The organism is Paraburkholderia sp. J69-1, from assembly GCF_905220255.1.
Taxonomy (GTDB): domain Bacteria; phylum Pseudomonadota; class Gammaproteobacteria; order Burkholderiales; family Burkholderiaceae; genus Paraburkholderia.
This window is the reverse complement of record NZ_CAJMZG010000023.1, coordinates 55,887-113,135: the sequence shown is the minus strand read 5'-3', so window position 1 is coordinate 113,135 and position 57,249 is coordinate 55,887. Positions and strand designations below refer to the sequence as shown.

At 65.1% G+C, this 57,249-nt stretch carries 52 protein-coding genes, 3 pseudogenes and 1 riboswitch (2 of these 56 running past the window's edge); of the genes and pseudogenes, 46 read left to right on the top strand and 9 right to left on the bottom strand.

Annotation, left to right across the window (positions count from 1 at the left end; genetic code table 11):
• Both hemB and yihA read right to left on the bottom strand, forming a co-directional pair.
• Positions 1-466 carry the 5' end (the start) of a porphobilinogen synthase gene (gene hemB, locus U5A67_RS32600; RefSeq protein WP_205986951.1) on the bottom strand. The gene continues 533 nt to the left of window position 1, outside the view, so 466 of the gene's 999 nt are visible here — the first part of the coding sequence; its start codon is at positions 464-466; the stop codon falls past the left edge of the window.
• Between the two features lie 442 nt (positions 467-908).
• Entirely contained in the window at positions 909-1,568 is a 660-nt protein-coding gene (gene yihA / locus U5A67_RS32595; RefSeq protein WP_205986950.1) for a ribosome biogenesis GTP-binding protein YihA/YsxC, read from the bottom strand.
• A gap of 236 nt (positions 1,569-1,804) precedes the next feature.
• On the opposite strand from yihA, the gene U5A67_RS32590 reads away from it, so the two are divergent.
• The 5 genes from U5A67_RS32590 to msrQ all read left to right on the top strand — a co-directional run bounded on the left by U5A67_RS32590 (position 1,805) and on the right by msrQ (position 8,068).
• Entirely contained in the window at positions 1,805-2,470 is a 666-nt protein-coding gene (locus U5A67_RS32590) for a c-type cytochrome (RefSeq protein WP_205986949.1), read from the top strand.
• Between the two features lie 178 nt (positions 2,471-2,648).
• Entirely contained in the window at positions 2,649-4,865 is a 2,217-nt protein-coding gene (locus U5A67_RS32585; protein ID WP_321817585.1) for a cytochrome c biogenesis protein ResB, read from the top strand.
• A 67-nt stretch (positions 4,866-4,932) separates the two neighbouring features.
• Positions 4,933-6,165 (top strand): c-type cytochrome biogenesis protein CcsB, encoded by a 1,233-nt coding sequence (ccsB, locus tag U5A67_RS32580; protein ID WP_321817584.1) that lies wholly within the window; start codon positions 4,933-4,935, stop codon positions 6,163-6,165.
• A 174-nt stretch (positions 6,166-6,339) separates the two neighbouring features.
• Entirely contained in the window at positions 6,340-7,350 is a 1,011-nt protein-coding gene (gene msrP, locus U5A67_RS32575) for a protein-methionine-sulfoxide reductase catalytic subunit MsrP (protein WP_321817592.1), read from the top strand.
• A gap of 25 nt (positions 7,351-7,375) precedes the next feature.
• Positions 7,376-8,068, top strand: a complete 693-nt coding sequence (msrQ, locus tag U5A67_RS32570; protein ID WP_321817583.1) for a protein-methionine-sulfoxide reductase heme-binding subunit MsrQ — start codon at positions 7,376-7,378, stop codon at positions 8,066-8,068.
• Between the two features lie 105 nt (positions 8,069-8,173).
• On the opposite strand, the gene lysA is transcribed toward msrQ, so the two are convergent.
• Entirely contained in the window at positions 8,174-9,445 is a 1,272-nt protein-coding gene (lysA, locus tag U5A67_RS32565; protein ID WP_205986945.1) for a diaminopimelate decarboxylase, read from the bottom strand.
• A 73-nt stretch (positions 9,446-9,518) separates the two neighbouring features.
• On the bottom strand, positions 9,519-9,848 hold the full coding sequence (gene lptM, locus U5A67_RS32560) for an LPS translocon maturation chaperone LptM (RefSeq protein ID WP_205986944.1): 330 nt from the start codon (positions 9,846-9,848) through the stop codon (positions 9,519-9,521).
• A gap of 35 nt (positions 9,849-9,883) precedes the next feature.
• On the opposite strand from lptM, the gene cyaY reads away from it, so the two are divergent.
• Complete coding sequence (gene cyaY, locus U5A67_RS32555; protein ID WP_205986943.1) at positions 9,884-10,201, top strand: iron donor protein CyaY; 318 nt, start codon at positions 9,884-9,886, stop codon at positions 10,199-10,201.
• 92 nt (positions 10,202-10,293) lie between these two features.
• On the opposite strand, the gene U5A67_RS32550 is transcribed toward cyaY, so the two are convergent.
• On the bottom strand, positions 10,294-12,747 hold the full coding sequence (locus U5A67_RS32550) for a penicillin-binding protein 1A (protein ID WP_321817582.1): 2,454 nt from the start codon (positions 12,745-12,747) through the stop codon (positions 10,294-10,296).
• A 291-nt stretch (positions 12,748-13,038) separates the two neighbouring features.
• Between U5A67_RS32550 and U5A67_RS32545 the strand changes: the two genes are divergently transcribed.
• The 8 genes and pseudogenes from U5A67_RS32545 to ugpQ all read left to right on the top strand — a co-directional run bounded on the left by U5A67_RS32545 (position 13,039) and on the right by ugpQ (position 21,317).
• Entirely contained in the window at positions 13,039-14,073 is a 1,035-nt protein-coding gene (locus U5A67_RS32545) for a pilus assembly protein PilM (protein WP_415767972.1), read from the top strand.
• Positions 14,070-14,759 (top strand): fimbrial assembly family protein, encoded by a 690-nt coding sequence (locus U5A67_RS32540; protein ID WP_321817580.1) that lies wholly within the window; start codon positions 14,070-14,072, stop codon positions 14,757-14,759. The genes U5A67_RS32545 and U5A67_RS32540 overlap by 4 nt, the downstream gene beginning before the upstream one ends.
• Complete coding sequence (locus U5A67_RS32535) at positions 14,756-15,637, top strand: hypothetical protein (RefSeq protein WP_321817579.1); 882 nt, start codon at positions 14,756-14,758, stop codon at positions 15,635-15,637. The genes U5A67_RS32540 and U5A67_RS32535 overlap by 4 nt, the downstream gene beginning before the upstream one ends.
• Positions 15,634-17,238: pseudogene (locus U5A67_RS32530) on the top strand (type IV pilus secretin PilQ). The gene U5A67_RS32535 and the pseudogene U5A67_RS32530 overlap by 4 nt, the downstream one beginning before the upstream one ends.
• A gap of 152 nt (positions 17,239-17,390) precedes the next feature.
• Positions 17,391-17,945, top strand: coding sequence for a shikimate kinase (locus U5A67_RS32525; RefSeq protein ID WP_205986974.1), 555 nt, complete (start codon positions 17,391-17,393; stop codon positions 17,943-17,945).
• A 72-nt stretch (positions 17,946-18,017) separates the two neighbouring features.
• Complete coding sequence (gene aroB / locus U5A67_RS32520; protein ID WP_321817591.1) at positions 18,018-19,109, top strand: 3-dehydroquinate synthase; 1,092 nt, start codon at positions 18,018-18,020, stop codon at positions 19,107-19,109.
• Between the two features lie 269 nt (positions 19,110-19,378).
• Positions 19,379-20,512 (top strand): annotated as a pseudogene (locus tag U5A67_RS32515) (deoxyguanosinetriphosphate triphosphohydrolase); the annotation flags it as partial.
• Between the two features lie 49 nt (positions 20,513-20,561).
• Entirely contained in the window at positions 20,562-21,317 is a 756-nt protein-coding gene (gene ugpQ / locus U5A67_RS32510) for a glycerophosphodiester phosphodiesterase (RefSeq protein ID WP_321817578.1), read from the top strand.
• 76 nt (positions 21,318-21,393) lie between these two features.
• On the opposite strand, the gene U5A67_RS32505 is transcribed toward ugpQ, so the two are convergent.
• Positions 21,394-21,771 carry a DUF883 family protein gene (locus tag U5A67_RS32505; protein ID WP_205986937.1) on the bottom strand — a complete coding sequence of 126 codons (378 nt, stop codon included), beginning with the start codon at positions 21,769-21,771 and terminating at the stop codon, positions 21,394-21,396.
• Positions 21,772-22,191: 420 nt separating this feature from the next.
• Positions 22,192-22,917: an OmpW/AlkL family protein gene (locus U5A67_RS32500; protein WP_205986936.1), complete on the bottom strand. Its 726-nt coding sequence runs from the start codon at positions 22,915-22,917 to the stop codon at positions 22,192-22,194.
• A gap of 189 nt (positions 22,918-23,106) precedes the next feature.
• Here U5A67_RS32500 and U5A67_RS32495 point away from each other — a divergent pair.
• The 4 genes and pseudogenes from U5A67_RS32495 to thpR all read left to right on the top strand — a co-directional run.
• Positions 23,107-23,796, top strand: a pseudogene (locus tag U5A67_RS32495) (transposase); the annotation flags it as partial.
• Positions 23,797-24,472: 676 nt separating this feature from the next.
• On the top strand, positions 24,473-29,173 hold the full coding sequence (locus U5A67_RS32490; protein WP_321817577.1) for a glutamate synthase-related protein: 4,701 nt from the start codon (positions 24,473-24,475) through the stop codon (positions 29,171-29,173).
• A gap of 101 nt (positions 29,174-29,274) precedes the next feature.
• Complete coding sequence (locus U5A67_RS32485; RefSeq protein ID WP_205987129.1) at positions 29,275-30,741, top strand: glutamate synthase subunit beta; 1,467 nt, start codon at positions 29,275-29,277, stop codon at positions 30,739-30,741.
• Positions 30,742-30,922: 181 nt separating this feature from the next.
• On the top strand, positions 30,923-31,492 hold the full coding sequence (thpR, locus tag U5A67_RS32480; protein WP_321817576.1) for an RNA 2',3'-cyclic phosphodiesterase: 570 nt from the start codon (positions 30,923-30,925) through the stop codon (positions 31,490-31,492).
• A 34-nt stretch (positions 31,493-31,526) separates the two neighbouring features.
• Here the strand turns inward: thpR and U5A67_RS32475 are convergent, their stop codons facing one another.
• Together U5A67_RS32475 and U5A67_RS32470 are read right to left on the bottom strand one after the other, a co-directional pair.
• Complete coding sequence (locus U5A67_RS32475) at positions 31,527-32,885, bottom strand: D-amino acid dehydrogenase (protein WP_321817575.1); 1,359 nt, start codon at positions 32,883-32,885, stop codon at positions 31,527-31,529.
• Between the two features lie 623 nt (positions 32,886-33,508).
• Positions 33,509-35,266, bottom strand: a complete 1,758-nt coding sequence (locus tag U5A67_RS32470) for an ABC transporter ATP-binding protein/permease (RefSeq protein ID WP_321817574.1) — start codon at positions 35,264-35,266, stop codon at positions 33,509-33,511.
• 282 nt (positions 35,267-35,548) lie between these two features.
• A riboswitch (TPP riboswitch) is annotated at positions 35,549-35,662 on the top strand.
• Positions 35,663-35,951: 289 nt separating this feature from the next.
• Here U5A67_RS32470 and U5A67_RS32465 point away from each other — a divergent pair.
• The 28 genes from U5A67_RS32465 to tatC form a co-directional block, all read left to right on the top strand.
• Entirely contained in the window at positions 35,952-37,085 is a 1,134-nt protein-coding gene (locus U5A67_RS32465) for an FAD-dependent oxidoreductase (protein WP_321817573.1), read from the top strand.
• Positions 37,086-37,179: 94 nt separating this feature from the next.
• A complete protein-coding gene (gene thiS / locus U5A67_RS32460) occupies positions 37,180-37,377 on the top strand; it encodes a sulfur carrier protein ThiS (RefSeq protein WP_205987135.1) in 198 nt (65 codons plus the stop codon).
• A gap of 55 nt (positions 37,378-37,432) precedes the next feature.
• Positions 37,433-38,245 carry a thiazole synthase gene (locus U5A67_RS32455; protein ID WP_205987136.1) on the top strand — a complete coding sequence of 271 codons (813 nt, stop codon included), beginning with the start codon at positions 37,433-37,435 and terminating at the stop codon, positions 38,243-38,245.
• Positions 38,245-39,357, top strand: a complete 1,113-nt coding sequence (thiE, locus tag U5A67_RS32450; RefSeq protein WP_321817572.1) for a thiamine phosphate synthase — start codon at positions 38,245-38,247, stop codon at positions 39,355-39,357. Before U5A67_RS32455 ends, thiE begins: the two co-directional genes overlap by 1 nt.
• 180 nt (positions 39,358-39,537) lie before the next feature.
• Positions 39,538-40,359, top strand: a complete 822-nt coding sequence (locus U5A67_RS32445) for an ABC transporter ATP-binding protein (protein WP_415767971.1) — start codon at positions 39,538-39,540, stop codon at positions 40,357-40,359.
• Positions 40,356-41,132, top strand: coding sequence for a lipid asymmetry maintenance ABC transporter permease subunit MlaE (gene mlaE, locus U5A67_RS32440; RefSeq protein ID WP_205987139.1), 777 nt, complete (start codon positions 40,356-40,358; stop codon positions 41,130-41,132). The genes U5A67_RS32445 and mlaE overlap by 4 nt, the downstream gene beginning before the upstream one ends.
• A 96-nt stretch (positions 41,133-41,228) precedes the next feature.
• Positions 41,229-41,834, top strand: coding sequence for an outer membrane lipid asymmetry maintenance protein MlaD (mlaD, locus tag U5A67_RS32435; protein ID WP_321817570.1), 606 nt, complete (start codon positions 41,229-41,231; stop codon positions 41,832-41,834).
• Positions 41,835-41,845: 11 nt separating this feature from the next.
• Positions 41,846-42,886: a VacJ family lipoprotein gene (locus U5A67_RS32430; RefSeq protein ID WP_321817569.1), complete on the top strand. Its 1,041-nt coding sequence runs from the start codon at positions 41,846-41,848 to the stop codon at positions 42,884-42,886.
• A gap of 176 nt (positions 42,887-43,062) precedes the next feature.
• Positions 43,063-43,695 carry a phospholipid-binding protein MlaC gene (locus tag U5A67_RS32425; protein WP_205987142.1) on the top strand — a complete coding sequence of 211 codons (633 nt, stop codon included), beginning with the start codon at positions 43,063-43,065 and terminating at the stop codon, positions 43,693-43,695.
• Positions 43,692-43,964 (top strand): lipid asymmetry maintenance protein MlaB, encoded by a 273-nt coding sequence (locus tag U5A67_RS32420; protein WP_321817568.1) that lies wholly within the window; start codon positions 43,692-43,694, stop codon positions 43,962-43,964. Before U5A67_RS32425 ends, U5A67_RS32420 begins: the two co-directional genes overlap by 4 nt.
• A 261-nt stretch (positions 43,965-44,225) precedes the next feature.
• Positions 44,226-45,161 (top strand): ABC transporter ATP-binding protein, encoded by a 936-nt coding sequence (locus U5A67_RS32415; RefSeq protein ID WP_321817567.1) that lies wholly within the window; start codon positions 44,226-44,228, stop codon positions 45,159-45,161.
• Positions 45,158-45,913 (top strand): ABC transporter permease, encoded by a 756-nt coding sequence (locus tag U5A67_RS32410; RefSeq protein ID WP_321817566.1) that lies wholly within the window; start codon positions 45,158-45,160, stop codon positions 45,911-45,913. The genes U5A67_RS32415 and U5A67_RS32410 overlap by 4 nt, the downstream gene beginning before the upstream one ends.
• Positions 45,914-45,940: 27 nt before the next feature.
• Positions 45,941-46,189: a BolA family protein gene (locus U5A67_RS32405; protein WP_042298005.1), complete on the top strand. Its 249-nt coding sequence runs from the start codon at positions 45,941-45,943 to the stop codon at positions 46,187-46,189.
• Between the two features lie 108 nt (positions 46,190-46,297).
• Positions 46,298-47,560 carry a UDP-N-acetylglucosamine 1-carboxyvinyltransferase gene (gene murA, locus U5A67_RS32400; protein ID WP_205987146.1) on the top strand — a complete coding sequence of 421 codons (1,263 nt, stop codon included), beginning with the start codon at positions 46,298-46,300 and terminating at the stop codon, positions 47,558-47,560.
• Complete coding sequence (gene hisG, locus U5A67_RS32395; protein WP_205987147.1) at positions 47,557-48,255, top strand: ATP phosphoribosyltransferase; 699 nt, start codon at positions 47,557-47,559, stop codon at positions 48,253-48,255. The genes murA and hisG overlap by 4 nt, the downstream gene beginning before the upstream one ends.
• Before the next feature lie 127 nt (positions 48,256-48,382).
• Positions 48,383-49,699 carry a histidinol dehydrogenase gene (gene hisD / locus U5A67_RS32390; protein ID WP_205987148.1) on the top strand — a complete coding sequence of 439 codons (1,317 nt, stop codon included), beginning with the start codon at positions 48,383-48,385 and terminating at the stop codon, positions 49,697-49,699.
• A 245-nt stretch (positions 49,700-49,944) separates the two neighbouring features.
• Complete coding sequence (gene hisC, locus U5A67_RS32385) at positions 49,945-51,021, top strand: histidinol-phosphate transaminase (RefSeq protein ID WP_321817565.1); 1,077 nt, start codon at positions 49,945-49,947, stop codon at positions 51,019-51,021.
• Between the two features lie 71 nt (positions 51,022-51,092).
• Positions 51,093-51,680, top strand: coding sequence for an imidazoleglycerol-phosphate dehydratase HisB (gene hisB, locus U5A67_RS32380; protein ID WP_027819289.1), 588 nt, complete (start codon positions 51,093-51,095; stop codon positions 51,678-51,680).
• Between the two features lie 143 nt (positions 51,681-51,823).
• Positions 51,824-52,465: an imidazole glycerol phosphate synthase subunit HisH gene (hisH, locus tag U5A67_RS32375; RefSeq protein ID WP_205987150.1), complete on the top strand. Its 642-nt coding sequence runs from the start codon at positions 51,824-51,826 to the stop codon at positions 52,463-52,465.
• 138 nt (positions 52,466-52,603) lie between these two features.
• Positions 52,604-53,356 carry a 1-(5-phosphoribosyl)-5-[(5-phosphoribosylamino)methylideneamino]imidazole-4-carboxamide isomerase gene (hisA, locus tag U5A67_RS32370; protein WP_205987151.1) on the top strand — a complete coding sequence of 251 codons (753 nt, stop codon included), beginning with the start codon at positions 52,604-52,606 and terminating at the stop codon, positions 53,354-53,356.
• Positions 53,357-53,510: 154 nt separating this feature from the next.
• On the top strand, positions 53,511-54,284 hold the full coding sequence (hisF, locus tag U5A67_RS32365) for an imidazole glycerol phosphate synthase subunit HisF (protein WP_321817590.1): 774 nt from the start codon (positions 53,511-53,513) through the stop codon (positions 54,282-54,284).
• 4 nt (positions 54,285-54,288) lie between these two features.
• Positions 54,289-54,705 carry a phosphoribosyl-AMP cyclohydrolase gene (gene hisI, locus U5A67_RS32360; RefSeq protein ID WP_205987153.1) on the top strand — a complete coding sequence of 139 codons (417 nt, stop codon included), beginning with the start codon at positions 54,289-54,291 and terminating at the stop codon, positions 54,703-54,705.
• Complete coding sequence (locus tag U5A67_RS32355; protein WP_027819284.1) at positions 54,702-55,070, top strand: phosphoribosyl-ATP diphosphatase; 369 nt, start codon at positions 54,702-54,704, stop codon at positions 55,068-55,070. Before hisI ends, U5A67_RS32355 begins: the two co-directional genes overlap by 4 nt.
• Positions 55,071-55,219: 149 nt before the next feature.
• The gene (locus tag U5A67_RS32350) at positions 55,220-55,612 is read left to right on the top strand and encodes a DUF4870 family protein (protein ID WP_205987154.1); all 393 of its coding nucleotides are present in this window, start codon (positions 55,220-55,222) and stop codon (positions 55,610-55,612) included.
• Between the two features lie 30 nt (positions 55,613-55,642).
• Positions 55,643-56,011: a histidine triad nucleotide-binding protein gene (locus U5A67_RS32345; protein ID WP_205987155.1), complete on the top strand. Its 369-nt coding sequence runs from the start codon at positions 55,643-55,645 to the stop codon at positions 56,009-56,011.
• Between the two features lie 168 nt (positions 56,012-56,179).
• Positions 56,180-56,422 carry a Sec-independent protein translocase subunit TatA gene (tatA, locus tag U5A67_RS32340; RefSeq protein ID WP_205987156.1) on the top strand — a complete coding sequence of 81 codons (243 nt, stop codon included), beginning with the start codon at positions 56,180-56,182 and terminating at the stop codon, positions 56,420-56,422.
• A gap of 88 nt (positions 56,423-56,510) precedes the next feature.
• A complete protein-coding gene (gene tatB / locus U5A67_RS32335; protein ID WP_205987157.1) occupies positions 56,511-57,092 on the top strand; it encodes a Sec-independent protein translocase protein TatB in 582 nt (193 codons plus the stop codon).
• Positions 57,093-57,149: 57 nt separating this feature from the next.
• A protein-coding gene (gene tatC, locus U5A67_RS32330) for a twin-arginine translocase subunit TatC (RefSeq protein ID WP_205987158.1) crosses the window boundary here: on the top strand, positions 57,150-57,249 show its start. It continues 680 nt past the right edge of the window; the window shows 100 of its 780 coding nt (coding positions 1-100); the start codon lies at positions 57,150-57,152; the stop codon falls past the right edge of the window.

Below are 57,249 nucleotides of genomic sequence, written 5' to 3'. Positions count from 1 at the left end.
GCGCCTGCGCAACGAGGATCTCGATGGTCTGATCGTTGATGACGTAACCGTTCTCGTCGAGCACGCCGTCCTGGCCGTGGCTCGTGTACGGGTCGAGCGCGACATCGCAGAGCACGCCCAGATCCGGGAAGCGCTTCTTGAGTTCGCGCACGGCACGCGGGATCACGCCGTCGGGGTTGGTCGCCTCGATGCCGTCGGGCGTCTTCAGCGCCGGATCGACGGCGGGGAAGAGCGACAGCACGGGCACGCCCAGTTCGACGCATTGTTCGGCCACGCCCATCAGCAGATCGACCGAAACGCGCTCGACGCCGGGCATCGACGGCACGGCTTCGCGCACGTTTTCGCCCGCGACGACAAACACGGGATAGATCAGATCGTTGGTGGTGAGGAGGTTTTCGCGCATCAGGCGGCGCGAGAAGTCGTCACGGCGCATACGGCGGGGACGATGATGCGGGTAGAAGCTCATGTCGGCGGATTATCTTGAAACAAAACGCGCTTCCGGAGCGCAGGAAACTTTTCAGGACAATGGTATATCATACCGATCGAGCGAGGCGCCTTGCGCCAGACTCCCCGCTTCTCCTCCCTGAGCGGGTGCCTGTCGTTTTTCGATAAGGCTGTTTAGCCCGCCGGCACTTACGGCGGGTTTTTTTATGCGCGGCCAAAAATTGCGTTTTGCATGATATTTGCCTAATAAACAGGCAGATTCGAGACGAGCGCGCGCCGCACGCGACCCGGCTATGTGGGTTTGCGTACGTTTGAAAGCAGAAAGTGGCGGGGGAGTGCGCGAGGTGGCCAGAGTCTGGCCGTGCGCCGGGCCGGCGATGGCCCAGGTGCGAGCACGCGCGGGGCTTCGCGGCCCGATCGCCCCGCCTGAACGGAAGCGACCGGCGCGGTACCGCGCGCGAAGATCAGGACGCGGAGAGGTCCGTTTCGCCGGTATCGGCCTTCGGCGCGATCCAGCTTTCGATGACTTCGTGCGCTTCGTCGAGCCCGACACGCTTGAGCGCCGAGAACAACTGCACGCTCAGCTTGCCTTGATAGCCCTGCTTGCGATATTCGTCGAACTCTTTGTTCGTGTTGCGCAGCGCCAGGACGCTTTCTTGTCGCGTCAATTTGTCGCACTTCGTCAACAGCGCGTGGATCGGCTTACCGGACGGCTCGAACCACTCGATCATGCGGCGGTCGAGTTCGGTCAGCGGGCGGCGCGCATCCATCATCAGCACGAGGCCGTTCAGCTGCGCGCGCGTCTGCAGATAGAGCGCGAGCAGTTGCTGCCAGTGCTGCTTGGCCGATTCCGGCACTTCGGCGTAACCGTAGCCGGGCAGGTCGACCAGATAGCCGAGCGGCTCGTCGGCGGGACCGACCGAGAAGTAGTTGATGTGCTGCGTGCGGCCCGGCGTCTTCGACGCGAAGGCGAGACGCTTCTGGTTGCACAGCAGATTGATCGCGGTGGATTTGCCTGCGTTCGAGCGCCCGGCGAACGCAACCTCGGGCCGCGCCGTAGCGGGCAGGTCGCGCAGATGATTCACCGTCGTGAAGAAACGGGCTTGATGCAGCAGGAAGGCCATCGTGAGAACCACAGTAGAAAAATACGAGGCGGCAGGTGCGCCAAGCCCGGATGAGCCCGGGAAGGATCTGGAGATATCGGGGGCAGGCCCGACTGGCGCCGTGGCGCCTTGCGCGCTATTGTACAATGCGACGGTTTACTGAATACCCGTGAGGGCGGCGCGGGCCTTCGCAGGTAGAGTGGTCGCTGTCGTAGTTTGCAGAACCTGATTCCCACAAGACGAAACAAGGTGCGCGAATGAATCGACTGAGCAAGTCCTTGAAGGTACTCGAATTTGCGATAGCGGCAGGTCTCACAGCAGGTGTTTCGATGATGGCGATGGCGGCGGACCCGGCGACTCCGGCCAAGCCCGACCTCGCCCGGGGGCAGGCAATTGCCGCGCAGGTCTGCGCGGCCTGTCACGCGGCCGACGGCAACAGCACGGGCGGCGCCTATCCCAAACTGGCGGGCCAGCACGCCGAATATCTCGTCAAACAGCTCAAGGATTTCAAGCCTCAGCCCGGTGGCAAGCCCCCTGCGCGTAATAATGCAATTATGTCCGGCTTCGCCAGCGCGCTTTCCGATCAGGATATGATCAACGTCGCTGCCTGGTTCGCCTCGCAGACACCCAAGCCCGGCTTTGCGCGCGACGCGAAGACCGTGCCGGAAGGCCAGAAGATCTGGCGCGCCGGTATCGCCGATAAAGGCGTGCCCGCCTGCGCGGCCTGCCACGGCCCAACCGGCCAGGGCATTCCGATCCAGTACCCGCGCCTTTCGGGCCAGTGGTCGGAATACGTGGTTGCGCAGTTGCAGGCATTCCAGCAAGGCACGCGCAACAATAACGAGCCGATGCGCCAGATCGCGCACCGTCTATCGGATGACGAAATCAAGGCCGTCGCCGATTACGCAGCCGGTTTGCATTGATTCGGCTGTATTGACCCGATATTGACCTGACTCTCGTGTAGAGTCGCGTTGTCTCGAAAAGCGGTCGAAGAACAAGAAAAGGGTGTGGGCGCCGTGCAGATGCGGCGGTCCTGCACCCTTTTTTGCTGTCGTGCCCCGTAGTGCATGGCGGCTGGATGGATCAAGAAGCGGAGTTTGAATGAGCGTCACCACGCAGGGTTTGCAGTTGAATGTCCGCCAGAGAGCGGTGAGAAGCGCAATCGAGCTGCTCAGTTCGATGCGCTTTGCCATTGCCCTGCTGGTGGTGCTGGCCATCGCGAGCATAATCGGGACGGTGCTCACGCAGGACGATCCGTACCCGAACTACGTCAATCAGTTCGGTCCGTTCTGGGCCGATATCTTCCGTTCGCTGAGCCTCTACACCGTCTATAGCGCGTGGTGGTTCATGACCATCCTCGGCTTTCTGGTGGTGTCGATCTCGCTGTGCGTGATCCGCAACGGTCCGAAGATGATCGCGGACATGAAGAGCTGGAAGGACAAGGTCCGCGAAGGCAGCCTGCGCGCGTTCCATCACAAGGGCGAATTTTCGCTGGACGACACGAGCCGCGAGGAAACCGCCGCGAAGCTAGGCAAACTCGCGCAGCGCATGGGTTATCGCTTCGTCACGCGCGAAACCGACGGCGCGACGCTGATCGCCGGCAAGCGCGGCGCGCTCACCAAGATCGGCTATATCTTTGCTCACCTGGCGATCGTGGTGATCTGTATCGGCGGGCTGCTCGACAGCAATCTGCCGATCAAATTCCAGATGTGGCTGTTCGACAAGTCGCCGATCCGCAGCAACGCGGTCATCAACGACATCGCGCCCGAGCACCGTCTTTCGCAGTCGAATCCCACGTTCCGCGGCTACGCCTGGGTGCCGGAAGGCCAGTACGTCTCCACGGCCATCCTGAACCAGCCGGACGGCTCGCTGATCCAGGATCTGCCGTTCTCGATCCAGTTGAACAAGTTCATCGTCGATTACTACTCGACGGGCATGCCCAAGCTGTTCGCGAGCGACATCGTCGTGATCGATCACAAGACGGGCAAGCGCGTTCCGGCGCGTATCGAGGTCAACGAGCCGTTCGAGTACGACGGCGTGTCGATCTATCAATCGAGCTTCCAGGACGGCGGCTCGCAGATGCAGATGACCGCCTGGCCGATGAGCGGCGCGAGCACGAAGAGCTTCCCGTTTGGCGGCACCATCGGCAATTCGGCGCCGCTGAAATTGCCGGCGGGCGAGAGCGTGCCGGGCGTCGACGGTCAGACGATCGAATTCGCCGATTTCCGCGCCATCAACGTTGAAAATACCTCGAACGGCAGCGGTCAGAACGATGCGCGCGGCGTCGCGCATCAGAGCCTGAAGGAAGCCTTCGACGAGCGTCTGGGTTCGGGCGCCAAGACGTCGAAGCCGCTCGATCTGCATAACGTCGGGCCGTCGGTGCAGTACAAGGTGCGCGACAAGGACGGCCAGGCGCGCGAGTACAACAACTACATGCTGCCGGTCGACGTGAGCGGCGCGCGCATGTTCCTCGCCGGCATGCGCGAGAACCCGGACGACCCGTTCCGCTACCTGCGCATTCCCGCCGACAGCGGCGGCACCATGAAGGAATGGATGCTGCTGCGCGCCGCATTCGAAGATCCGGCGCTGCGTGCCAAGGCTGCGCATGAATTCGCCGCACGCTCGGTCCCCAATTCGAATCGCGATCTCCAGCAACATCTGGAAGACAGCGCATCGCGTGTGCTGACCCTTTTCTCGGGCACCGATGCGTCGATGCAGGGCGCGCCGGGTGTGAACAAATCAGCGCAGATGGGCGGCTTCCAGGCCGTCGCCGCTTTCATCGACAAATCCGTGCCGAAGGAGCAGCAGGAGAAGGCGGCGGGCCTGCTGCTGCGCATGCTGGAAGGCGCGACCTGGGATCTCTGGCAGCTCGCGCGCGCCCAGGCCGGCGAGCCCGCGCTCACGCCGGATGCGCAATCCGCGCGCTTCGTGCAGGACTCGATCAACGCGGTTTCGGACAGTTTCCTGTACGGATCGCCTGTCTATCTACAGCTCGATTCATTCAAGCAGGTGCAAGCTTCGGTATTTCAGTTGACGCGCGCGCCGGGTAAGAAAGTCGTGTATCTTGGCAGCCTGTTGCTCGTGCTCGGCATCTTTTCGATGTTCTACGTGCGCGAGCGCCGTCTGTGGTTCTGGCTGAAGGAACGCAGCGGGACGGACGGTCGTGGCGTCGACGTCATCATGGCGATGTCGACCGCGCGCCGCACGCTCGACTTCGAGAAAGAGTTTGCCCGTACCCGCGACGCGGTTTCGCGCACGCTGGGCGCACAGCCCGGCAGTGCCAGCGAAAGCGACAGCGGGACGGACCGTAACGCTTGATCCACGCGCCTCCACGCGATGCGTGACGCGCACTTTACGGACACTCAAGATCAACCCCGGTAAGCCCATGGACCTGACTCAAGTTTCTTCTACCGCCAAGACCCGCCGCGCCGACCGCGCAGCGGCGACTGCGGCTCAGGACGCGCGCGGCGCGTCCAGTCTCGACGACATCCTCTTCGACGAACGCCCCTTGCTGCGCCGCCTGACGGTGCTCGACTGGGTGTTCGCGCTGGCGATGGTGGCGGGCGCGGCGTTCGCGCTCTCGCGCTACCACGCGCACATGAACTACTACGACAAGCTGGTGCTCTGCGGCACGGTGCCGGCGCTGGTCGTGCTCGGCTGGCGCTGGAAGCCCGCGCGTCTGCTGATGGCGGCGATCGCCGTGATGTCGATTGGCGCGATCCAGATCTATCAGGGCGATCTCGCCCGCGCGGATCAGGCCTTCTTCCTCAAGTATTTCCTCTCCAGCCAGTCGGCCATTCTGTGGATGAGCGCGCTGTTCGTGCTGGCCACGCTGTTCTACTGGATCGGCCTGCTGTCGCGCTCGCCCTCGGGCGGCTCGATCGGCTCGAAGCTCACGTGGGCGGCGGTGCTGATGGGCTTCACCGGCCTGATGGTGCGCTGGTACGAGTCCTACCTGATTGGCGCGGATGTCGGCCATATTCCTATCTCGAACCTGTACGAAGTGTTCGTGCTGTTCAGCCTGATTACGGCGCTGTTCTATCTGTACTACGAGAAGCATTACGGCACGCGTGCGCTGGGCGCCTTCGTGCTGCTCGTGATCAGCGCGGCCGTTGGCTTCCTGATGTGGTACTCGATTTCGCGTGACGCGCAGCAGATCCAGCCGCTCGTGCCCGCGCTGCAAAGCTGGTGGATGAAGATCCACGTGCCGGCGAACTTCATCGGCTATGGCAGCTTTGCGCTTTCGGCGATGGTGGGCGTGGCCTACATCATGAAGGAGCGTGGCGTGCTGGCGGACCGCCTGCCCGAACTCGATGTGCTCGACGACCTCATGTACAAGTCGATCGCCGTGGGCTTCGCGTTCTTCACGATCGCCACGATCCTGGGCGCGCTGTGGGCCGCGCAGGCGTGGGGCGGCTACTGGAGCTGGGACCCGAAAGAAACCTGGGCGCTGATCGTCTGGCTCAACTACGCAGCCTGGCTGCACATGCGCCTGATGAAGGGTCTGCGTGGCGGCGTGGCCGCCTGGTGGGCGCTGACCGGCCTGCTGGTCACGACCTTCGCCTTCCTGGGCGTGAATATGTTCCTGTCGGGTCTGCATAGTTACGGCAAGCTGTAACCGGATCGCCTCACCGAACGAACTAACCGCCGGATGCCTCGTGCACCGGCGGTTTTTTTTCGTGCTGGCGGGAAGGATTCCAGATTGCTCGCGTTAGCCTGCATGACGGACTCCAAAACGCGGCGCAGCGATCAAGGCGCGGTGGCGGCGGGGCCAGACTTCAGGAGCATCGACATGTGGATCAAGCGCAGCAGCACGATCATCATCAACGGCGACGATATCGCCGCGCACGAGATCACGCCGCAAAAAGTGTTCGAACAGCGGCGGCGTTTCATGAAGGCGGCGGGCGCGCTGGCGCTCGGCGGCATGGGCGCGGGCCTGGGTCTGTTCGATCCGCGCGCCGCCTTCGCCGAATACGCCTCGCCCGACGCCAAAGCGATGAAACTGGCCGCGAAGACCAACGCGAAATTCGTCGCGCTCGACAAGGCCACGCCGTTCAAGGACGTCACGACCTATAACAACTTCTACGAGTTCGGCACCGACAAGGCCGACCCGGCGCAGAACGCGCACACGCTGCGTCCGCGCCCGTGGAAGGTGAGCGTGGAAGGCGAGATCAAGAACCCCAAGGTCTACGATATCGACGACATCCTCAAGCTCGCGCCGCTCGAAGAGCGCGTGTACCGGCACCGCTGCGTGGAAGGCTGGTCGATGGTGATTCCGTGGATCGGCATCTCGCTGTCCGAGCTGATCAAGCGCGCGCAGCCCACCGGCAACGCGAAATACGTGCAGTTCATCACGCTCGCCGACCGCTCGCAGATGCCGGGTCTCGCCGAGCCGATTCTCGACTGGCCGTACTCCGAAGGCCTGCGCATGGACGAGGCGATGAACCCGCTCACGCTGCTCACCGTCGGGCTGTACGGGCAGGTGCTGCCGAACCAGAACGGCGCGCCCGTGCGCATGGTGCTGCCGTGGAAATACGGGTTCAAGAGCGCGAAGTCGCTGGTAAAGATCCGCTTCGTCGAGAAACAGCCGCCGACGAGCTGGAACACCTACGCGTCGAACGAATACGGCTTCTTCTCGAACGTGAATCCGAACGTCGATCACCCGCGCTGGAGCCAGGCGACCGAGCGGCGGATCGGCGAGGACGGCTTTTTCACGCCCAAGCGCAAGACGCTGATGTTCAACGGTTATGGCGATCTGGTGGCATCGATGTATCAGGGCATGGATCTGCGCAGGAACTTCTGACCGGCGAGTGCAAGAGGAAAAAGCGATGGAATCGACGACGACAGCAGCGAGCACGGCAAAGCGCGCACAGTCCGCACGCAGCGGCGCGCAGGGTGCGAAAGTCACGACCGGCCCGCGCTGGCTGCCCTGGGCGAAGGTCGCGGTGTTTGTCGCGGCGTGGTATCCGCTCGCGCGCATTGTGTTCTTCGGCCTGACGGACCGGCTGGGCGCGAACCCGATCGAGTTCATCACGCGCTCGACCGGCCTGTGGACGCTCGTGTTCCTCTGCATCACGCTGGCGGTCACGCCGCTGCGGCGGCTGACGGGCTGGAACGCGCTGCTGCGGTTCCGGCGCATGCTCGGCCTGTATGCGTTCTTCTACGCGACGCTGCACTTCACCACCTACATCTGGTTCGACAAATGGTTCGACGTGGCCGCGATGCTCAAGGATGTGGGCAAGCGGCCGTTCATCACGGTCGGTTTCGCGGCTTTTGTGCTGCTGATTCCGCTGGCCGTGACGTCGACAAAAGCGATGGTGCGCAAGCTCGGGCGCCGCTGGCAGAGCCTGCACCGGCTGATCTACGCGATCGGCGTGCTCGCGATCCTGCACTTCTGGTGGCTCAAGTCGGGCAAGCACGACCTCGTGCTGCCGAAGATTTACGGCGCGATCATGCTGGCTTTGCTCGGCTGGCGGCTTGCCGTCTGGCTGATTGCGCGGATGAAAGCGCGACAGGCGTGACGACTTGCGCGGCTCATCGGCAATAAGGCGGCAATAAAGCGCGGCAATAAAAAAGCGACGCTCGAGGCGTCGCTTTTTTCATGGCGTGCGGATCAACCGCGCGGCTCAATCCGGCAGCAGATGCTCGCCCGCCAGAAGCTGCTGCACGGTCTCGCGCTCGCGCGCGACGTGCACGCGCGTGCCGTCGACCAGCAGTTCGGCCGCGCGCGGACGCGTGTTGTAGTTCGAGCTCATCGTGAATCCATAAGCGCCCGCCGAGCGGATCGCCAGCACGTCGCCCGGTTCGATCGCGAGCGTACGGTCGCGGCCCAGCCAGTCGCCGCTTTCGCACACCGGACCGACGATGTCGTACGCGTGCGCTTCACCGGCGCGCGGCGCGACCGGCTCGATCGCGTGAAACGCCTCGTACATCGCGGGGCGCGCGAGATCGTTCATCGCCGCATCGACGATGGCGAAATTCTTTTCCGCGCCCGGCTTCAGGAATTCGACCGTCGTGAGCAGAATGCCCGCGTTGCCGACCAGCGAGCGGCCCGGCTCGAACCAGACTTCGCGCGCCTTGCCGGTCTTCGCGCCATGCGCCTCGATGCGATCGAGCACGGTGCGCACGAACGCGCCGATATCGGGCGGCGTTTCGTCGTCGTAGCGAATGCCAAGGCCGCCGCCCACGTCGACGTGATGAATCGCGATGCCGTCCGATTCGATCTGGTCGACCAGTTCGAGCACCTTGTCGATGGCGTCGAGATAGGGCGCGACTTCGGTGATCTGCGAACCGATATGGCAGTCGATGCCCACGACCTGCAGATTCGGCATGGCCGCCGCCGCGCGATAGGTTGCGCGCGCGTCTTCGAACGCGATGCCGAACTTGTTCGACTTCAGGCCGGTGGAAATGTAGGGATGCGTCTTCGCATCGACGTCCGGGTTCACGCGCAGCGAAACCGGCGCCTTCTTGCCGAGCGCGCCCGCGACCGCGTTCAGGCGGTCGAGTTCGGGAATCGATTCGACGTTGAAGCACTTCACGCCCGCTTCGAGCGCAGTCTTCATTTCGTCGGCATGCTTGCCCACGCCCGAGAACACGGTGTTTTCCGCTTTGCCGCCCGCAGCCAGCACGCGTGCGAGTTCGCCGCCCGAGACGATGTCGAAGCCCGCGCCTTCGCGTGCGAACACATTGAGCACGGCGAGATTGCTGTTGGCCTTGACGGCGACGTGCACCGCGGCGCGGCGGCCCGCGCAGGCGTCTGCGTAGGCGTGCCACGTGCTGGTGAGCGCCGCGCGCGAGTAGACGTAGAGCGGCGTGCCGTACTGGGCGGCGAGATCGGCGGCGGGCACGCCTTCGACGAAGAGTGCGCCGTCGACGCGATGGAAAGCGGGCTGGGTCATGCGAAGTTCAGGTTGGGCGCGAGCATCCGCAGACAGGAGCGCGCGCGGGGTATCGAAACGTGTTGCGCTGGCTTTATTGCGCCGGCGTCGCTGCGGAAGCCGGTTGTGCGCCTGAAGCGGACGCGGGCGCGGAATTCAGTTCGGCGTCCGGCGACAGCGAGAGCGGCGTGCCCGAGGTGTCGGGAACCGAGCCGGCTTCGGCGTCCGAGCCTGCGCGCGCCTGATCGGCGGGCTGCGTCTCGTAGTTGGGCTTCTGCGGCATCGGCGGCACGGTCGGCATGTAGAGCGGGCCTTTCTGGCCGCAACCCGCGAGCGACACTGCGCCAAGCGCGAAAGCAGCTAGAATCGCGGCGGACGTCGAAACGCGGGATGCCCGTGCGCGCATCCGGGAATTGACACGCATAATTGTCCCTGAATGATTAACTGGTGGAGTTTAGCATGGCAGATAGTGACTACCTGAGCCGCGCGGAGGCCGTGCTGGCGGCGGTGGAACGCGCTGTGGACGAGGTCGAAGCCGATATCGAGCTCGAGCGCAGCGGCAACGTTCTGACGCTCGAATTCGAGAACCGCTCGAAGATCATCATCAACCTGCAGCCGCCGATGAAAGAGATCTGGATCGCGGCGAAAGCGGGCGGTTTCCATTACCGCTTCATCGACGGCCAATGGCTCGATACGCGCACGAACACCGAATTTTTCTCGGCGCTCACCGCATACGCAACCGAGCAGGCCGGCGAGCCGGTGACGTTCGCGCCGTGATGCAGGCGATGACCGCGCGGGATCGGCGGGCATAAAAAACGGGCACCTTCGGGTGCCCGTTTCGTTTGTACGAACCGCTGACGTGAACCGCGTTAATGCCCGCGGAACAGGTTCATGATGTCTTCCTTCTCCTTGGCGTTGACCTGCTCGGGCGCGGGCGCCGCACCCGCATCGCCTTCGCCGCCCGAGGCCGAACCGCCGCTGGCCGCCGCTTCCAGCGCCGCCTGGCTGATGCCCACCGTGGAGACGAAGCCGCGTCCCGGCGTGGCATCGGCGTAATACAGTTCGTCGCCGAGCGTGACGATGCCGTCGGGCATCGGCATCTTGTAGTCGGGCACGCCGTTGAGCGCCTTCTGCATATAGTCGATCCACACCGGCAGGGCGAGGCCGCCGCCGGTTTCGCGATCGCCCAGACTGCGCGGATTGTCGTAGCCGATCCACGCAATCGCCGCGAGCGTGTGCTGGTAGCCCGCGAACCAGGCGTCGCGCGAATCGTTGGTCGTGCCGGTCTTGCCGCCGAGATCGGTGCGCTTGAGGACGTTCGACTTCGCGCCCGTGCCGCGCTGCGCGACGCTCTGCAGCAGGCTGTTCATGATGTAGGCGTTGCGCGGATCGATCGCGCGCGGCGCGTTTTCGCCCGCCACGAGCGGCTGCGCCTGCGCGACCACCACGCCGCGCTGATCGGTGACTTCGGCGATCAGATACGGATTCACGCGATAGCCGCCATTGGCGAACACCGCGTAGCCGCCCGCCATCTGCAGCGGCGTGACGAGGCCCGCGCCCAGCGCCATCGGCAGATAGGCCGGATGACGGTCCGCGTCGAAGCCGAAGTGCGTGATGTACTGCTGCGCGTACTTCGTGCCGATGTGGTTGAGGATGCGAATCGACACGAGGTTCTTCGACTTCATGAGTGCGGTGCGCATGCTCATCGGGCCGTCGAAACCGCCGCCGTAGTTCTTCGGCTCCCACGCCTGACCGCCGGTTTCGGCCGCGCTGAAAAAGAGCGGCGCGTCGTTGATGACGGTGGCCGGCCCGAGACCCTTGTCGAGCGAAGCCGAATAGATGAACGGCTTGAAGCTCGAACCCGGCTGGCGCCACGCCTGGGTGACGTGGTTGAACTTGTTCTTGTTGAAGTCGAAGCCGCCCACCAGCGCGCGGATCGCGCCGTCCTGCGGCACCACCGAAACGAACGCGCCTTCGATCTGCGGCAACTGCGTGATCGACCATTCGCCCGCGTTGTTACGCGCCACGCGGATGATCGCGCCGGGGCGGATCTTCTGGCTCGGCTGCGCGCGCGTGCTCAGGTTGTACTGCGCGAAGCGCAGCCCGTCACCGACGATGCTGGCGGTATTGCCGTCCATGAACGTCGCTTTCACTTCCTTCGGGCTGGCAGCCGTGACCACGGCCGCGACCAGTTCGCCGTTGTCCGGGTGTTCGAGCAGGGCGTCGTCGATGGCCTGTTCGCGGTCGTCGGTGTCGGTGGGCAGATCGATGAAGGCTTCCGGTCCGCGATAGCCGTGGCGGCGCTCGTAGTCCATCAGCCCCTTGCGCAGCGCGCGATAGGCGACGTCCTGATCGGCCGAATCGATCGTCGTGACGACGTTCAGACCACGCGTGTAGGCCTCTTCGTGGTACTGCGCGTACATCATCTGACGCACCATTTCCGCGACGTATTCCGCGTGGACGCTGAATTCCTTGCCCTGGCCCTTGACCACGAGCGGTTGCGCGGCGGCTTCCTCGTACTGTTCCTGCGTGATGTAACGCAGTTCCAGCATGCGCTCCAGAATGTATTCCTGGCGCACCTTGGCGCGCTTCGGATTCACCACCGGGTTGTACGCCGACGGCGCCTTGGGTAGCCCGGCGAGCATCGCGCATTCGGCCAGCGTCAGATCCTTCAGATCCTTGCCGAAGTACACGCGCGCGGCACTGGCGAAGCCGTAGGCGCGCTGACCCAGATAGATCTGGTTCATATAGACCTCGAGGATCTGGTCCTTCGAGAGCTTCGACTCGATCTTGTAGGCGAGCAGCATCTCGTAGACCTTACGCGTGTAGGTCTTTTCGCTCGACAGGAAGAAGTTGCGCGCCACCTGCATGGTGATCGTGCTCGCGCCCTGCGACGCGTGGCCGTTGGTCAGCGCGACGATGCCCGCGCGCGCAATGCCGGTCAGATCGACGCCGCCGTGCTCGTAAAAGCGCGCGTCTTCGATCGCCAGAATCGCGTTCTTGAGGTTGCCCGGTACATCCTGGAAATGGACGATGTCGCGCCGCTCCTCGCCGAATTCGCCGATCAGCACATGGTCGCGCGTATAGATGCGCAGCGGCACCTTGGGCCGATAGTCGGTGAGCGCGTCGAGCGAAGGCAGGTTCGGCGTGGCGACGATCAGCGCATAGCCGAGCATCAGCGCCACGCAGACCGCGCCGCCCGCGATCAGTACGAAGAAGCCGATCAGCAGCCGCGCCCACCAGGGCCGGCGACGCTTTTTCGGCGCGGCGGGTTCGGGCGGCGTGGACGGCGGAACGGACGAGGGAGGCTGGGCTTCTTGCATACGGACACCGAAAAAACAGTCCCGCGATTATAGCCGCCCACCTTCGCGCGCTTTCGGAATGCTTACGTATGACGAGGCGGGCTGGGGTGGGCGCAGAGCTGCGGGGACTGCGCGAAAGCGAGGGTACAGAAGCACTCTAGCCGCGTCTCGAATGCGCGAGAAGGCCGACGCTCAAGCTGGCCGCAAACATTGGCCATCTGGCCGAGTGTTCGGCAACGGTGCCGCTTCGCACAATTTCTCCCAGGGCGCGCCGCGAATCGTTCGCGGCGCCACGCACAAGGGAGAATGGCGATGAGCCTGCTCAATCCGCTGTTGTTGGGGGCGCGCCGTTACGCGGCGGGCGTCGATGTGCACGCGCGCGGCGTCACGCTGGTCGTGCTGAGCCAGCGCGTATTCGGCGGCGGACCGCTGCGCATCGAATGGCTGGGCCGCGTGCCGCTGGCGAACGAAGTGCTGGCGGGCGCGGAAATCGTCGATCGTGCGGCGCTGGTGGCGGCGCTGCAGGCTGCCTTCGGCGCGATGCCGCGCGTGTGCGCCGAAGCCTCGCTGCGCTGCGCGATGGCGCTGCCCGCGGGCGCTACCTTGATGGCGTCCGTGCCGTTCGGGCGGCTCGTGCCGAAGGTGCCAACGCTGCCGGGTGGTTCCGGTGCGGCGGGAGCGACGGACCCGTCGGGGCTGTTCACGCAACTGGAGCCGCTGGTGCTGGCCGAAGCGGAGCGCGTGGCCGGCATCGAGCGCCACGAGCTGGCGGTGGACTGGCGCGTCGGGCCGCTTGCGCTCGACTGCGGCGTGGCGGGTACGCAGGAGGCGCGCGTCATGATCGCTGCGACGGCGCGCGCCTATCTCGAATCGCGGATCGAATGCGCGGCGATGGCGGGCGTGGCGCTTTGCGCGCTCGACGACGAAGGCCACGCCGCCCTGCGCGCGATGCGTCACGCGGCGAGCTTCGAGCTGCCGCCGCACGAACCGTGGGTCGCGCTCTGGGTGGGCACGGACGGCGTGCACGGCTGGTTTGTCGACGACGATTCCATCACCCGCACGATGCGTTTCCCGGCGCTGGAACATGCCGATCTTGTCGAAGCGCTGCGCGATCTGGCGGACGGCGATCAGGCCGGTTGCGCGCTGGTGGCGGGCGACCTTGCCTTGCTGCATGGCGTGCACTTTTCGCTGGCCGATATTGGCGATGTGCTCGGCTGCCCGGTGCTGCCGTTCGAATGCGCGCCGCTCGCCGATGCCGATATCGGCATCGCGCTCGACGGCCATCTGTTGCACGACCCGGCGTGTGCCGTGGCGTTTGGACTTGCCATGCGCGGGGTGCACGAATGAACGCGATCGCTTGGGAGGGCTTCAATCTGCTGCCGTGGCGGCTTGGGGCGGTGCGCCGGTTGCGCAGGCGGCGTGCGTTCGAATGGCTGGCCGCGCTGGTGATCGGCTGTGCGCTGGGTTCGCTGGCGGCGGGCTGGCAAACGTTCGAGCGCAATCGCGCCGAGGCGCGCCGCGCAGCCATCGAGCAGCAGCTTGCGCAACTGGGCGCGCCGCTTACGCAGGCCAGGCGTCTTGCGCGTGAAGCGGACGAACGCGCCGCTGCGCTGCGCGAGGCGCAGCAAAAGGCCCGGCCGCTCACGCGTCTATTCGTGCTGGTCGAGGCGCTGGCGCGGGCGCGTACGGAAGGCATCGTGCTCGATCAACTCGTCCAGCACGCCGATGAAACCGAACTCCAGGCCAGCGCCACCGACGAAGCCGCGGCGGCGGCGTGGCTCGAGCGCCTGCATGCGATCCGGGATATCGCGGCGGGCCACGTGCGCGAGATGACGCGTGCGAGCCAGGCGGGCGGCAAGCGCGTTGCCGCGCGTGAAGGCGCAGCGCACAACGAGCCGATTCACGTCGCTGCCCGGCTTGTCTGGAAGGGCGCGGTGGATAAGTTGGTGGATAACGTAGTTGATAAGGCGGTGCATAAGCCGGTGGATAAAACGGGCGGCGTGCGTGAAGCCAGCGCGAAGGGGGTGAAATGACTGAATTCGGCTCAAGTGTGCTGACCTTGCCCCGCGCTAATCGCGGTGATCTCGGCTCAGCCATGTTGCGCGGCTGGCGGCCTTTGCATGGCTGGAGCGCGCGTCGTCGCCTGGCGGTGGGATTGGCGCTCGTGATGTTGGCCGCCGGGTTGAGCGCCGCCGCGTGTATCACGATGGACCTGGGCGGACGCGAGACCGCGCACGTTGCACTCGCCGATGCCGAAGGGCGCCTTGTCAGCGCGCGTCAGACGCTGGCGCGACTGCCCACCTTGCGGCGTGACGCGCAGGACTGGCCGCAGCGCCTGCATCCCGGCAACGCCGCCGACGACATCCGCAATGTCTCGCAACTCGCCGCGCAGGCCGGGCTCGCCTTGATCGCGCTTGAACCTGCGCCGTCGGGCGGCGCAAAAGCGCAGGCCTTTCGCACGACGAAGCTCGTGGCGCAGGGCGGTTTCGCGCAGTTACGCGATTTTCTCGACGGCCTTGCGGAGTTGCCCGAACTCGCGGTTCCGATGGACCTGTCGCTCAGGCGCGGCGTGGGCGGCCTGGCCATCGCCGCGCAATTGCAGGTGTTCGACGGCTTGCCGGCGATCGCCATCGCGCAAGGCACGGACGTAAGCGATGCCTCCGCCGATCCGTTCGCCGCCCGCTTCGGCGGCATGCCGGGCGGAAAGGGCGACGAAGCGATACGCCTCGCAGGCATGCTGATCGAGCGTGGCCGCGCCGTCGCGCTGCTGGAAACCGCCGACGGCACCACGGCCGTGCAGGCGGGCAGCACGATCGCGGGCGCGCGCGTGCTCGAGGTGAATCCCGGGCGCGTGCTGCTGTCGATGGACGGCACGACCCAGACCTTGAACTGGACGCAGGAGGGCAAATGATGCGTCGCGCGTTCGCTCTCGTTATGACGCTGTTTATCGCGGCCGCACAGGCTACCGTGCCGCCGCCGCTTCCCGCCTGGCAAGGGGCGGCGGTCAAGACCGCGCTCGCTCAATACGATGTGCCGCCTTTGCCGGAAGGCGCGCCGGAGGCGCCCGCGAACTGGGTCGCGAATCCATTCCTGCCCGACAACGGCGGCGCCGATAAGACAAACGCGGCAAACGCGGCAAATGAAACCGCGCCGCCGAATCCTGCATCGGCCGCAGCGCTCGCCGAGCCGCTCGAAGGCCCGCCAACGCCGCTGCCCGCAATGGCGCGTCTGAGCGATGTCCGGCCTGGCGACGACGGCCTGCCACCGGACCGTCCCATATCGCTGAACTTCCAGCGCGCCGAACTCACGGCGGTCCTGCACGCCTTCGCGCAGTTCACGAAGCTCAATATCGTCGCGAGCGAGCGCGTGCGCGGCTAGGTCACGCTGCGGCTCGACCGCGTGCCGTGGCGTGCGGCCTTCGACCTGCTGCTGGCCTCGAACGGCCTTGCGCTCGAACGCACCGGAAACGTGCTCTGGGTCGCGCCCGCCGCCGATCTGGCCGCGCGCGAGCGGCAGCGCTACGAGGCGCATGCGCGTGCCGCCGACCTCGAACCGCTCGCCAGCCGCGCGTTCGAGCTTCAATACGCCCGCGCCGAAGACCTGCGCAAGCTGCTGACCGGCTCAGGCACGCAACGCGCGCTCTCGAAACGCGGCGCCGCCGTCGCCGATACACGCACGAACCTGCTCTTTGTCACCGATCTGCCCGCGCGGCTCGACCAGATCGCCGCGCTGATCCATCGGTTCGACGCGCCCGCGCGCCAGGTGCTGATCGAGGCGCGCATCGTCGAAGGCGACGAAGGGCTGTCGCGCGAACTGGGTGTGAGGCTCGGCGTGACGCCCTACACCGGCGACGATGCGACCCGGGGCCTGCGCGGCGGCACAGGGGACAGCAGCGCTGACAGTACAGGCAGCACGAGCAGCGCCGGCAAGATATTCGACCTGGGCGCGGGCGCGCTCAACGGTTTCGGCGCCGCGCAACTCGGCCTGACGCTGCTGGCCGCGCGCGCGACGCGGCGGCTCGACATCGAATTGAGCGCGCTGGAGGCGCAGGGGCGCGGCCGCGTGGTGTCGAGCCCGCGCGTCGTGACCGCCGACCGCACCAAGGCCGTGGTCGAGCAGGGCACTGAATTGCCGTATCAGGCCAAGGTCGGGCAGGGTGTATCGGGCGTGCAATTTCGGCGCGCGAGCCTGAAACTGGAGGTCGAGCCACAGATCACGCCCGATGGCCGCGTGATTCTCGATCTCGATGTCGCCAAGGACAGCGTGGGCGAACAGACGGCCGCGGGACCGGCGATCAACACCAAACATGTGCAGACGCGCGTGGAAATCGAGGACGGCGGAACGGTCTCGATTGGCGGTATCGACGCAAGCGATGACAGGGATGATGTGACGCGCGTGCCGCTCCTGGGCAAAATACCGCTTTTGGGCGCACTTTTTTCGCATCGCGCACACTGGGACAAACGCAGCGAACTGGTCGTATTCATCACGCCGCGCGTCGTCAGTGCGGATTGACCGGATTTCGTGCGCAGACCGCGCAGGAATTGGCCCCAAAAGAGTGAAAAACTGCGCAGGACGGCCGAAAGGGGCCTGAGCGCGTGGTCCGCAGGCTCGACAACGCCGCTGCTTTGCCAGTAAGCTGCTGCACCAATCTTTTGTAGGAAACGCTGCAAGTGCGGGACGCAAACGCCAATGTATTTTTCGTAGGGCTCATGGGCGCCGGTAAGACGACCGTGGGCCGGGCGGTCGCGCGCCGGCTTGAGCGTCCGTTTTTCGATTCCGATCACGAGGTCGAAGCGCGCACCGGCGCGCGTATCCCGGTGATCTTCGAACTCGAAGGCGAGTCGGGTTTCCGCGACCGCGAAGCCCAGATGATCGACGAGCTGAGCGCGCGCGAAGGCATCGTGCTGGCCACGGGCGGCGGCGCGGTGCTGCGGCCCGAGAACCGCGCGGCGCTCAAGGAGCGCGGCTTCGTCGTCTATCTGCGCGCCCATCCGCACGACCTGTGGCTGCGCACGCGCCGCGACAAGAACCGGCCGCTGCTACAGACCGAAGATCCGAAAGGACGCCTCGAAGCGCTTTACGAACAACGCGACCCGCTTTATCGCGAAGTCGCGGATTTCGTCATTGAGACGGGCCGGCCTTCGGTGAACGGCCTCGTCAATATGGTGCTGATGCAGCTCGACATGGCCGGCGTGCTGCGTTCTCCGGCGAGCGAGTAGTTTTTCCCGCGCCCGGCACGCGGCGCGGTTTCACCGCATCGTTTCAGTGAAGCGTCCCCACACTTTGAACTACTGCCTGGCATGATTACCGTCAACGTCGAACTGGGCGATCGCGCCTACCCCATCCACATCGGCTCCGACCTGATCGGCCAGACGGCGCTGTTCGCGCCGCATATCGCCGGCAAGTCGGTGACGATCGTCACCAATACCGTCGTCGAGCCGCTGTATGGCGAAAAGCTGCGCGCCGCGCTCGCGCCGCTCGGCAAGGACGTCCACACCGTCGTGCTGCCCGACGGCGAAGCGCACAAGAACTGGGAAACGCTCAACCAGATCTTCGACGCGCTGCTCACCTCGCGCGCCGACCGCAAAACCACGCTGATCGCGCTGGGCGGCGGCGTGACCGGCGACATGACCGGTTTCGCGGCGGCCTGCTACATGCGCGGCGTGCCGTTCATCCAGGTGCCGACCACGCTGCTTTCGCAGGTCGATTCGTCGGTGGGCGGCAAGACCGGCATCAATCACCCGCTCGGCAAGAACATGATCGGCGCGTTCTACCAGCCGCAGGCCGTGATCGCCGATATCGCCGCGCTGCGCACGCTGCCCGCGCGCGAACTGGCGGCGGGCGTGGCCGAAGTCATCAAGACCGGCGCGATCGCCGACGCCGAATTCTTCGACTGGATCGAAGCGAACGTCGAAGCGCTCAATCGTTGCGAGCCCGAGGCGCTGGCTCACGCGGTCAAGCGCTCGTGCGAGATCAAGGCATCGGTGGTGGCCGCCGACGAACGCGAAGGCGGTCTGCGCGCGATTCTGAACTTCGGTCACACCTTCGGTCACGCGATTGAAGCGGGCCTCGGTTACGGTGAGTGGCTGCACGGCGAGGCCGTCGGCTGCGGCATGGTGATGGCGGCGGATCTTTCGGTGCGCATGGGCATGCTCGACGAAGCCTCGCGCGCGCGGCTCGTGAAGGTCGTGAAGGCCGCCCATCTGCCGGACGTCGGGCCCGCGTTGGGCGCAGACCGCTACGTCGAACTGATGCAGGTCGACAAGAAAGCCGAAGGCGGCGCGATCAAGTTCATCCTGCTCAAGCGCTTTGGCGAAACGCATATCGGCAGCGCGCCGGATGAAGCCGTGCAGGCCACGCTGGCGGCCACGGTCGAGGGCTGATGCGCCCGCGCCGTGCCGCGTGCGTACTACGCGATACGGCGCAAAGCATGGTAGTGCCGATGTTGAGCTGAACGGCGGCCCACGCCCACGAGGCCGCGGCCGTCTACTTTGCGATCCGTGCGGAGGACCCGTTGAGCGACACCCGCAGCGACACTCACGGCGCGCCGGCTGAAGAAGCGCGCGCCGCAGGCATCAAGACCGACTCACTGACATCCGCGTCGCAGGCAAGCGAAGCCACGCAGGAAGCCGAACTCGAAGCCGCGCTGGTGGCCGAGCTGGACGCCGGCCTCGCGCCTTACGCGGCGCACTCCTCGCAATCGCGCGGCCGCCGCTTCGCGGAACCGCCGCCTTCGGCGCGCAGCGAATTCCAGCGCGACCGCGACCGCATCGTCCATTCCACGGCATTCCGCCGGCTCGAATACAAAACCCAGGTGTTCGTGAACCACGAAGGCGATCTCTTTCGCACGCGGCTCACCCATAGCCTCGAAGTCGCGCAGATCGCGCGTTCGGTGGCGCGCAACCTGCGTCTGAACGAAGACCTCGTCGAAGCGATTTCGCTGGCGCACGATCTCGGCCATACGCCGTTCGGCCATGCGGGCCAGGACGCGCTCAACGAATGCATGCGCGGCCACGGTGGTTTCGAGCACAACCTGCAAAGCCTGGCCGTGGTGGACGAGCTGGAGGAGCACTACGGCGCGTTCGACGGGCTGAATCTCTGCTTCGAAACACGCGAGGGCATTCTCAAGCACTGTTCGCGCGAGCATGCGCGGCAGCTTGGCGAACTCGGCGAGCGCTTTCTGCACGGGCGTCAGCCGTCGCTCGAAGCGCAGATCGCCAATATCGCCGATGAAATCGCCTACAACAATCACGACGTCGACGACGGGCTGCGCTCCGGTCTGCTGACCATCGAGCAGCTCGCCGAAGTCGAACTCTGGCAGAGCCATTACGAAGCCGCGCGCGCCGAGTATCCGCAGATCGAAGGGCGGCGGCTCGTGCACGAGACCGTGCGGCGCATCATCAACACGCTGATCGTCGATCTGATCGGGCAGACGCGCCGCAATCTGGCCGCGCACGCGCCGCAATCGCTCGACGACGTGCGCGCGGCGCCGCCGCTCGTCGCGCACAGCGAGCGTATCGCCGCGCAGGCTGCGGCGCTCAAGCGTTTTCTCTATCGCAATCTGTATCGCCACTATCGCGTGATGCGCATGGCGAACAAGGCGCAGCGCGTCGTGAAGGGGCTGTTCGAAGCGTTCAGCGACGATCCGCGCCTGCTGCCGCCGGCGTACCAGACGCAGGACGCCCAGACGCAGCCGCGCCTGATCGCGCATTACATCGCGGGCATGACCGACCGCTACGCGCTCAAGGAGTACCGGCGTCTGTTCGTCGTGAGCGACGAGGTCTGAAGCTCACGCGCCGTTCACCTGCAGTCCACCGTTTTTCTGGAGTTTTTCGATGACAAGCTGGCCGTATCCGCGCGTCGCCGCTCACCGTGGCGGCGGCGCGCTCGCGCCTGAAAACACGCTCGCGGCCCTGTGCGTGGGCGCGGGTTTCGGGCACACGATGGTGGAATTCGACGCCAAACTGTCCGCCGATAACATCGCCTTCCTGCTGCACGACGACACCGTCGATCGCACCTCGAACGGGCGCGGCGCCGCAGCGCAGTTGCGCTATGCGCAGATTGCGGCGTTCGATGCCGGTAGCTGGTGCGATCCGCGTTTCGAAGAGGAGCACATGCCGACGCTCGCCGAGGCCGCGCAATGCTGCCGCGAGGAAGGGCTGATGGCGAACGTGGAGATCAAGCCGTGTCCGGGGCGGGAGAAGGACACAGGGCGCATCGTCGGGGCGGAAACGGCGAAGCTCTGGCTGGGCAAGAAGGCCGCTGGCGTGCCGCCGCTGCTGTCGTCGTTTTCGTTCGAAGCGCTCGAAGCCGCGCGCGAGGCCGCGCCCGATCTGCCGCGCGGCCTTTTGTTCGAGCGTGTGCCCGACGACTGGCGCGAGCAGACTGCCGCGCTCGGCTGCGTGTCGCTGCATGCGAGCCATCGGCATCTGGATCAAGCGCTGGTCGCCCGCATCAAGGAAGCGGGGCTGTTCGTGCTGGCCTATACGGTCAACGAACTGGAGCGCGCGCGCGAACTGGCGAGCTGGGGCGTGGCCACGATCTGCACCGACCGTATCGATCTGATCGGGCCGCACGCGCTCGACGGTTGAGCGCCGAGGCGCGGCGGACCAGGCTCATCGCGTTGGCAACGTTGAGCCTGCGCGACGAGCCAGCGATTAGCAGCCTTTAGCGGCAGCGCGCGAGAATCGCGCCCGCGACCAGCGCGACGCCGCCCACGATGGCAATTGCCTGCCACGGATTGGCGTGCACGTAGTCGTCGGCGTTGTCCATGGCCACGCCAGCGCGCTCGCGGGTGGCGGCCCGGGCGACTTCCAGACGTTCGCGTGCGGCGTCGAGGCGCTTGCGCACATCGGCGCGCAGCGCTTGGGCATCGGCTTGCGTGCCTTCGCCCAGCGTGGTTTCCAGTTCGCCGAGCAGGTCTCGCAATTCGTCGGCGATATCGGCGGCGGCACTGCGGCCGCGGCGCGCAATGCGCTTTGCATGGCGGCCCGTGCGGGTCCAGGATTCTCCGAGGGCGTCTCGCGTGTTCGGGAATGCGCTCATGAATGGCTCCGTTTTGGCAATCTCAGGTTCGGGGCTCGTGGCGTCCGCGCGAAAAAGGGCAGGACGCTCGAGAAGGAGTCGAGTATTGCGCAAATCGGGTGCCCGAAGCGGCAAGGTGCGCAGCGAAAAAATATTGGAGCCCCGTCTGGCGCGGCTGCGCGGCCGATACGGCGGGCATTTCCGGGCTTGCGTATTGCCGTGTTTGCGACAAATGATTACGGGGACAGCACGGTTTTTCCCAGAAGCATAGAATCAGGAAAAGCCAGTCGGTTTGTCAGGAACAACCGGTGCTGAAGTAGGTGGCTGGGATTGAGCGGGAGTGGGAGCGGGAAGGGAGACGCCGCACTCCGTCGGATGCCGCGAGGGCGCGACGGAGGCGGATGAAGAAGGGAGAGGGTGATGCCGCAAGCGCAGAGCGCTTTAGAACATGTAACCGACCTTCAGATACGTCACGAGCGGATTCAGGTGAATCTTCGCTTCGGCCTTCTGCGAGACCGTGCCCACCTGCGTCTCCTTCTGGGTGTTGAGCGTCGCAATCACGCTGACCGGAATGTACGAGAGCGAGAAGCCCGCGAACCAGTGCTTCGTGAAGTTGTAGTTAAAACCGACGTTGAACACCGGCGCCCAGGAACTGTCCGTCGAAACGCTGGTCGGACCCCCAAGTGCGGAACTGTTGATGAAGTTCTGGTTGGTGATCTTCGCGTCCGAGAACGAAATGTGCGTGACGCCCAGACCGACGTACGGATGGAACTTCGCTTCAGGCTTGTTGAAGTAGTACTTGAAGATCAGCGCCGGGCTCCAGAGTTTCGCCTCGCCAATCTTGCCGTACGCACCGAGCGAGCCTTCGCCGTTCAGGTCGAATTTGGGCGGAATGCCCAGTTCGACTTCAGTGGCCAGGTGATCGGTGATGAAGTAACCAAGGCTGAAACCCAGCGTATCGGAAGTGCCGATGCCGGCACCCGTACCCGGGAAGGCCTGGTTGACGGACCGCCCGGCGACATCATCGATCTTCAGCGGATCGCTGCCGTCCTGCGGCATGAAATGGAACCACCCCGTTGTAACGTAGAAGGTGTTGGCCGATTGCGCGTGAGCCCCCGACATGCAGGCGAGCGCGGCGACTGCTGCCAGCGCCTGTTTTAATTTCATATATGTGCTCCTCCATTAAAGGCCTGCTCATTATGAACACAACGTTTGCAACAAACCATATGCGACCGTTAGAGCTTTTTCCCTAAGCGCCGCGAGGTCTCCGCCCGAGTCGCAACGCCCGCGAGAACAAGCGCTGGCGCGGCCCTGGCGGGTCTGCGGGTATTCACCAACGGACCAGGAAAATCGAGCATGGCACGGCTTGCACGTCTTTATGTCCCCGACCAGCCGCAGCATGTGATTCTGCGCGGACTGGATCAGCAGCCCGCATTCGTCGACGACCAGGACTACGAACTGTTCATCGACTGCCTGAAGGCAGCGGCGCGCGATCACCACCTTGCGGTGCATGCCTGGGTTTTGATGCCCGGCGCGGTGCAACTGCTCGTCACGCCATCCGACGAATCGAGCCTTCCCAAGGCCATGCAGGCGGTCGGCAGACGCTACGTGGCGCACTTCAACCGCCGTTACGCGCGGCGCGGCACGCTCTGGGAAGGGCGTTACCGCGCGACCGTCATCGAGGGCGAGCGCTTCTTTCTGCTGGCGAGCCGCGTCGTCGAAATGGCGCCGGTGCGCAACGGCCTCGTGGCGGCGGCGGAGGACTATCGCTGGTCGAGTTACCGGCATCACATCGGGCTCACCGTCGATAGCCTCATCACCGATCACCCGCTGTATTGGGCGCTCGGCAATACGCCGTTCGAGCGCCAGCGCGCCTATCGCGAGCTGTGCGAGCAGCCGTTCGACGAGCGCGAAACCAATCAGCTGATGCAGGCCACGCTCAAGGGCTGGGTGCTGGGCAGCGATACCTATCGCGACTGGGCTTCGCGTTCGGCGAACCGGCGCGTTTCGCCGCTGCCGCGCGGGCGGCCGCGCAAGGTGAGGGAAGCGCCGGGCGCGACGGCCGCGCCCGCAGGACCGGCTGGCGTAGCCGGCGCGCTGGGTGCGGCACCGACGGCGACGGCCGGCACGGTGAGCGCGGGCACGGTCGCGCCGGGCGGGAATGCAGGCGGTCACACCGCCGGTCATGCGCCGCAATCCGGCCCCTTTTCATCGCCGAGCACCGCTTCGCAGCCCGGATCGAACGCGGCAGGCCATGCCGGAACCGCTTCGAGTAGTGGTAGCAGCGCAACGCCAGGGGCAAATACGGGTGGTTCGAGCGGCCATTCTGCGGGTTCGCCGGGTTCGGGGTCGAGCGGCGGTTCGGGATCGACATCGGGCCATCACGAGCACAAACCCGGCACCGGTACGCACTGACTGCGTTACTAATCAGATACTTACGAGATAAAACGGCATCTTCGGGTGCCGTTTTTATTTGCCCGATTATGATGCGGCCCCAATAAAAAAGCGCCGCAATGCACCATGACGATAATTGGGGTCTAAACATGCACATTTATTTGCATGCCCTTGATTCGTCGCGTATATTCGCCTTTCGGCTCTCCTGGACGCACAACGCGGGAAGCCAGCATCGCCCGCGCAACGCCGTACAGCGGTCACGCAAGCGGCGGGAAAACAAAGTACGGAATCAACGGCCATCCCCCGGCCCCTCTTGGACGGTGTCCCCATGAACGATCACCTGCAGCGCGCCGCGGTGCCCGCCGCGCAAGGTCTGTATGACCCGCAAAACGAACACGACGCTTGTGGCGTCGGCTTCGTCGCCCACATCAAGGGCAAGAAGAGCCACGAAATCATTCAGCAAGGCCTGAAGATTCTCGAAAACCTCGACCACCGGGGCGCCGTCGGCGCCGATCCGCTGATGGGCGACGGCGCGGGCATCCTGATCCAGATTCCGGACGCGTTCTATCGCGAAGAAATGGCTCGTCAGGGCGTGACGCTGCCGCCGTTCGGCGAGTACGGCGTCGGCATGGTCTTCCTGCCGAAGGAACACGCTTCGCGTCTCGCCTGCGAGCAGGAACTCGAGCGCACGGTGCGTGCAGAAGGCCAGGTCGTGCTGGGCTGGCGCGATGTGCCGGTCGACCACACGATGCCGATCTCGCCCACGGTCAAGGCCAGCGAGCCGCTGATCCGCCAGATCTTCATCGGCCGCGGCAAGGACGTGATGGTGACGGACGCGCTCGAGCGCAAGCTGTACATCATCCGCAAGACTGCAAGCCACCGCATTCAGGCGCTCAAGCTCAAGCACGGCAAGGAATACTTCGTGCCGTCGTGCTCGGCGCGCACGATTGTCTACAAGGGTCTGCTGCTCGCAGGTCAGGTTGGCGTGTACTACCGCGACCTGCAGGACGAGCGCGTGGTTTCGGCGCTGGCGCTCGTGCACCAGCGCTTCTCCACGAACACGTTCCCGGCGTGGGAACTGGCTCACCCGTACCGCATGATCGCCCACAACGGTGAAATCAACACCGTGAAGGGCAACGTGAACTGGCTGAACGCCCGTACCGGCGCGATCGCCTCGCACGTGCTGGGCGACGACCTGCCCAAGCTCTGGCCGCTGATCTACCCGGGCCAGTCGGACACGGCATCGTTCGACAACTGTCTCGAACTGCTGGTGATGGCAGGCTACCCGCTCGTCCACGCGATGATGATGATGATCCCGGAAGCCTGGGAACAGCACACGCTGATGGACGAGAACCGCAAGGCGTTCTACGAATACCACGCAGCGATGATGGAGCCGTGGGACGGCCCCGCGGCGATCGCCTTCACGGACGGCCGCCAGATCGGCGCGACGCTCGACCGTAACGGTCTGCGTCCGGCGCGCTACATCGTCACGGACGACGACCTGGTCATCATGGCGTCGGAAGCCGGCACGCTGCCGATTCCCGAATCCAAGATCGTCAAGAAGTGGCGTCTGCAGCCGGGCAAGATGTTCCTGATCGACATGGAACACGGCCGCATCATCGACGACAAGGAACTGAAGGACAACCTCGCCAACGCCAAGCCGTACAAGAGCTGGATCGACGCCGTGCGCATCAAGCTCGACGAGATCGAGCCGAAGGCGGAAGACGTCGCGACCGCGCGCGCTGAAGCCGCTGTGCTGCTCGACCGTCAGCAGGCGTTCGGTTACACGCAGGAAGACCTGAAGTTCCTGATGGCGCCGATGGCGATGTCGGGTGAAGAGGCCGTCGGTTCGATGGGCAACGACTCGCCGCTGGCGGTCATGTCCAACAAGAACAAGACGCTCTACAACTACTTCAAGCAGCTGTTCGCGCAGGTCACCAACCCGCCGATCGACCCGATCCGCGAAAACATGGTGATGTCGCTTGTGTCGTTCATCGGCCCGAAGCCGAACCTGCTCGACACCAACAACATCAACCCGCCGATGCGTCTCGAAGTGTCTCAGCCGGTGCTCGACTTCAAGGACATCGCGAAGATCCGCGCGATCGAGCAGTACACGGGCGGCAAGTTCAGCAGCTACGAGCTGAACATCTGCTATCCGGTGGCCTGGGGCAAGGAAGGTATCGAAGCGCGTCTGGCGTCGCTGTGCGCGGAAGCCGTCGATGCGGTGAAGTCGGGCTACAACATCCTGATCGTGTCGGACCGCAAGGCCGACCGCGACAATGTGGCGATTCCGGCGCTGCTCGCCACCTCGGCGATCCACTCGCACCTCGTCCAGCACGGCCTGCGCACGAGCACGGGTCTGGTCGTGGAAACGGGTTCGGCGCGTGAAACGCACCACTTCGCGCTGCTCGCGGGCTTCGGCGCAGAAGCCGTGCACCCGTACCTCGCGATGGAATCGCTCGCGCAGATGGCGCAGGGCCTGAAGGGCGACCTGTCGGCGGACAAGGCTGTCTACAACTTCACCAAGGCAGTGGGCAAGGGCCTGCTCAAGGTGATGTCGAAGATGGGCATCTCCACGTACATGTCGTACACGGGCGCACAGATTTTCGAAGCCGTCGGTCTGGCTGACGACCTCATCGCCAAGTACTTCAAGGGCACGGCGTCGAAGGTCGGCGGTATCGGCCTGTTCGAAGTGGCGGAAGAAGCGATCCGTCTGCACCACGACGCATTCGGCGACAACCCGGTTCTCGCCAACATGCTCGACGCAGGCGGCGAGTACGCGTTCCGCGTGCGCGGCGAAGACCACATGTGGACGCCGGACGCGATCGCCAAGCTCCAGCACTCGGCACGCAGCAACTCGTACCAGACGTACAAGGAATACGCGCACCTGATCAACGATCAGACGAAGCGCCACATGACCTTCCGCGGTCTGTTCGAATTCCGCATCAACCCGTCGAGCGCGATCTCGATCGACGACGTCGAACCGGCCAAGGAAATCGTCAAGCGCTTTGCGACTGGCGCGATGTCGCTCGGCTCGATCAGCACGGAAGCGCACGCCACGCTGGCTGTCGCGATGAACCGTATCGGCGGCAAGTCGAACACGGGTGAAGGCGGCGAAGACGAGAAGCGTTATCGCAACGAGCTGCGCGGCATTCCGATCAAGAACGGCGACACGATGCGTTCGATCATCGGCGAAGAAGTCGTCAAGGACATCCCGCTGAAGGATGGCGACTCGCTGCGTTCGAAGATCAAGCAGGTCGCGTCGGGCCGTTTCGGCGTGTCGGCGGAGTATCTGTCGTCGGCTGACCAGATCCAGATCAAGATGGCGCAGGGCGCGAAGCCGGGCGAAGGCGGTCAGCTGCCGGGTCACAAGGTTTCGGAGTACATCGGCAAGCTGCGTTACTCGGTGCCGGGCGTGGGCCTCATTTCGCCGCCGCCGCACCACGACATCTACTCGATCGAAGATTTGGCACAGCTGATTCACGATCTGAAGAACGTGAACCCGGTTTCGTCGATCTCGGTGAAGCTGGTGTCGGAAGTGGGCGTGGGCACGGTGGCAGCCGGCGTGGCGAAGGCCAAGGCCGACCACGTCGTGATCGCCGGTCACGACGGCGGCACGGGCGCATCGCCGCTGTCGTCGCTCAAGCACGCAGGCACGCCGTGGGAACTGGGTCTGGCGGAAACGCAGCAGACCCTGGTGCTGAACCAGCTGCGCGGCCGTATCCGCGTGCAGGCCGACGGTCAGATGAAGACCGGCCGCGACGTGGTGATCGGCGCGCTGCTCGGCGCGGACGAATTCGGCTTTGCGACGGCGCCGCTCGTCGTGCAGGGCTGCATCATGATGCGCAAGTGCCATCTGAACACCTGCCCGGTCGGCGTTGCGACGCAAGATCCGGTGCTGCGCGCGAAGTTCTCGGGCCAGCCCGAGCACGTCGTCAACTTCTTCTTCTTCATCGCTGAAGAAGTGCGCGAAATCATGGCGCAACTGGGTATCCGCAAGTTCGACGATCTGGTCGGCCGCGCGGATCTGCTCGACACGCGCCGTGGCGTGGAACACTGGAAGGCCAAGGGTCTGGACTTCTCGCGCGTGTTCTACCAGCCGCTGGTTGGCGAAGACGTGGCACGCAAGCACGTCGACACGCAGGACCACGGTCTGGACCGCGCGCTCGATCACACGCTGATCGAGAAGGCGAAGGCTGCGATCGACAAGGGCGAGCACGTCTCGTTCATCCAGCCGGTGCGCAACGTCAACCGTACGGTCGGCGCGATGCTCTCGGGCATGGTCGCGAAGAAGTACGGCCACGACGGTCTGCCGGAAGATTCGATCCACATCCAGCTCAAGGGCACGGCGGGTCAGAGCTTCGGCGCGTTCCTCGCACGCGGCATCACGCTGGACCTCGTGGGCGACGGTAACGACTACGTGGGCAAGGGCCTGTCGGGTGGCCGCATCATCATCCGTCCGACCAACGACTTCCGCGGCAAGTCCGAAGAAAACATCATCTGCGGCAACACGGTGATGTACGGCGCACTCGAAGGCGAAGCCTTCCTGCGCGGCGTGGCGGGCGAGCGTTTCGCGGTGCGTAACTCGGGCGCGACGGCGATCGTCGAAGGCACGGGCGACCACGGCTGCGAATACATGACGGGCGGCACGGTGGTGGTGCTCGGCGAAACGGGCCGTAACTTCGCGGCGGGCATGTCGGGCGGTATCGCCTACGTGTACGACCCGGAAGGCACCTTCGCCGGCAAGTGCAACAAGTCGATGGTCACGCTCGATCCGGTGCTGCAACAGGCCGAACAGGAGCGCACGGTCGACCGCACGCTGTGGCACGCAGGCCAGACCGACGAAGCGCTGCTCAAGGGACTCGTCGAGCGTCACTTCCAGTTCACCGGCTCGCCGCGTGCGAAGGCGCTGCTGGAAAACTGGGATGCGGCACGCCGCCAGTTCGTGAAGGTGTTCCCGACGGAATACAAGCGCGCACTGGGTGAAATCGGCGCGAAGAAGGCGAACCAGGAAGTACTGGCCGCTTAAGCGTCGAGACGACTCCAAGACGAAGCGCCCGCTGCGCACTTTAGTGATGCAGCGGCGGGCGCGGTCCCCCTCACTGAATAGATTAGATAGACGAGAGCCACATGGGTAAGGCAACCGGTTTTCTCGAGTTCGAGCGCCAGCATGAGGCGTACGAAGCACCGCTCACGCGCGTGAAGCACTACAAGGAATTCGTCGCGGCGCTCTCCGACGCCGACGCGAAGGTCCAGGGCGCACGCTGCATGGACTGCGGCATCCCGTTCTGCAACAACGGCTGCCCGGTCAACAACATCATTCCGGACTTCAACGACCTCGTGTTCCGCCAGGACTGGAAGAACGCGATCGAAGTCCTGCACTCGACCAACAACTTCCCCGAGTTCACGGGCCGTATCTGCCCGGCGCCCTGCGAAGCGGCGTGTACGCTCGGCATCAACAACGATCCGGTCGGCATCAAGTCGATCGAGCACGCGATCATCGACAAGGCCTGGGCCGAAGGCTGGGTCGCGCCGCAAGTCGCGAAGCACAAGACGGGCAAGAAGGTTGCCGTCGTCGGTTCGGGTCCTGCGGGTCTGGCCACGGCGCAGCAACTCGCGCGCGCCGGTCATGACGTGACGGTGTTCGAAAAGAACGATCGCATCGGCGGCCTGCTGCGTTACGGCATCCCCGACTTCAAGCTGGAAAAGTGGCTGATCGATCGCCGCATGCGCCAGATGGAAGCCGAAGGCGTGACGTTCCGCACCAACGTGTTCATCGGCAAGGGTGAACTGCCGGCGTACATCGGCAACACGGCCAAGGAAACCATTTCGCCGGACGAGCTGAAGGAACAGTTCGACGCCGTGGTGATCGCGGGCGGTTCGGAAACGCCGCGCGACCTGCCGGTGCCGGGCCGCGAACTCGAAGGCGTGTACTACGCCATGGACTTCCTGCCGCAGCAGAACAAGGTCAACGCCGGCGACAAGCTGCCGAACCAGCTGCTGGCCAAGGGCAAGCACGTGGTCGTGATCGGCGGCGGCGATACGGGTTCCGACTGCGTCGGCACCTCGAACCGTCACGGCGCGAAGAACGTCACGCAGTTCGAACTGCTGCCGCAACCGCCGGAAGAAGAGAACAAGCCGCTCGTGTGGCCGTACTGGCCGGTCAAGCTGCGCACGTCGTCGTCGCACGAAGAAGGCTGCTCGCGTGACTGGGCAGTCGCTACCAAGCGCCTCGAAGGCAAGAACGGCAAGGTCGAGAAGCTGATCGCCGCGCGCGTCGAGTGGAAGGACGGCAAGATGGTCGAAGTGCCGGATTCGGAATTCGAAATGAAGGCCGATCTGGTGCTGCTGGCGATGGGCTTCACGCAGCCGGTTTCGCCGGTGCTGGAAGCGTTCGGCGTCGACAAGGATGCGCGCGGCAACGTGCGCGCCGCGACCGAAGGCGACAAGGCGTACTACACGTCGGTGGACAAGGTGTTCACGGCAGGCGACATGCGCCGTGGCCAGTCGCTCGTCGTGTGGGCGATCCGTGAAGGCCGTCAATGCGCGCGCTCCGTCGACGCGTTCCTGATGGGCAGCACCGAACTGCCGCGCTAAGTTTTCTTGTGCGTCCCGCCGGTTGCGGCGGAACGCATGGGAGACGGCAGGAGACACTTGCTTGAGAAGCCGGGCATCCGCAAGGATGACCCGGCTTTTTTACGTCGGGCTTTTTTACGTCGCTACGTCGGGCGAGCGGCGTACCATGACCCGATTGCCTGACGATTCAAGGCTCGCGATCATGTCCGAAGCCCGCGAAAACGTGCAGCAAAGCGATCAGTGGAAACGCTGTTTCATCGCGCTCGCGCCCGATGCGCCATCGCGCGACGCACTCGCCGCGCTCGACGTGCCGCCCAACGCGCGGCGCGTGCCGACTACGCAATTGCATCTGACCGTGACGTTCATTGGCGCGATGTCGTTCGCGCAGGGCGAGGCGCTGGCCGGGCGGCTTGCGCAGCAGGCGGCGTCGCTGGCCTCGCCGTTTCCGGCGGCATCCGTCACGCAGATCGAATGCTGGCCAGGCCGCGCGCAGCCGCGCCTGATGGTGGCGGTGCTCGCGATGTCCGATGCGTTCACGGCGCTCGACTGGGGAGTGCGTTCGTCGATGGGCGAAGTGGGCTTGCCGCTCGATGCGCGCGCGTTTCGTCCGCATGTGACGCTCGCGCGCTTCACCCGCGATGCGCGCGGCGCGCCGCCGGTTATGTCGGGCGACAGCTTGCCGCCGCTGAGGTTCACGTCGCTCGTGCTGTATTCGAGCACGCTCGCGAAGCAGGGCGCGAAGTATGAGGCGCTGGCGAGTGTGGCGCTCTAAAGCTTGGCTCATTGCCGTCGCTTATTGACGTCGCTCATTGCCGCCGATATCGCGCCAAAGTCAGCCCATCCAGATCGATTTCCGGCGCGCGCTGCGTGACGAGATCGGCGATCACGCGTCCCGAGCCCATCGACATCGCCCAGCCCGTCGAGCCGTGGCCGACGTTGAGCCATAAACCGTCGACGCCCGACGTGCCCAGCAGCGGCGCGCCGTCCGGCACCATCGGCCGGCGTCCGACCCAGAATTGCGCCGACGAAGGCGTCGCCGCATGCGGGAACCAGTCGTCGAGCACTTTCATGAGCGTCTGCAAGGCCTGCTCGCGCAGCGTCGTGCGATGGTTGCCGAGTTCCGCCGTGCCCGCCACGCGCAGATACGGCCCGAAGCGCGTGATCGCGGTCTTGAGCGACTCGTCCATGAGCGCGGCGCGCGGCGCTTTTTGTTCGTCGACGACCGGCAGCGTGGCCGAATACCCCTTCACCGGATACAGCGGCACGCGCACGCCCAGCGGCGCGACCAGCGCGGCGCTTTCCACGCCCAGCGCGACCACCACGGTGTCCGCGGCGAGCGACTGCGGCGCGGCATTGGCCGCCGGTTCGCTGAGATCGGCCGGGCGCAGCACTTCGGCGGGCGCGCGGCGCTGCTCGCGGCGATTGCGCGCCTCGCGTCCCGGCACGGGCCGCACGCGCACGCCCGTGATCTTGCCGCCCGCGGCTTCGAGCGCGAGCACTTCGGTATCGAAGACGAACTTCACGCCCTTGCTCTCGCACACGGCGCGCAACTCGCGCGTGAAGCGGGCGCAGTCGCCGGCTTCGTCGTCGGGCAGATAGATGCCGGCGACGGGTTTTGTGCGCGACCACGCGAGGCCCGGTTCGACCTGCGCGCAGGCCACGGCATCCAGTTCGCGCCAGGCGATGCCCGCGTCGCGCAGCACGGCCAGCGCCGGTTGCGCGAGTTCGACGTCGTAGTCGCTGCGAAAGAGTTGCAGATAGCCCTGGCTGCGTCCGTACTCGAACGCATGCTGCGCGCGAAACGCGTGCAGACACTCGCGGCTGTAGTACGCGATGCGCTGCATCCGCTGCTTGTTGACGCGAAAACGCGCAAGGTCGCATTCGCGCAGCCAGCGCGCGATCCAGCGCCACTGCGCGGTGTCGAGCGCAGGCCGGAAGATCAGCGGCGAAGTGGGCTTGAGCAGGTATTGGATGAGCTTGCCCGGCATGCCCGGCGCCGCCCACGGCGTAACGTAGCCCGGCGCGATCACGCCCGCGTTGCCGAAGCTCGTGCCGAGCGCGACACCAGGCTCGCGCTCGATGACCGTGACGTCGCAGCCTCGTTCGCTCAAATAATAAGCAGTGGCGACACCGATAACACCGGCGCCGAGGACGATCGTTTTCATGCCGGACGTAGCGGTCGGAGCCGTGGTTGCATTGGGGACAGACGATATTGCAGCACGTTCAGACTCATTGTGCAGTGGAATCGGCAGAAGGTTGAGCGGGCGCAGGCAGGCGGTTTTTGTCGCTGGCGGGCTCCAGCACCTTGCCTTTGGTTTCGGGCAGGCACAGTGCGGAAACGATCACGAGCAGATAACCCGCACCGGCCACTGTGCCGCTTGCTTTGTGGAGTCGAACGCGGCCACGGCATCGCCGCGGGAACCGGCGTCGAGCAGGCGGCGCTCGTGGTTGTTCAGTCTACTGAACCATTGGAATGAGCGCATCGCGCTTCGTCTCCCCCTCGTTTGTTGTGCGGGCCACGACCGGTGGGGCGGTGGGTGGCCGATCTTTGCCTGACAGCGCGCGATGCGACGTCCGTCAGAATGCCGGCTATTTTACGGTGCGATGCGCCGTCGAGGCGAGGGGCGTTGAAAGCGGGGTGTCGGCGAACGCCGTGGCCGCGTGCGGGCCGGGGAGGGAAGCTGGATCGCGAGCGAACGCGTGTCGCTCGCTGCTTGCGCTCAACCGCGTGTGGTTGAGCGCAAATGGGTTTTTCGCAGGAACGCCGGGCGCTCCACTTACGTATCGATCACGCGGCGACGCGCTCTTCCGGCGAGCGCTCGATTTCGAGCGTTTCGTGGTGATACGCCGAAAGCGATTCGCGATGCGCGACGCTCACGATCGCCGCCTTCGGCAGACGCTCGACGAAGAGCTTGTACAGACGCCCTTCGTTATCGGGATCGAGCGCGCTGGTCGCTTCGTCGAGGAACAGATAGTCGGGCTTGTGCAGCAGCACGCGCGCGCCGGCGAGGCGTTGCTGTTCGCCCGGCGAGAGCACGCGCGACCAGTGCGCAGACTCGCCCAGACGCTCTGCGTACTCTTCCAGGCGGCAGGCGCGCAGCGCTTCGCGGCAGTCTTCGTCGCTGTAATCGTCGGCGGGCGAGGGGTAGGTGAGCGCCGCCTTGAGCGAGCCGATCGGCAGATAGCTTTGCTGCGGGATGAACATCATGCGCGCATCCACCGGCGCGTCGATCGAGCCTTCGCCGAACGGCCAGAGACCCGCGAGCGCGCGCATCAGCGTGCTCTTGCCCGCGCCCGACGGACCGCGCACGAGCCAGCGCGAACCCGGCTTGATGGCGATGTCGCGCACTTCCGAAAGCGGCTTGCCGTTGGGCAGCGCGAGCTTCAGATGTTCAGTGCTGAGCTGGCTCGCATCGACGAAATGCAGGTTGATGCCGCCGTGTTCCGTGGCCGGCGAGACGGTTTCTTTCAGACGCGGCGAATGCACCACGCGCACGAATTCGCGCAGACGGTTCACAGTAGCGCGCCATTCGACGAGGGTCGCGTAACTATTGATGAACCACGAGAACGAATCGCTCACGGTGCCGAAGGCCTGCGAGATCTGCATCAGCACGCCGAAGGTGAAGGCGCCCGCGAAGTAGCGCGGCGCGGCCACCACGAGCGGGAAAATGATGGCGATCTGGCCGTAGAAGCTCAGCACGAAGGTGAGGCGCTTGGTGTACTTCATCACGCGCCACCAGTTTTCGCGGATGTGCGCGAACAGGCCCTGCGCGTTGCTGCGCTCGGTGTTCATGCCGTCATACAGCGCGATCTGCTCGGCGTTTTCGCGCAGGCGGATCAGGCCGAAGCGGAAGTCCGCTTCCACCTTCTGTTGCTGATAGTTGATCGACACGAGCGGATGGCCGACCTTCTGGATCACGAGCGAACCGAACACGGCGTAGAGCGCGGCGGCCCAGACCATGTAGCCCGGAATCGTGATGGGCGTGGCGCCCAGCGAGAAAGTCAGTGCGCCGGCGAGCGACCACAGGATCGTGATGAACGACACCAGCGTGACGACCGTCGAAAGCAGATCGAGCGTGAGCGACAGCGTGGTGGTGGCGAACGACTGCAGGTCGTCGCTGATCCGCTGGTCGGGGTTATCGGCGAGACGGTCGCGCTCGATGCGGTAGAACGCGCCCTGGCCGAGCCACTCGTTCAGAAAGCGCGTGGTGAGCCACTGGCGCCAGCGGAAGCCGAGCATCTGGCGCAGATAGCGCCCGTACACCGCGAGGATGATGAAGCCGAACGCGAGCACGGTGAAGATCATCAGCAGATGCGGGAACTGCTTGACGTCCTTGTTCTGCAGCGCGTTGTAGAAGTCCGCGTTCCAGCTATTGAGCCGCACGTTGATCCACACGACGAGCAGGTTCATCACGATGATCGCGACGAGCAGGCTCCATGCGATCCAGCGTTCCTCGGAGACCCAGTAGGGCTTGATCAGGCTCCAGGCCGTGATCTTGTGATGCTCGTTCTGATCCGGCGTGGCGCGGGGAGTGGAGTTGGTCATGTGCGTCCTGATGTTGTACCGGCCCGCGGCCGGAATCGACGATGCCCGCCATCGCTGGTGTGATGCGGTGGCATGCTGCCGTGCGCGTGTTGTTCAACAGCGCTGGGATTCTGTCCCGCAGCGCTTAAACGAGTCTTAACCGTGCAGCAATCTCGCCCCTTGAGGCCTTGCTGCGCAATGCGATCCGGCACTCGCGCCGGCTCAGCGCATTGTGCCAGAGCGGTGATTGTGCGCCTGCCCCGGCGGTTTGCGGCGCGCGCGGCTTTTGTGGTCTAATGGCCGTTGACGAAACAGGGGTGCTTCACCGGTATGCCGGGCATGCCACAGTGAGGCTGAGAGAGACCCTTCGCACCCGATCCGGGTAATACCGGCGCGGGAAGTTTCCGGAAAGTCTTGCTGGCGCTATTTTTCAGCCGATCCACGCAGGCCCATGCAGCGGCCACGGTATTCGTCGGTTGAAAACGATTTATTCAGGCGTCCAGATTCCCGCCGGGCAATCTTCGCGGCGCAGCGCGTTCGATATACGTCATCGCGCTCCATCGCGGTTGCACGGCCGGCTTTGCCAGCCGGTTTCGTCCTTGGGTACGCATGCTTCTTGCCGTACGGAAAGGATACGATGACCGCCGCTTCTAACTTACATTCCGATCGCTCCCTGGTTTCTGGCGCACGCGCGTCCGCACCGGCTATGCCCGATTTCGCCGTTCTTGGCGGCGGGTTGAGCGGGCGTCTGGTCGCCTGGCGTCTTGCGGGCGCAGGGCATCGCGTGGCGCTCTATGAGCGCGGCGGACCCGAAGGCGGGGAAGCCGCCGCGTGGGTCGCGGCCGCCATGCTGGCGCCGCTCGCGGAAGCGGCCGTCGCCGAATTGCTGATCACCGAACTGGGCGTCGCCTCGCTCGACACCTGGCCGCAAATCCTGGCCGAACTGCCCGAACCCGTCTTCTTCCAGCGCAACGGCACGCTCGTGGTCTGGCATCACGCCGATCGCACCGAAGCGCCGCTGTTCGAGCGCCGCGTGCGCGCCAACGCGCCGCGCGAACTCGCCGATGCCCACTTCACGACGCTGCAGGGCGCGCAACTCGACGCGGCCGAACCGGCGCTCGCCGGGCGTTTCGCGCGCGGCTGGCTGCTCGACGGCGAAGGCCAGCTCGATAACCGCCAGGCGCTGGCCGCACTCGCTGCGGGTCTCGCGCAACGCGGCGTGCAGACGCACTGGAACACGAGCGTCGATGACGCCAACCTGCCGCCCGCGCGCGTGACGATCGATTGCCGCGGTCTGGGCGCCAAGCCCGCGCTGCCCGCGCTGCGCGGCATTCGCGGGGAAGTGGCGCGCGTGCACGCGCCGGGCATCGGCCTGACGCGGCCGGTGCGCCTGCTGCATCCGCGCTATCCGCTCTATATCGCGCCCAAGCAGAACGATCTCTATGTGATCGGCGCGACCGAAATCGAAGGCGAGGACCGCTCGCCGGTCAGCGTGCGTTCGGCGCTGGAACTGCTGAGCGCGGCGTTCGCCGTGCATCCGGCGTTCGGCGAGGCGCGCATCCTCGAACTCAACTCGCAGTGCCGCCCGACGTTGCCCGACCATCGCCCCGCGTTGTTCTGGGACGGCGCCGCGACGCTGCGCGTGAACGGCCTGTATCGCCACGGTTTCATGATCGCGCCCGCCGTCGCCGACGAAGCCGTGCGCGTGGCCGAAGCCATGCTGGCGGGCCATGTCGCCGATGCCGACGCCTTCGAAGCGCTGCGCGCCGGATCGCGCTGGGCCTCGATGCTGCACATCGCGCAGTCCCAGCACAGCAACGCCGCGCCCGCGCACGCCTGAGCGCCGCGAACACATACATCGGGGCGCGCTGCTTGCTGCCTCGCACGATTCAACCGTAGTCAGACGCCGTTACACGGCTAGTGAAAGATTCGCCATGGACATCCAGATCAACCAGAAGCCGCTCACGCTGCCCGAGGGCGCGACCGTCGCCGATGCGCTTGCCGCATTTGGCGCGCAGCCGCCGTTCGCGGTCGCCGTGAATGGCGATTTCGTCGCGCGCGGCCAGCATGGCGCGCGCACGCTGTCGGCGGGCGACCGCCTCGACGTCGTGAGCCCGGTGGCCGGCGGCTGATCGCACGGCTCGCGCCAGACGATCTGCCCACGCCACCCGCCAAGGAATACACGCCATGACCACCCAACACACCGCCGACGCGCTCACGCTCTACGGCGAAACCTTCCAGAGCCGCGTGCTGCTCGGCACCTCGCGCTATCCGTCGCTGCAATCGCTGTCCGATTCGATGCAAGCTGCGCGCCCCGGCATGATCACCGTCGCGCTGCGCCGCCAGATGAACGACGGCACGGCCGAAGCCGGCTTCTTCGATCTGCTCAAGCGCCATGGCGTGCCGCTGCTGCCGAACACGGCCGGCTGCCTGACCGTCAACGAAGCCGTGACCACGGCCCACATGGCGCGCGAAGTCTTCGACACCGACTGGATCAAGCTCGAACTGATCGGCGACGACTACACGCTGCAGCCCGATCCGGTCGGCCTGATCGAAGCGGCCGCGCGTCTCGTGAAAGACGGCTTCAAGGTGCTGCCGTATTGCACCGAAGACCTCGTGATCGGCCGCCGCCTGCTCGACGCCGGTTGCGAAGCGCTGATGCCGTGGGGCGCGCCCATCGGCACCGGCAAGGGCGTGATCAATCCCTACGGCCTGCGCGTGCTGCGCGAGCGTCTGCCCGACGTGCCGCTGATCGTCGATGCGGGTCTGGGCCTGCCGTCGCACGCGGCGCAGGTGATGGAGTGGGGCTTCGACGGCGTGCTGCTCAATACGGCCGTGGCGCAGGCGACGCACCCGGAAGCGATGGCGCGCGCCTTCGCGCTGGGCGTGGAAGCGGGCCGCACGGCGTATCTCGCCGGGCCGATGGCCGAACGCGAAGCCGCGGTGGCGAGCACGCCGGTCGTCGGCATGCCGTTCTGGCACCAGGATGGAGGCAAGTAATGACCAATACGTTGAAACTGAAAGACCGCGAACTGTTCTGGCCGCCCGCCGATGAACTCGCCGAGACCGCCGAAGGCATCCGCGCGAAGCTGGGCGATTGGCCGGCGACGCACGCGCCGTGGCGCCTGTGCCTCACGCCGCCGGACGCGCCCAACGGCGGCGATCTGATCGTCGTGACCGATGCCGCGCCGCATCTGGAAAACATCGCGCGCTGGATGACCGAAGGCGCGGGCGTGATCGAGGCGAAAGGCGACGATCCTGCCGCCGCGCTCGTGACGCTGCATCTGGGCGGCGAGCGCTACGCGCTGCAAGGCTCGCTGGCCGAAGACTGGATTGCCGCGCTGGCGGCTTTCCTCGACTGCGGTTTCGATCCGCACGACGCGCTCGTGCTGGCGCTCGCCTGGCGTGACGGCGACGAACAGAAAGACGACGCCTGGCCCGTCGATATCGCACGTTTCCCGCGCGTGCTGGGCCTGCCGGACGCGCCTGCGCGCCCGTTCGCGACCTGCCCGCAAAAGCTCGGCCTGTACCCCGTGCTGCCGAGCGCCGACTGGGTCGAGCGCGTGCTCGACTTCGGCGTGAAGACCGTGCAGTTGCGCAGCAAGAAGACGGCCTCGGCGGAACTCACGCACGAGATCGAGCGCTGCGTCGCGGCTGGCCGCAAGCACGATGCGCAACTGTTCATCAACGATCACTGGCAGGCGGCGATGGCGGCGGGCGCTTACGGCGTCCACCTCGGCCAGGAAGATCTGCGCGAAGCCGATCTGTACGCGCTGGCGGCATCGGGCATTCGCCTCGGCCTGTCCACGCACGGGTACTTCGAAATGCTCACGGCGCTGCACTTCCGCCCGAGCTACATCGCGTGCGGCGCGGTGTTCGCCACCACGACCAAGGAAATGCCCACGGCCCCGCAAGGCATGAAGCGCCTCAAGCGCTACGTGCAACTGCTCGAAGGCGTGGTGCCGATGGTCGCGATCGGCGGCATCGACGGTGCCGTCCTGCCGGAAGTGCTCGCCACCGGCGCGGGCAGTGCGGCGGTCGTGCGCGCCGTCACCGAGGCGGCCGAACCGGCTGCCGCCGTTGCTGCGCTGCGCAAAGCGTTTACGCAATAATGCCCCGGCCTCGCCGCGCTTCGCTCCTCGACAGAATCGGGGCGCGAAGCGGCGGGGAATGAGCGGCAGCAGGCGTCCTACGGCGCTGCTGCGTCAAGAAACGGTCATGGGCGCATCGCGGCATCAATTTCACGATGGCCCTATAATCCCGCCTTCGTGTAAATGGACTTGTCAGCTTACGTGCCCTCATCCTCTGAGACCCTTCTGGAGCTGCGCGACGTCGACTTCGGCTATAGCGACCGGCTCGTCCTGTCCGGACTGAACATGCGCTTTGGCCGCGGTCAGGTGGTCGCGGTCATGGGCGGCTCGGGCGGCGGCAAGACTACGGTGCTGCGCCTGATCGGCGGACTGGTGCGCGCGCAGCGCGGCCAGGTGCTATTTCAGGGCCAGGACGTCGGCGCGCAGACGCGCGAAGGCCTTTACGCGCTGCGCCGCAAAATGGGCATGCTGTTCCAGTTCGGCGCACTGTTCACGGATATGTCGGTGTTCGACAACGTGGCCTTCGCCCTGCGCGAACACACCGATCTCCCCGAAGAACTGATCCGCGACCTCGTGCTCATGAAGCTCAACGCCGTGGGTCTGCGCGGCGCGCGCGATCTCGCGCCGTCGGAGATTTCGGGCGGCATGGCGCGCCGCGTGGCGCTTGCGCGCGCGATCGCGCTCGATCCGCAACTCATGATGTACGACGAGCCTTTCGCCGGGCTCGACCCGATTTCCCTCGGCATTACCGCGAACCTCATCCGCACGCTGAACGACGCGCTGGGCGCGACGTCCATCCTCGTTACGCATGACGTGCCGGAGTCGTTCGCCATCGCCGATTACGTGTATTTCGTCGCGAACGGCAAAGTGCAGGCGCAAGGCACTCCGGCTGAGCTGCGCGCCTCGACCGATCCGATCGTGCGCCAGTTCATCGACGGCGCGCCGGACGGTCCGTTCCGCTTTCATTACCCGACGAATGTGCCGCTCGATGCGGACTTCGGCATTGGCGGAGGCCGTTCATGATCGGCGCTATCAGTTCGGTCGGGCGCGGTGTGCTCGACTCGATTACGCGCGCGGGCCACGCCACGCGTTTCTTCGTGCGCCTCGTGCTGGAATTTTTCCCGCTGCTGCGCCGTCCGCGTCTTGTCACGAAGCAGATCCACTTCGTCGGTAATTATTCGCTGCTGATCATTGCGGTGTCGGGGCTGTTTGTCGGCTTCGTGCTGGGTCTGCAGGGCTATTACACGCTCAACCGTTATGGTTCGGAGCAGGCGCTCGGTCTGCTGGTGGCGCTGTCGCTGGTGCGCGAACTCGGTCCGGTGGTCACGGCGCTGCTGTTCGCGGGCCGCGCGGGCACGTCGCTTACCGCTGAAATCGGCTTGATGAAGGCGGGCGAGCAGCTGACGGCCATGGAAATGATGGCGGTCGACCCCGTGCGCATCGTGGTGGCGCCGCGCATGTGGGCGGGCGTGGTCGCCATGCCCATTCTGGCGGCCATCTTCAGCGCGGTCGGCATTCTGGGCGGCTATGTGGTGGGCGTGCTGCTGATCGGCGTGGATTCCGGCGCGTTCTGGTCGCAGATGCAGGGCGGCGTCGATGTCTGGACCGACGTGGGCAACGGCGTGATCAAGAGCATCGTGTTCGGCTTTGCCGTGACGTTCACCGCGCTGTACCAGGGTTACGAAGCGAAGCCCACGCCCGAAGGCGTGTCGCGCGCAACCACCAAGACCGTCGTGTACGCATCGCTTGCGGTGCTCGGCCTCGACTTCCTGCTTACCGCGCTGATGTTCAGCTAAAGGCTTCGGCCCGCGGCGCGCCGGTCCTCTTCAGGCGGCGCGTCAGGGCCACGCGGCAGGCGCCTTGGGGCGCCGCCGCAACGGATTCTCATTGGGATGACGATGAAAAAGACTGCTCTCGACTTCTGGGTCGGCTTGTTCGTGGTGCTGGGCTTCGTTGCGCTGCTGTTTCTCGCGCTGAAGGCCGGCAATATGAGCTCGCTCTCGTTCCAGCAGACCTACACCGTGAAGCTCAAATTCGACAACATCGGCGGTCTCAAGCCGCGCGCGCCCGTCAAGAGCGCGGGCGTGACGGTGGGCCGCGTGGCGTCGATCGGCTTCGATACCAACACCTATCAGGCGCTCGTGACGCTCAATCTGGACCAGCAGTACCCGTTCCCGAAGGACACGTCAGCGAAGATCCTGACGTCGGGTCTGCTCGGCGAGCAGTACATCGGGCTGGAGCCGGGCGGCGACACCGACATGCTCAAGAACGGCGACACGATTGCGATGACGCAGTCGGCAATCGTGCTCGAGAATCTGATCAGTCAGTTCCTGTACAGCAAGGCGGCCGATTCGGGCGCCGCGAAATCTGGCAGCAGCGCGGGTAGCAGCGCAGGCAGCGGGGCCGCGAACGGGGCGGCCGGTGGGGCAGCGGGCGGCGAGAATGCCGCACCCGTCCCGGCGCCAGCGCAGGCAGGCTCCGGCGCGGCGGCCCAATAAGGAGAATAAAGATGATCACCACACGCATGCGCGCCATCACGATCGGCGTCGCGGCGCTCGCGCTGACGGCATGCTCGACGGTGCAGACGCCGTCGAAGGACGATCCGTGGGAAGGCTTCAACCGCACGGTCTACACCTTCAACGACAAGGTGGACCAGTACGCGCTCAAGCCGGTCGCGAAGGGTTACGTGAAGGTCACGCCGCAGCCGGTGCGTGACAGCGTGACGAACTTCTTCGCCAATATCGGTGATGTCTACAACGCGGCCAACAACTTCCTGCAGCTGAAGATCACCGATGGTGTCGAAGACATCATGCGGATCGTGATCAACACGGTTTTCGGCGTGGGCGGTCTGTTCGACGTGGCGACGCTCGCTAAGCTGCCCAAGCACAACCAGGACTTCGGCCTGACGCTCGGTCACTACGGCGTGCCGGCCGGCCCGTATCTCGTGCTGCCGCTGTTCGGGCCGAGCACGGTGCGTGACGGTGTGGGTCTTGTCGGCAACTACTTCATCAATCCGGTCAGCTATGTCGATCCGGCGGCGCTGTCGTGGGGCCTCTACGGCCTGAACGTCGTCAGCACGCGTGCGAACCTGCTGGGTGCGAGCGACCTGCTCGAAGGCGCGGCCATCGACAAGTATTCGTTCGTGCGCAACACCTATCTGCAGCGCCGCCGCTATCAGCTTTCGGATGGCCACGCGTCGCAGTCGAGCCTGCCCGATTACGGTGACGGCGCGCCGCCGCCGAACTACGGCGAGCCGGATGACGGCGCTGCGTCTGCGGCTGGCGCGGCTGCTCCGGCTTCGGGCGCGACGGCTGCAGTGCCTGCTTCGGGCACTGCGCGTGCTGCAACGCCTACGGCGGCCAGCATGCCGCCGGCCAGCCCGAATGGCGCTTCGGCTGCGGCGGTGCCGGCAGGCGCATCGGCGGCGGTGGCGCCGGAAGCCGCATCGGGCGCCGAGGCACCGGACGCCGCTTCGGCGACCAGCGTTCCCGGCGATCAGATGATCCCGCCGGCGCGCATCGGCTATCCGGGTCTGCTGCGCCTGCATTAATCAGAAGCCCGGCGCGGCGCGGCCCAGGCGGCCGTGCGCGCCGGCGTCCCACGTCTGACGTAACAGATCGATACGCTTGTCGCAGTTTCCTGGCACTTATTGACTCGGTGCGATAGAACTCGCGTGCTATCTTTGGCGTCCAACGGGGCGTATCTCCCCATCTTGCAGGACTCGATATGAAAAAATTCTTTCTGTTTCCGATTTTTGCCATGTTTTTTGCGTTTGCCGGCTCGGCATCCGCGCAGACGGTGGACACCAGCAACCCTGACGCGATGATCAAGACGATCACGCAGCAGGTCATGGACCAGATCAAGGGCGACAAGTCGATCCAGTCGGGCGACATCTCGAAGATCACGCAACTCGTGAACGAGAAGATCCTGCCGTACACCGACTTCCGCCGCACGACGCAACTGGCGATGGGCCGCAACTGGCGCGCCGCCACGCCGGACCAGCAGCAACAGGTCATCGAGCAGTTCAAGATGCTGCTGATCCGCACGTACTCGGGCGCGCTGGCTCAGGTTCGCGACCAGCAGATCGAATACAAGCCGTTCCGCGCCAACCCGGACGATACCGATGTCGTGGTCCGTTCGACCGTGCTGAACAACGGCCAGCCGATCGAGCTCGACTACCGTCTCTACAAGACGCCGCAAGGCTGGCGCGTGTATGACATCAACGTACTCGGCGCATGGCTGATCCAGGCTTACCAGCAGCAGTTCCAGGAAAAGATCCAGCAGGGCGGTGTGCAAGGCCTGATCTCGTTCCTGACGCAGCGTAACCAGCAACTCGCCGCCGGCAAGGCCGCTTCGTGAGCGAGGGCTTCGCCATCGGCGCTACGCTGACCCACGAGAGCGCGAATGCCGCGCTCTCGGCGGGTCTCGCGCAGATCAAGGCGGGCGTGACCGCCGTCGATTGCGCGCCGCTCAAGCAATTCGATTCGTCGGCGCTTGCCGTACTGATCGCGTGGCAACGCGCCGCGCGTGAACGCGGCGCCACGCTCAGCGTTCTCAATCTGCCCACCGCGCTCGCGGCTCTCGCGCGCGCCTATGGCGTCGATACGCTCCTGCACGAGCGACATTGACGCGCGCCGGTCTCGCGCGTGATCCGCTTTAATCGGCATCAGGCGCGCGCAAACCGGCGCATTTCCCATCTCCCTGTTCAGACCGAGGTCGGGTCGGGCTTTCCGACTTGGCCTATAATCAAACGTTTTTTGGGCGTTGCCCCCGGTTCCGGGAGCGATGATGGCGCTTAAAACCGTCCCCAAATAAGGTTTCCCCGCGGTCTCCCCGCAGCATTGATGCACTTACCGGCCGCACCGTTCAAGACGGGCGGCGTCTGAGTCATGCCAGCCATAGAAATCCGTAACGTCAAGAAGCGCTACAAAGAGCTTCAGGCGCTCAAAGGCGTCAGCTTCACGGTCGAAGAGGGCGAGTTCTTCGGGCTGCTCGGCCCGAACGGCGCGGGCAAAACGACGCTCATCAGCGCGCTTGCCGGCCTCGCGCGAGCCGACGAGGGCACGATCGCCGTGCGCGGTCACGATGTCGTCAGAGACTACCGCAATGCGCGCCGCAATCTCGGCGTGGTGCCCCAGGAACTCGTTTTCGATCCGTTCTTCACGGTGCGCGAGACGCTGCGCATCCAGTCCGGCTACTTCGGTCTGCGCAATAACGACGCGTGGATCGACGAAGTCATGGCCAATCTCGATCTCACCGAGAAAGCCGACGTCAACATGCGTGCGCTCTCGGGCGGCATGAAGCGTCGCGTGCTGGTCGCGCAGGCGCTGGTGCATCGGCCGCCCGTGATCGTGCTCGACGAACCCACCGCCGGCGTGGACGTCGAATTGCGCCAGACGCTCTGGAAGTTCATCGCGCGCCTGAACCGCGAAGGGCACACCATCGTGCTCACGACGCACTATCTGGAAGAAGCGGAAGAGCTGTGCGACCGCATCGCCATGCTGCGTCGCGGCGAGGTGGTCGCGCTCGAACGCACCAGCACGCTGCTGCAACGCTTCGCGGGCACGCAGCTGTATCTGCGCTTCTCGGAAGGCGCGCTGCCCACCGAACTGCGCTCGCTCGCCGTCGATATGTCGAACCTGCCGAACGGCAACGGCAACCAGCATCTGCTGCGTCTGACGAGCTATGACGAAGTCGAGCGCATTCTCGGCCTGTGCCGCGCGAATGGCTGCAAGCTCGAAGAAATGGAAGTACGCAAGGCCGATCTCGAAGACGTCTTCGTGCAGGTGATGAACGGTCCGGAAGTGATCGAGGGGCTCGCATGAGCGGTTTCCGTACGCTGTTTTACAAAGAAGTGCTGCGTTTCTGGAAGGTCGCCTTCCAGACCGTGCTGGCGCCGGTGATTACCGCGCTGCTCTATCTGACGATCTTCGGCCACGCGCTGCGCGGCCACGTCGAGGTCTATCCGGGCGTGGAATACACGAGCTTCCTGATTCCCGGCCTCGTGATGATGAGCGTGCTGCAGAACGCCTTCGCCAATTCGTCGTCTTCGCTGATCCAGTCGAAGATCACGGGCAATCTCGTATTCGTTCTATTGCCGCCGCTCGCCGCCTGGGAGATGTTTGGGGCTTACGTGCTCGCCTCGATCGTGCGCGGCCTCGCCGTTGGCGCGGGCGTGTTCGTCGTGACGATCTGGTTCATCCCGATGAGCTTCGCCGCGCCGCTTTACATCATCGCTTTTGCGGTGCTCGGCTCGGCGATTCTCGGCACGCTCGGCCTGATCGCCGGGATCTGGGCCGAAAAATTCGACCAGCTCGCGGCGTTTCAGAACTTTCTTATCATGCCGCTCACGTTCCTTTCGGGCGTGTTCTATTCGACGCATACGCTGCCGCCGGTCTGGCGCGAGGTGTCGCGGCTTAACCCGTTCTTCTACATGATCGACGGCTTCCGCTACGGGTTCTTCGGGCTTTCCGATATCAACCCGCTGCAAAGTCTGGCGATCGTTTTCGTCTTTTTCGTGGTGCTGGCGACGCTTGCGATGCGTCTGCTCGCAAGCGGCTACAAGCTGCGCCACTAAGCGCAATATCAGGCAGGAGCACTACCCATGTCAGCTACGTTGCCGACTCCGGAACAGGTCAAGCAGTACATCTCGGCAGGTCTCGCGTGCGAGCATCTCGAAGTCGAGGGCGATGGTCAGCACTTCTTCGCGACGATCGTCTCGTCGGCGTTCGACGGCAAGCGTCTGATCCAGCGCCATCAGCTCGTCTATGCGGCGCTCGGCGACCGTATGCGCCAGGAAATTCACGCGCTCAGCATGAAGACGCTCACGCCCGCCGAATGGCAGAACGCATAATCTGGAATCTCAGTGCGAATCACCCAGGATAAAGGCGCCGCAGCCAGCGGCGCCGTTCAACACGACGCAGCGCCGCAAGCCGGCCGCAACGATCAGGAAACTTCAGGCATGGACAAACTCGTCATCGTCGGCGGGCAGAAGCTCGCGGGGGAAGTCATCGTTTCCGGCGCGAAGAATGCCGCGCTGCCGATTTTGTGCGCCGCTCTGCTGAGCGCCGAACCCGTCCAGCTCGACAACGTGCCCGACCTCCAGGACGTGCGCACCACGCTCAAGCTGCTCAACCAGATGGGCGTGCGCACCGAACAGGATGGCGCGCGCGTGCTGCTCGACGCCTCGAACGTGAACAACCTCGTCGCGCCGTATGAGCTGGTCAAGACCATGCGCGCGTCGATTCTCGTGCTCGGCCCGCTGGTGGCGCGCTTCGGCGAAGCCCGCGTGTCGCTGCCGGGCGGCTGCGCAATTGGCGCGCGTCCGGTCGATCAGCACATCAAGGGCCTGCAGGCGATGGGCGCCGAGATCTCGATCGAGCACGGTTTCATCGAAGCCCGCGCGAAGCGCCTGAAGGGCGCGCGCATCGTCACCGACATGATCACGGTCACCGGCACGGAAAACCTGCTGATGGCCGCCGTGCTGGCCGATGGCGAAACCATCATCGAAAACGCCGCGCGCGAGCCGGAAGTGGGCGACCTCGCGCACCTGCTGGTGGCGATGGGCGCGAAGATCGAAGGCATCGGCACGGATCGTCTGGTCATTCAAGGCGTCGAGAAGCTGCACGGCGCCCAGCACACCGTCATTCCCGACCGTATCGAAGCGGGCACGTTCCTGTGCGCGGTGGCGGCGACGGGCGGCGACGTGATCCTGCGCAACGTGCGCCCGAGCACGCTCGACGCGGTCACGGACAAGCTGCGCGAAGCGGGCGTGACGATCGAGGAAGGCGATGACTGGATGCGCGTGACGATGCACGAGCGCGCTCGCGCCGTGAATCTGCGCACCTCCGAATACCCGGCGTTCCCGACCGACATGCAGGCGCAGTTCATGGCGCTCAACACGATCGCGGACGGCACCTCGCAAGTGGTCGAAAACATCTTCGAAAACCGCTTCATGCACGTGCAGGAACTGAACCGTCTGGGCGCGCACATCACGACCGACGGCAAGACCGCACTGATCGCCGGCGTGGAAAAGCTCTCGGGCGCGAAGGTGATGGCCACCGATCTGCGCGCATCGGCCAGCCTCGTGATCGCCGCCATGTGCGCCGAAGGCGAAACGCTGATCGACCGCATTTATCACCTCGACCGCGGCTACGACCGCATGGAAGCCAAGCTGACGAAGCTCGGCGCCAACGTGAAGCGCATCAAGGGGAACGAGGCATGAGCACGGTTCAGACGCAACCCACGCCGGCCGCCGCTGCCGGCGCGCCGCTGACGCTCGCGCTCTCGAAGGGCCGCATCTTCGAAGAAACGATGCCGCTGCTCGCCGCGGCGGGCGTGCATGTGACCGAAGATCCGGAAACCTCGCGCAAGCTGATCCTGCCGACTACGGACCCGAACCTGCGCGTCATCATCGTGCGCGCGACCGACGTGCCCACCTACGTGGAATACGGCGCGGCCGACTTCGGCGTGGCGGGCAAGGACGTGCTCAACGAGCACGGCGGCGGCGGTCTCTATCAGCCGATCGATCTGGACATCGCGCGCTGCCGTCTGTCGGTGGCCGTGAAGAACGGTTTCGACTACGCGAACGCCGTGCGCCAGGGCGCGCGTCTGCGCGTGGCGACCAAGTACACCGAAGCCGCGCGTCAGCATTTCGCGGCCAAGGGCGTGCACGTCGACCTGATCAAGCTGTATGGCTCGATGGAACTCGCGCCGCTGGTCGGTCTCGCCGACGCGATCGTCGACCTGGTCAGCACGGGCGGCACGCTGCGCGCAAACGATCTGGTCGAAGTCGAAGAGATCATGGAGATCTCGTCGCGTCTCGTCGTGAATCAGGCTGCGCTCAAACTGAAGCGCGCCGCACTGCGGCCGTTCCTCGACGCGTTCGAACGCGCGTCGCGCGGCGAACAGGCCGCCTGACTGGCTGTTTAAGGCGTGTTCCGGCGCGAGCGTGCAGCGCTCGCGTCCCGCACGCCAAACCGCGCCTCGCGTATCTCAAAAGGCGCTGCGCGTCACCCGCGCATTACTGACACGGATGGATATCAGCATGGCTATCACGATTCGCAAACTCGACTCCAGCGCGGCAGGCTTCAAGAAGGCGCTGCACGCGGTGCTCGCGTTCGAGGCGAGCGAAGATGAGGCGATCGAGCGCTCGGTGGCGCAGATTCTGGCCGATGTGAAGTCGCGCGGCGACGCCGCCGTGCTCGAGTACACGCAGCGCTTCGACCGCCTGGACGCGAAGAGCGTCGCGGCGCTCGAATTGCCGGTCAGCGAACTCGAAGCGGCCCTCGAAAGCCTGCAGCCGAAGCAGCGCGCCGCGCTCGAAGCGGCAGCGGCGCGCGTGCGCGGCTATCACGAAAAGCAGCGTATCGAGTGCGGCTCGCATAGCTGGCAGTACACGGAATCGGACGGCACGGTGCTTGGCCAGAAGGTCACGCCGCTCGACCGCGTCGGCCTGTATGTGCCGGGCGGCAAGGCGGCGTATCCGTCGTCGGTGCTGATGAACGCGATTCCCGCGCGCGTCGCGGGCGTGCGCGAAATCATCATGGTCGTGCCCACGCCCGACGGCGTGAAGAACCCGCTGGTGCTGGCCGCCGCGCTGATCGCCGGCGTCGATCGCGTGTTCACGATCGGCGGCGCGCAGGCCGTGGCCGCGCTCGCTTACGGCACGGAAACCATTCCGCCGGTCGACAAGATCTGCGGCCCGGGCAACGCGTATGTGGCATCGGCCAAGCGCCGCGTGTTCGGCACGGTCGGCATCGACATGATCGCCGGTCCTTCGGAAATTCTCGTGATCTGCGACGGCACGACCGATCCGCGCTGGGTCGCGATGGACCTGTTCTCGCAGGCCGAGCACGACGAACTCGCGCAATCGATCCTGCTGTGCCCGGACGAAAGCTTCATCAAGCGCGTGGAAGCCGCCATCGACGAATTGCTGCCGACCATGCCGCGCTCCGAAGTGATCGCCACGTCGCTGACCAATCGCGGCGCGCTGGTGAAGGTGCGCGATATGGCCGAAGCCTGCGCGATCGCCAACGACATCGCGCCGGAACACCTGGAAATCTCGGCGCTGGAGCCGCAGAAGTGGGGCGCCGAAATCCGCCACGCGGGCGCGATCTTCCTCGGCCGCTACACCAGCGAAAGCCTGGGCGACTACTGTGCGGGGCCGAATCACGTGCTGCCTACGTCGCGTACCGCACGTTTCTCGTCGCCGCTGGGCGTCTATGATTTCATCAAGCGTTCGAGCCTGATCGAAGTCAGCGCGGAAGGCGCGCAGACGCTTGGCGAGATCGCCGCGGAACTCGCTTATGGCGAAGGTCTGCAGGCACACGCGCGCAGCGCGGAATACCGCATGAAGAACTGATGTGTCGTGCGCCGCGCGGCACAACCGGGCGGCGCGCCTGACGACAGGCAGACGATGCCAGGAAGACCGCAGTTGCGTTTGAGTAGCGTTTGAGTAGCGACGAAGCACGGCAGCACCCACGCGCCTGAGACCAGAGCAAGGCCAGAGCTAGTTCATTCCATGGCCAACAATAACCAGGACGGCCCACGCAGCACTTGAGCCGCCCGATCCGGCTCGCCGCCATTGCACGCGCGAGCCAACCTGACATGACGACACCTCAAGACATCATCCGCTCCGACGTGCTCGCAATGACGAGTTACCCGGTGCCCGACGCGACCGGCTTCGTGAAGCTCGACGCGATGGAGAACCCGTTTTCGCTGCCCGCCGATCTGGCTGCGCGCCTGGGCGAGCATCTCGCCGGCGTGGCGCTCAACCGCTATCCGGCGCCGCGTCCCGAAGCGTTGATGGCGAAGCTCAAGGCCGCGATGCACGTGCCGGCAGAGTGCGATGTGCTGCTCGGCAACGGTTCGGATGAAATCATCAGCATGGTCACGATGGCGTGCGCAAAGCCGGGCGCCAAAGTGCTCGCGCCGGTGCCGGGCTTCGTGATGTACGCGATGTCGGCGAAATTCGCCCAGGTGGAGTTCGTCGGCGTGCCGCTGAACGCCGATTTCACGCTCGACACGGACGCCATGGTGACGGCGATCGGCGAGCATCGGCCGGCCGTGATCTGGCTCGCGTATCCGAATAACCCGACCGGCACGCTGTTCGCCGACGCCGATATCGAGCGCGTGATCGCCGCCGCAGCGGCCGCGAACGGTCTCGTGGTGATCGACGAGGCTTACCAGCCGTTCGCCGAGCGAAGCTGGATGGCGCGCGCCGGCGAGTTCGACAACGTGGTCGTCATGCGCACGATGTCCAAGCTCGGCCTCGCGGGCATCCGTCTGGGCTATCTCGCGGGCCGCGCGGCGTGGCTCAACGAAATCGACAAGGTGCGGCCGCCGTACAACATCAACGTGCTGACCCAGGCCGCCGCCGGTTTCCTGCTCGATCACCTCGACGTGCTCGACGCGCAGGCCGCCGAACTGCGCGCCGGACGTGCCGATCTGGCCGCCGAAGTGGCGAAACTGCCGGACGCCGAAGTATTCGAAAGCGCCGGCAATTTCCTGCTCGTGCGCGTGCCGGATGCGCCCGCTGTGTTCGATACGCTACTCACGGCGCGGGTTCTGGTCAAAAACGTGAGTAAAATGCATCCATTGCTGGCGAATTGTGTGCGCCTGACCGTCGGGACTCCCGGCGAAAACGCGCAGCTGCTCGCCGCCCTGAAGCTTGTCCTCAAGTGAACCGTCCCCACGAGTCCTGAGCGAGCGCCTCTCTAATCCCTCCTGTTACGGGCTGTTTGAAGGAATTTGCCATGCGCGTCGCGCAAGTCGTTCGCAACACCAGCGAAACGCAGATCAGCGTGAAAATCAATCTGGACGGCACCGGTGAGCAAAAGCTCAAGACCGGCGTGCCGTTTCTCGACCACATGCTCGATCAGATCGCACGACACGGTCTGATCGATCTCGAAGTCGAGGCGCATGGCGACACGCATATCGACGACCACCATACGGTGGAAGACGTCGGCATCACGCTCGGCCAGGCGGTGGCGCAGGCCATCGGCGATAAAAAGGGCATCCGCCGCTACGGCCATGCCTATGTGCCGCTCGACGAGGCGCTCTCGCGCGTGGTGGTGGACTTCTCGGGCCGTCCGGGTCTGGAGTTCCACGTGCCGTTCACGCGTGCGCGCATCGGCAGCTTCGACGTCGATCTGTCGATCGAATTCTTCCGCGGCTTCGTCAATCATGCCGGCGTGACGCTGCATATCGACAATCTGCGCGGCCTGAACGCTCACCATCAGCTGGAAACCGTATTCAAGGCCTTCGGTCGCGCGCTGCGCCAGGCCGCCGAGTTCGACGAGCGTCAGGCGGGCAAGATTCCGTCGACGAAGGGCAGCCTTTAATCAGCCAGACGCTCAGTCAACGGCGCGGCCAGTTCGCGATGTGCGATGCGTACCGTCAGGTGCGCGCATGCGACTTGCGCAACGCCGTCATGACGGGCCTCGGACAGATTGCCAGATAGCAGGACGGACGGTCCTGAATCGAGATGACTACTTCAATTGCGATTGTGGATTATGGGATGGGCAACCTGCGTTCGGTCGCCCAGGCGCTGAAACAGGCGGCTCCCGAAGCCGACGTGCAGATCGTCGAGCGCCCGGAAGCGATCCGCGCGGCTGACCGCGTGGTGCTGCCGGGGCAGGGCGCGATGCCCGACTGCATGCGTAGCCTCGCGGAATCGGGCCTGCAGGACGCCGTGATCGAAGCTTCGCGCAGCAAGCCGCTGATGGGCGTGTGCGTGGGCGAGCAGATGCTGTTCGACTGGAGCGCCGAAGGCGATACGCCGGGTCTCGGCCTGCTGCCGGGCAAAGTGGTGCGTTTCGAGCTGCAAGGCCAGTTGCAGGACGACGGCTCGCGCTTCAAGGTGCCGCAGATGGGCTGGAACCGTGTGCGCCAGTCGCGCGCCCATGCGCTCTGGGACGGCGTGCCGGACGACAGCTACTTCTACTTCGTCCACAGCTACTACGTGGTGCCCGCCGATGCGGCGCACACCGTTGGCGAAACGCCGTACGGCGCTGCCTTTACCTCGGCGGTGGCGCGGGATAACATCTTCGCCACCCAATTCCACCCGGAGAAGAGCGCCGCAGCCGGTCTGCGCGTGTATCGCAACTTCGTCCACTGGAACCCGTAAGTCCCTGGCGGCCGCGCCGACTGGTATCGGCAAGGCCGTCGAAAGAGTTGTACTAAACTAGCGAAACGGCGTCGGATCGGGTCTTTTTTCCGCCGATGCCTGCTGATTCCAACCCCTTCCAGATATCACCCGTTAGCTATGCTGCTGATTCCGGCCATCGATCTCAAAGACGGTCACTGTGTACGCCTGAAACAAGGCGATATGGACCAGGCGACTATTTTCTCCGAGGAACCGGCGGCCATGGCCCGACATTGGGTCGAGCGCGGCGCACGCCGTCTGCACCTCGTCGACCTGAATGGCGCCTTCGCGGGCAAGCCGAAGAACGAAGACGCGATCCGCGAAATCATTCGCGAAGTCGGCGACAAGATTCCCGTCCAGCTGGGCGGCGGTATCCGTGACCTCGACACGATCGAGCGTTACCTCGACGACGGTCTCTCTTACGTCATCATCGGCACGGCTGCGGTGAAGAACCCGGGCTTCCTCCAGGAAGCGTGCACGGCGTTCGGGGGCCACATCATCGTCGGCCTGGACGCGAAGGACGGCAAGGTTGCCACCGACGGCTGGAGCAAGCTCACCGGCCACGAAGTCGTGGATCTCGCGCGCAAGTTCGAGGACTACGGCGCCGAATCGATCATCTACACCGACATCGGCCGCGACGGCATGCTGCAAGGCATCAACATCGAAGCGACGGTGCGCCTTGCGCGCGCGGTGAAGATTCCGGTGATCGCGAGCGGCGGCCTGTCGAACCTCGCCGATATCGACGCGCTGTGCGAAGTCGAAGACGAAGGCGTCGAAGGCGTGATCTGCGGCCGTGCGATCTACTCGGGCGACCTCGATTTCGCGGCGGCGCAAACGCGCGCGGACAGCCTGCGCGAATCCGACGACGCGTAAGCGTCGCGCACATGGCCTCCGTCACTGGAGGCCTTTTGCTTTCTGGCGGCCGCGCATGGTGGACGCTACGCGCGAATTTCGCGACAAGCGCTCGCTGCCGTGTCTGGCAGACCGCACCGATAGACATTCACCGACCGGCATCATCGGCAAGATCATGGCTCTACCCAAACGCATCATCCCCTGTCTCGACGTGACCGCCGGACGGGTCGTCAAGGGCGTCAATTTCGTCGAGCTGCGCGACGCGGGCGACCCCGTCGAAATCGCGCGCCGCTATGACGAGCAGGGCGCGGACGAACTCACCTTCCTCGACATCACCGCGACCTCCGACGGGCGCGATCTGATCCTGCCGATCATCGAAGAGGTGGCCTCGCAGGTCTTCATTCCGCTGACGGTCGGCGGCGGCGTGCGCGCCGTCACCGATGTGCGCCGCCTGCTCAACGCGGGCGCGGACAAGATCGGCATGAACTCGTCGGCGGTGGCGAATCCGCAACTCGTGCGCGATGCGGCGGACAAGTACGGCTCGCAGTGCATCGTCGTGGCGATCGACGCCAAGCGCACCTCGGCGCCCGGCGAACCGGCGCGCTGGGAAGTGTTCACGCACGGCGGGCGCAAGGCCACGGGCCTCGACGCCGTCGAGTGGGCGCGCAAGATGGCCGAATTCGGCGCGGGCGAAATCCTGCTGACCAGCATGGACCGCGACGGCACCAAGAGTGGCTTCGACCTCGACCTCACGCGCGCCGTCTCGGACGCCGTGCCGGTGCCCGTGATCGCCTCGGGCGGCGTGGGCGGGCTGCAGGATCTGGCCGATGGCGTCGTCAAGGGCCACGCCGATGCGGTGCTGGCGGCGAGCATCTTCCACTATGGCCAGCATACCGTCGGCGAAGCGAAGCGCTTTATGGCCGATCAGGGCATTTCGGTGAGGATGTAAGGCGATGACCAACACTTCCAGTGAAAACGCGGGCTGGCTCGACAAGGTCAACTGGGACGCCAACGGCCTCGTGCCGGTGATCGCCCAGGAAGCCACGACCGGCGACGTGCTGATGTTCGCGTGGATGAACCGCGAAGCGCTCGCCAAAACGGTCGAAACGCGCCGCGCCGTGTACTTCTCGCGCTCGCGCCAGCGCCTGTGGTTCAAGGGCGAGGAATCGGGCCACGTGCAGCACGTGAGCGAGATCCGTCTGGATTGCGACGAAGACGTCGTGCTGCTCAAGATCGAGCAGGTGTCCGGCATCGCGTGCCATACGGGCCGCCACTCGTGCTTTTTCCAGCAATTCGAAGGCACCGTCGACGAAGGCCGCTGGGTCGCCGTCGATCCCGTGCTGAAAGACCCCGAACACATCTACAAATGACGCAACTGAACACTAACGACACGCTGCTGCGCCTCGCAGCCGTGATCGACAGCCGCAAGGGCGGCGACCCGGATTCCTCCTACGTGGCACGTCTGTTCCACAAGGGCGACGACGCGGTGCTCAAGAAGGTCGGCGAAGAAGCCACCGAAGTCGTGCTGGCCGCGAAGGACGTGCGCCAGGGCGGCGCGCCGAAGGCGCTGGTCGGCGAAATGGCCGATCTGTGGTTCCATTGCCTCGTCACGCTGTCGCACTTCGACCTGAGCCCCGCCGACGTGCTGGCCGAGCTGGAACGCCGCGAAGGCCTGTCGGGACTGGAAGAGAAGGCACTGCGCAAGAGCCGTGAGCGCGAGGAAAGCGGCGAGTAATCTGGCGCTGCTTCGTCGTTGCTGCGTCGTTGCTGCGTGATCGCTTCGTTGCGGGATCGCCGCGCAGGCAACCGGTTTCGAGTAGGCTTGTCGAAAGCATCGAGGCCCGTCCACTCCGGACGGGCGTCTGTCGACAGGAGACACCACGCATGTCCACGTCCGGCGGTTATCCGCCTCCCGCCTTGCGCGATTCGCTCGATGCGGATCGTCTGCGCAGCCTGCGCACCCTCACGCACGTGCTCTACGGCCTGTACGCGTTCTACTGGCTAACGGGCGGCGTGACCGTGCTGGTGGCGATCATCATCAACTACCTCAAGCGCGACGAAGCCGCCGGCACGCCGTACGAGCGGCATTTCACCTGGCAGATCCGCACCTTCTGGTACGGGCTGGCGGGACACCTGATCGGCATTGCGCTGTTCGTCGTGGTGATCGGCATTCCAATTCTGTGGGCTGTCGCAATCTGGACGTTGTACCGTATCATCAAAGGCTGGCTGTATCTGCACGACAACAAGCCGCTGGCCGATCCGCGCGCGTGGTTTTGATCCCGCGCCGGGCGCCCGCCTGGGAGCCTCATGAGTCACGACCGCAGCACCTGTCTTTTTTGCAAGATCGCCGACGGCCTGATCCCGAGCACGCGCGTCTATGAAGACGACGAGTTCGTCGCGTTTCGCGACATCCGGCCCGCCGCGCAGACCCACGTGCTGGTGATCCCGCGCGAACATATCTCGACCCTCGCCGATTGCGGTGAAAACGAGGCTCCGCTGCTTGGTAGAATGTTCGTGCTGGTGGCGCGGCTCGCCAGGGATCTGGGCGTGTCGTACACCGGCGGCGATACCGGTTTTCGCACCGTAGTGAATACGGGTCCGGGCGGCGGTCAGGAGGTGTATCACCTGCACGCGCATCTGCTGGCGGGGCCGCGTCCGTGGCAACGCATGGGCTGAACGCCCGGCACGCTCACAGGCGATTCTGAAAAGGCGGCTGAAAGAGGGCAGAATGCCACGCAGCCGAAATACCTTAAAGGCAACATTCCAGACGTGAAGCGCGTTCGTGCGCCAACGTTTTCTCGCTGTGCATGACGCATGGCGTCGGGGTTAAGGAGAGTTTTGATCATGGGTTCGTTGAGCATCTGGCACTGGCTGATCGTGTTGTTGATCGTGGCGCTTGTCTTCGGGACGAAGAAACTGCGCAATATCGGCAGCGATCTGGGCGGTGCGGTGAAGGGCTTCAAGGAAGGCATGCGCGACGGCGAAGAGTCGGGCGCGGATGCGCAAAAGCGCGAATTGCCCAAGACTGGCGACACGGTCGACGTCGACGCCAAGGACAAGACGCCGCGTTCGAACGACTTCCGTTAATCGCGGTTTTGTCGTTTCCCGCTTGTTCTCGCGTGATTCCCGCGTGTTCCTGTTTGTTTCGCTCCAAGGCTGACGGAAAGCTCCATTCATGCTCGATCTGGGTCTAACCAAGATGGCGCTGATCGGCGTCGTCGCGCTGGTCGTTCTCGGACCGGAGCGGCTGCCGCGCGTCGCACGCACGGCGGGCGCCCTGTTCGGCCGCGCGCAGCGCTACATCAACGACGTCAAGGCGGAAGTCACGCGTGAGATCGAACTGGACGAGCTGCGCCGCATGAAGGGCGAGTTCGAACAGGCTGCGCAGAACGTCGAGAAAAACGTTCACGAGAATCTGCGCAAGCACGAAACCGATCTGAACGACGCCTGGAATCAGGGCACCAGCGTTTCGCCCAGCATCGCGGGCGGCGCCGATCCCGCCGATGCTTCCGTGGCTTCGCTCGAAGGCGCGGCATTCAATAGCGCCAGCATCGCCGATGGTTCCAGCGCTAGCGCATGGCGCTCCGGCAACGCCGGCGCCGTCACCGCCAAACGCAAGAACTGGCGCGTCAAGCAAAGCGCGGCGCCGGTCTGGTACAAGCGCGCGACGCTGCGGCGCACGCGCGTGCAGTCGGGTGCCGCGCGCGTCGCGCAGCACACGCCGGCCAGCCTGCGCCGTCCGGTGCGTTTCTTCTGACGTGCCAATGCCCCATTCGAGTTTGAACTTGTCCATCTCCAACCCCCGAGGGCCGGTGTGAGCGACCCCCAACAAAAACAGGACGAGGGCACTGAAGAGACCTTCATCTCGCACCTCGTCGAATTGCGCGACCGCATCATGCGCGCGGGCATTGCCG

Coding starts and splice junctions, on each gene's coding strand:
- yihA (WP_205986950.1), bottom strand. CDS start 1,568: ATGGCCTTCCTGCTGCATCAAGCCCGTTTCTTCACGACGGTGAATCAT.
- U5A67_RS32590 (WP_205986949.1), top strand. CDS start 1,805: ATGAATCGACTGAGCAAGTCCTTGAAGGTACTCGAATTTGCGATAGCG.
- U5A67_RS32585 (WP_321817585.1), top strand. CDS start 2,649: ATGAGCGTCACCACGCAGGGTTTGCAGTTGAATGTCCGCCAGAGAGCG.
- ccsB (WP_321817584.1), top strand. CDS start 4,933: ATGGACCTGACTCAAGTTTCTTCTACCGCCAAGACCCGCCGCGCCGAC.
- msrP (WP_321817592.1), top strand. CDS start 6,340: ATGTGGATCAAGCGCAGCAGCACGATCATCATCAACGGCGACGATATC.
- msrQ (WP_321817583.1), top strand. CDS start 7,376: ATGGAATCGACGACGACAGCAGCGAGCACGGCAAAGCGCGCACAGTCC.
- lysA (WP_205986945.1), bottom strand. CDS start 9,445: ATGACCCAGCCCGCTTTCCATCGCGTCGACGGCGCACTCTTCGTCGAA.
- lptM (WP_205986944.1), bottom strand. CDS start 9,848: ATGCGTGTCAATTCCCGGATGCGCGCACGGGCATCCCGCGTTTCGACG.
- cyaY (WP_205986943.1), top strand. CDS start 9,884: ATGGCAGATAGTGACTACCTGAGCCGCGCGGAGGCCGTGCTGGCGGCG.
- U5A67_RS32550 (WP_321817582.1), bottom strand. CDS start 12,747: ATGCAAGAAGCCCAGCCTCCCTCGTCCGTTCCGCCGTCCACGCCGCCC.
- U5A67_RS32545 (WP_415767972.1), top strand. CDS start 13,039: ATGAGCCTGCTCAATCCGCTGTTGTTGGGGGCGCGCCGTTACGCGGCG.
- U5A67_RS32540 (WP_321817580.1), top strand. CDS start 14,070: ATGAACGCGATCGCTTGGGAGGGCTTCAATCTGCTGCCGTGGCGGCTT.
- U5A67_RS32535 (WP_321817579.1), top strand. CDS start 14,756: ATGACTGAATTCGGCTCAAGTGTGCTGACCTTGCCCCGCGCTAATCGC.
- ugpQ (WP_321817578.1), top strand. CDS start 20,562: ATGACAAGCTGGCCGTATCCGCGCGTCGCCGCTCACCGTGGCGGCGGC.
- U5A67_RS32505 (WP_205986937.1), bottom strand. CDS start 21,771: ATGAGCGCATTCCCGAACACGCGAGACGCCCTCGGAGAATCCTGGACC.
- U5A67_RS32500 (WP_205986936.1), bottom strand. CDS start 22,917: ATGAAATTAAAACAGGCGCTGGCAGCAGTCGCCGCGCTCGCCTGCATG.
- U5A67_RS32490 (WP_321817577.1), top strand. CDS start 24,473: ATGAACGATCACCTGCAGCGCGCCGCGGTGCCCGCCGCGCAAGGTCTG.
- U5A67_RS32485 (WP_205987129.1), top strand. CDS start 29,275: ATGGGTAAGGCAACCGGTTTTCTCGAGTTCGAGCGCCAGCATGAGGCG.
- thpR (WP_321817576.1), top strand. CDS start 30,923: ATGTCCGAAGCCCGCGAAAACGTGCAGCAAAGCGATCAGTGGAAACGC.
- U5A67_RS32475 (WP_321817575.1), bottom strand. CDS start 32,885: ATGAAAACGATCGTCCTCGGCGCCGGTGTTATCGGTGTCGCCACTGCT.
- U5A67_RS32470 (WP_321817574.1), bottom strand. CDS start 35,266: ATGACCAACTCCACTCCCCGCGCCACGCCGGATCAGAACGAGCATCAC.
- U5A67_RS32465 (WP_321817573.1), top strand. CDS start 35,952: ATGCCCGATTTCGCCGTTCTTGGCGGCGGGTTGAGCGGGCGTCTGGTC.
- thiS (WP_205987135.1), top strand. CDS start 37,180: ATGGACATCCAGATCAACCAGAAGCCGCTCACGCTGCCCGAGGGCGCG.
- U5A67_RS32455 (WP_205987136.1), top strand. CDS start 37,433: ATGACCACCCAACACACCGCCGACGCGCTCACGCTCTACGGCGAAACC.
- thiE (WP_321817572.1), top strand. CDS start 38,245: ATGACCAATACGTTGAAACTGAAAGACCGCGAACTGTTCTGGCCGCCC.
- mlaE (WP_205987139.1), top strand. CDS start 40,356: ATGATCGGCGCTATCAGTTCGGTCGGGCGCGGTGTGCTCGACTCGATT.
- mlaD (WP_321817570.1), top strand. CDS start 41,229: ATGACGATGAAAAAGACTGCTCTCGACTTCTGGGTCGGCTTGTTCGTG.
- U5A67_RS32430 (WP_321817569.1), top strand. CDS start 41,846: ATGATCACCACACGCATGCGCGCCATCACGATCGGCGTCGCGGCGCTC.
- U5A67_RS32425 (WP_205987142.1), top strand. CDS start 43,063: ATGAAAAAATTCTTTCTGTTTCCGATTTTTGCCATGTTTTTTGCGTTT.
- U5A67_RS32415 (WP_321817567.1), top strand. CDS start 44,226: ATGCCAGCCATAGAAATCCGTAACGTCAAGAAGCGCTACAAAGAGCTT.
- U5A67_RS32410 (WP_321817566.1), top strand. CDS start 45,158: ATGAGCGGTTTCCGTACGCTGTTTTACAAAGAAGTGCTGCGTTTCTGG.
- U5A67_RS32405 (WP_042298005.1), top strand. CDS start 45,941: ATGTCAGCTACGTTGCCGACTCCGGAACAGGTCAAGCAGTACATCTCG.
- murA (WP_205987146.1), top strand. CDS start 46,298: ATGGACAAACTCGTCATCGTCGGCGGGCAGAAGCTCGCGGGGGAAGTC.
- hisG (WP_205987147.1), top strand. CDS start 47,557: ATGAGCACGGTTCAGACGCAACCCACGCCGGCCGCCGCTGCCGGCGCG.
- hisD (WP_205987148.1), top strand. CDS start 48,383: ATGGCTATCACGATTCGCAAACTCGACTCCAGCGCGGCAGGCTTCAAG.
- hisC (WP_321817565.1), top strand. CDS start 49,945: ATGACGACACCTCAAGACATCATCCGCTCCGACGTGCTCGCAATGACG.
- hisB (WP_027819289.1), top strand. CDS start 51,093: ATGCGCGTCGCGCAAGTCGTTCGCAACACCAGCGAAACGCAGATCAGC.
- hisH (WP_205987150.1), top strand. CDS start 51,824: ATGACTACTTCAATTGCGATTGTGGATTATGGGATGGGCAACCTGCGT.
- hisA (WP_205987151.1), top strand. CDS start 52,604: ATGCTGCTGATTCCGGCCATCGATCTCAAAGACGGTCACTGTGTACGC.
- hisF (WP_321817590.1), top strand. CDS start 53,511: ATGGCTCTACCCAAACGCATCATCCCCTGTCTCGACGTGACCGCCGGA.
- hisI (WP_205987153.1), top strand. CDS start 54,289: ATGACCAACACTTCCAGTGAAAACGCGGGCTGGCTCGACAAGGTCAAC.
- U5A67_RS32355 (WP_027819284.1), top strand. CDS start 54,702: ATGACGCAACTGAACACTAACGACACGCTGCTGCGCCTCGCAGCCGTG.
- U5A67_RS32350 (WP_205987154.1), top strand. CDS start 55,220: ATGTCCACGTCCGGCGGTTATCCGCCTCCCGCCTTGCGCGATTCGCTC.
- U5A67_RS32345 (WP_205987155.1), top strand. CDS start 55,643: ATGAGTCACGACCGCAGCACCTGTCTTTTTTGCAAGATCGCCGACGGC.
- tatA (WP_205987156.1), top strand. CDS start 56,180: ATGGGTTCGTTGAGCATCTGGCACTGGCTGATCGTGTTGTTGATCGTG.
- tatB (WP_205987157.1), top strand. CDS start 56,511: ATGCTCGATCTGGGTCTAACCAAGATGGCGCTGATCGGCGTCGTCGCG.